The organism is Brachybacterium nesterenkovii (assembly GCF_900163655.1).
In the GTDB taxonomy this organism is placed as follows: Bacteria; Actinomycetota; Actinomycetes; order Actinomycetales; family Dermabacteraceae; genus Brachybacterium; species Brachybacterium nesterenkovii.
Genome location: NZ_FWFG01000069.1, coordinates 1 through 57,671 on the forward strand (window position 1 = coordinate 1; position 57,671 = coordinate 57,671).

Sequence of the window (57,671 nt, forward strand, 5' to 3'; positions counted from 1 at the left end):
TCCGCCCAGCTCTATCGTCGCCAGGGAGAGCACCGCATCTGCGTGGCCGCCGCCGTCAGCAGGTTCTGCAGGGTCGGCCCGCGGGACGGGCGGACCGCTCTGTCAGATCGCGCCGAGCGGGCGCTCGATCCACACCGGCGTGTTCGCGTGCTGGACCACCGCCCCGGTCGCGGAGGATGCCGAGACCATGCCCTCGGTCTGCGCGGGGACGACGATGAGGCGCGAGCCCTCGCTCGCGGCCACGAGACGGCGCGCATCCCGCACCGCCTGGGTGTCGGCCAGGCGCACGCGGGCGCCCTCGGTGCTGCGCCCGATGATGCGGCGCACGGCCTCGAGGATCTCGTCGTGCTCGTCGGCGGGGGTCGCCACGCCGATCACCACGTGCACCTCGGCGTCGTAGACCGCGGCCAGGCGCCCGGCGCGCTCGATCGCCTGCTCGCCGAGGTCCGTGGACTCGTAGGCGACGGCGACCGGTCCCGCGGTGGTCTCGTCGCCGCGGACGACCACGATGGGGCACTGGGCGCGGCGGGCCAGGGCCAGGCTGGTCGAGCCCATCACGAGGGAGAGCATGCGGCCCAGCCCGCGGTTGCCGACCGCCAGGACGTCCGCGGTCTTCGAGGCGTCGAGCAACACGTCGACGGCGCGGCCGACGACGATGTCCGTCTCGATCGCGATCCCGGGAGCGGCCTCGCGCGCGAGCTCGACGGCGTGGGCCACGAGGGTCTCCGCCCCGGCGCGCAGCCCCGAGCCGGCGACGCCCGGGACCGGGTCGACGTCGACGTTCATGAGCGGCCAGATGAAGGCGTGGACGAGGCGGAGCGTCCCGCCGGTGCGGCGGACGTGCTCGGCGCCCCAGCGGATGGCGCGGTCGGACTCCTCCGAGTCGGCGACACCGACGACGACGAGGGGGGTGCGGCCGGCGTCCGGCGCATCGGGGGCGGGGTTCGTGGCGTTGGTCTCCATAGCCTGATCCTACCGAGGTCGCGGATCCGGGAATGTGAAGAGCCGACGCCCGGAAGGCGTCGGCTCTGCTGGTACCCCGTACCGGATTTGAACCGGTGTTACCGCCGTGAGAGGGCGACGTCCTGGGCCGCTAGACGAACGGGGCGCGGTCCCGGAGGACCGGGCATCGGAGGACCGATGCCGCAACGGATCCGTGGATCCGTCTCGTACCCCGTACCGGATTTGAACCGGTGTTACCGCCGTGAGAGGGCGACGTCCTGGGCCGCTAGACGAACGGGGCGCGGTCCCGGAGGACCGGGCATCGGAGGACCGATGCCGCAACGGATCCGTGGATCCGTCTCGTACCCCGTACCGGATTTGAACCGGTGTTACCGCCGTGAGAGGGCGACGTCCTGGGCCGCTAGACGAACGGGGCGCGGTCCCGGAGGACCGGGCATCGGAGGACCGATGCCGCAACGGATCCGTGGATCCGTCTCGTACCCCGTACCGGATTTGAACCGGTGTTACCGCCGTGAGAGGGCGACGTCCTGGGCCGCTAGACGAACGGGGCGCGGGCCGCATCCCTCCGCGAGAGCAGAGGGAGAAGCGCTGGGGTACCAGGACTCGAACCTAGAATGACGGTACCAGAAACCGTTGTGTTGCCAATTACACCATACCCCACGGGGTATCAGACCCGATCTCGCCGGAGCGATCCCGGGGCCGTACCGAGGTAAGACACTACCCGGTCGACGCCGCCGGAGGCAAAGCGAGAGCGCATCTTCCGGCTGTGAGGTCTCCCACCGTCGGCGGAGCGCACCGCGCGCCCGCGTCCCGGGAGGCACCGTCCGGGCCGTCGCGGAGAGCGCCGTCCAGGCCATCGCGGAGAGCGCCGCCCGGGCCCTTCCCGGGGAGCGCCGCTCAGGCCGCCCCGAGCAGCTCGAGGAGGTCGAGCAGATCGACGGCCTCGGCATGCCCGGACCGGGCCTGATCGCATGGTGCGAAGCGCCGGTCACCCGCCCGTCGCAGATGCACGCCGCGCAGGCCCGCAGCGACCGCGCCGTCGGCATCGATATCGGGCTCATCACCCACATAGGCGACCTCCTCGGGCGCGAGGCCCAGCAGCCGCGCCCCCTCCCGGAACACCCGGGGATCGGGCTTTCCGACGCCGAAGGTCTCGACCGTGACCAGCAGCGGCACGGCATCGGCGAGCCCTGCCGCGGCGAGCTTCGTCTCCTGCAGAGCGCGACCCGCATTGGTGACCGCACCCAGACGGATCCCCGCGCTCCGCAGGCGCGCCAGCGCGTCGGGGACCTCGGGGAACGCGCGCCAGGCCGCGGCGAAGGCGCGCTCGAACACGGTGTTCGCCCGGTCGTACTCCGCCGTCGTGAGCGCACGGCCGCCGCGGTCGACGAGCAGCTCGTCGAAGCGGCGATGGCGCTGCTGGGCGTGCGTCATCTCGCCGCACGTGTACGCCCGGTACCAGCCGCCGCGGTCGGCGGACCACTGCGCGAGCAGGTCCTCGAGTAGGGCGCCGCTCTCGCTGCCGCCCCGGTCGTCGAGCAGCGGGACGATCGAGGCGCCGAGGGCGGCGACGAACGCCGCCTCGGTGTCCACGAGCGTGTGGTCGATGTCCAGCAGCACCCCGTGCACGCCGACGAGCGAGCGCCCGGCCCGGTCCCCGCACGGGGGCTCGGGCTGGACTGTCGTCATCGCGCGGGCGCTCAGGCCGCGGCGAGGAGCTCGCGGAAGGAGCGCAGACGCGCCAGGCTCGAGTCGCGGCCCAGCAGCTCCATCGACTCGAACAGCGGCGGGGAGATGCGGCGTCCGGAGATCGCGCTGCGCAGCGGGCCGAAGGCCAGGCGCGGCTTGATGCCCATGTCCTCGACGATCGCCGAGCGCAGGCGCTCCTCGAGCGTCGCCGTGACGAAGGAGGCCGCATCGAGCGCCTCCAGCTCCGCGATCGCGCGATCCAGCACCGCGACCGGGTCCTCGCCCAGCTTTTTCGTGGCGTCCTCGGCGATCTCCAGATCGGCGTCGGAGACGAAGAGGAAGCGCAGCATGTCCGGCGCCTCGCCCAGGAGGTTCATGCGCGGCTGGACCAGCGGGGTGGCGGCGACCAGCAGCGCATGCTGCTCCGGGGTGATCGGGTCGGAGACGACGCCGGCGCTCTGCAGGTACGGGACCATGCGCTCGGTGAAGACCTCGGGCGCGAGCATGCGCATGTGGTCGGCGTTGATCGCCGTGGCCTTCTTGATGTCCACGCGCGCCGGGTTCGGGTTCACGTTCGCGGCGTCGAAGCGCTCGACCATCTGCTCGCGGGTGAAGATGTCCTGGTCGGCGCTGTAGCCCCAGCCGAGCAGGGCGATGTAGTTGACCATGCCCTCGGGCAGGAACCCCTGGTCGCGGTACAGGAAGAGGTTGGACTCGGGGTCGCGCTTGGACAGCTTCTTGTTGCCCTCCCCCATCACGTAGGGCAGGTGGCCGAAGACGGGGATGCGCTCGGCGACGCCGATGTCCATGAGCGCGCGGTACAGCGCGACCTGGCGGGGTGTCGAGGACAGCAGGTCCTCGCCGCGCAGCACGTGCGTGATCCGCATCAGCGCGTCGTCGACCGGGTTGACGAGCGTGTACAGCGGCGTGCCGTTGGCGCGGACCACCACGTAGTCGGGCGTCGAGCCGGCGCGGAAGGTGATGTCCCCACGCACCATGTCGGTGAAGGTGATGTCCTCATCCGGCATCCGCAGGCGCCACACCGGCTCGCGTCCCTCGGCGCGGAAGGCGGCCTTCTGCTCCTCGCTCAGGTCGCGGTCGAAGCCGTCGTAGCCGAGCTGCGGGTCGCGCCCGGCGGCGCGGTGGCGCTCGGCGGTCTCCTCGGCGGTCGAGTAGGACTCGTAGATGTGGCCGGCGGCCTTGAGGCGCTCGATGACGTCGGCGTAGATCTCCGCGCGCTGGGACTGGCGGTAGGGGCCGTCGGGACCGCCGACCTCCACGCCCTCGTCCCAGTCGATGCCGAGCCAGCGCATCGCATCGAGCAGCTGGTGGTAGGACTCCTCGCTGTCGCGCGCGGCGTCGGTGTCCTCGATGCGGAAGATCAGCTTGCCGCCCACGTGGCGCGCATGCGCCCAGTTGTACAGGGCGGTGCGCACCATGCCGATGTGGGGCGTGCCCGTCGGGCTCGGGCAGAACCGGACGCGCACCTCCTCACCGGTGGCGGCATCGGAGGCGGGCGCGGGCATGGACGCAGAGGTCGACGCGGAGGTCACGATCTGGGGCTCCTGGAGGTGGCGGACGGGCGCGTCAGCGACGCACGACGGGATTGGTGAGGGTGCCGATGCCCTCGATCTCGATGCTCATGGTCGAGCCCTCGGCGACGGTGCGCACACCGGCGGGGGTGCCGGTCAGCACCACATCGCCCGGCAGCAGCGTGGTCGCGTGCGAGATCTCGGAGACGAGGTCGGCGACGGAGCGGACCATGTCCGCGGTCGTCCCGTCCTGAGCGGGCTCGCCGTCCACGCTCGAGCGGATCGCCAGGGAGGCGACGTCGAGATCGGTCTCGATCCACGGGCCCAGCGGGCAGGAGGTGTCGAAGGCCTTGGCGCGGAACCACTGGCTCTCGCCGCGCTGGGCGTCGCGGGCGGTGACGTCGTTGGCGATCGTGTAGCCGAGGATCAGCGAGCGCACCTGCTCGGGCTCGACGTCCTTGACCAGCGTCTTCATGACCACCGCGAGCTCGCCCTCGAGGCTCAGCTCCTGGCAGTACGAGGGAATCGCGACGGGGTCGCCGGGACCGACCACCGCGGTGTTGGGCTTGAGGAAGAACAGCGCCTGCTCCGGCACCTCGCCGCCCATCTCCGCGGCGTGGGCGCGGTAGTTGCGTCCCACGCACACCACCTTCGAGCGCGGGATGACGGGCGCCAGCAGGCGGACGTCCTCGAGCGGCAGGACGGTGCCGGTGGGTCGGATCTCGGTGTAGAGGGGGTCCCCGGTGATCGCGTAGACCATGTCGCGGCCGTCCTTGGGCTGGACGATGCCGTACTGGGGATCCTCGCCGGTGGTGAATCGGGCGATGCGCATGGGCACGAGTCTAGCGCCGCGCCGAACGGCCCCGACGGGCGGAAGAGGCTGCCCGATCGCTGCGAGGTCCCCGCCCCGTCGACTTCTCGGTCCGTTTCCGTGTACATGCACGCACCCATGTACACGGGATCGGACACAGACGCGCGCGACCACCGCCTCGCGCCCCCTCCGCGGGGATGAGGAAGCGCTCCATGGAGGGAGGCCGAGGGGCCGGACCCCGCTGCGGGATCCGGCCCCTCGGCCCGGTGATCGAACGCCGATCAGTTGACCTGGTCGGCCACCTTGATGTCGTAGCCGACGTCCATGCCGTCGACCGTGGTCACGGTCAGGTAGACGTCGATGGTGTCGGTGCCGGCGGTGAGCAGGCAGGTCATCGTGGCGCCGACCTCCGCGGGAAGGTCGCCCGGGCAGGTGATGTCATCGGGCGTCTGGCCCACCTGCGCGGCGAGCTGGTCGGAGACCTGCTGCTCGACGTCGGCCTGTGCGAGGGCGGGGGCGCCGGAGCCGGTGTCGTCGGCCGTCGCGTCCTCGGTCGTGTCGGTGCCGGCGTCCGTGGTGGTGGAGTCGTCCGTGGTCGTGGAGTCGTCCGTGGTCGTGGTGCCCGAGTCCGAGGGCGACTGCTCCTGCGTCGTCGTCTCGCCGTCCTCGGGGGCCGCGTCATCGGTGCCGAAGGAGAACGAGCATGCCGAGAGCGCGAGCGCGCTGAAGGCGACGGTCGCCGTGGCGGCCGCGGCACGGGCGGCGGTGCGCGTGCGGGTGGTCGTGGTGATCATCGCGATCTCCTCTGTCGTCCGGTATCGGGCGGATGCTGCGATGGGAAGACTCTTCCAGCGATCACCGGCGGGGTCGATGGGGACGACTCCCTGGGGAGGATTGCACGGGGAGGACTGCACGGGGAGAAGTCCCCATGGTCAGGCGGTCGATTCGGAGCGATGACGCGGGCCCGGACCCCTGCAGTCCGGGCCCGCGACGGTCGAGCGAGCGCGCGGACGTCAGGCGGTGGCGCCGCGCTTGGTCGCCAGGCCCCAGATCGCGCGCACGATCATCACGGCCAGCAGGATGCCGCCCACGTAGCCGTTGATGACGTAGACGACGTTGACCATCTTCTCGAAGGGCACGGCGAGCCCACAGAGGGTGCCGACCGCCGCGAGCACGAGCGTGGCGATGCGGAAGCGGACCGAGCCGTCGTCGAAGAGGCGCGAGGAGACGGTCCACAGCAGGGGGACGGCCGTGGTGAAGATGCCCGCGAGGATGATCACCGAGACGCCCGCCGCCAGGATCGGGTGGAAGTCCTTGGCCAGCACCAGCATCGGGATCTGGGTGCCGACCACGCGATCGATGTTGGCGAGAAGGCCCAGGCCCACGACGACGCAGGCGATCGCGAACAGTCCGGCACCCAGACCCGCGCCCGCGACCGCCTCGCGGCGCGAATGCGTCGTCGCGCCGAGGGCCGAGAGGAACGGGGCGAGCCACAGCATGCAGAAGCCGACGTAGCTGATGGCCGCGAGCCACCACGAGGACGAGGCCTGGGTGACGTCGAGGGAGCCGACCGCTTCGGCGCCCTTCGCGATGCCCCCGGGGTGCTTGAGGATCGCGGCGATGCCGAGGGTGAGGGCGACCGCGACGATGATCGGACCGATCTTCCCGATCACCTCGACGAGCCCGTTCAGCCCCAGGACGCCGGTGATGCCGACGACGATCGCGAGGCCGAGTCCGCCGATCCAGGCGGACAGTCCGTAGTGCTCGGCGAAGACGGCGCCCGCGCCCGCGACCATGACCCAGAAGCTCATGAACACGAAGACCATCGAGAACCAGTCGAAGAAGGTCCCGACCACCTTGCCGCACAGGAAGCGGTAGATGTCGGTCGGGCGCTCGAAGCGCTGGGCGCGCCCGATGGTGATGAACTGGATGCAGACGAAGGTCATGAGCACGAGCACGAGCGCTCCCGTGCCGAACACTCCGATGTATCCGCGGGAGGCGAAGTACTGCAGGATCTCCTGGCCGGTCGCGAAGCCCGATCCGATGAGGAAGGCGATGATCGCCCCCGCGATGATCGCGACCTTGCGGATGCTGAGAGCGCCCGCGCCCTGGTCGTCAGCGGTGGTCGTTGCGGTCGATTCCATGAGGTGCCCTCTCGGCCATCGGCGTCGTTTCCGTCCGTAATATATCTGTGTGTCACTCAGAGGGGAAGGGGGTGCCGCTCCCTAGGATCGAGTCCATGACATCTCCCGCCCCGGCCTCTCGCCCCCTCGTCCTGGTCACCGGCGCCTCCTCCGGCATCGGCGAGGCCATCGCCCGCCGCGCGGCCGCCGACGGCGCCCGCGTCGTGCTCATGGCGCGCCGCGCGGACCGCCTGGCCGAGCTCGCCGCGGAGATCGGCGCCGTGCCCGTCGCCGTGGATCTCGGTGACGCCGACGCCACCGCCGCGGCCTGTGACCGCGTGCTCGCCGAGCACGGCGTTCCCGACGTCATCGTCAACAATGCGGGCTCGGGCCGCTTCACCGCGATCGAGGAGACGAGCGCGGCCGAGGCGTCCGCGCAGGTCGCCCTCCCCTACCTCGCCGCCTTCGCCGTCACCCGCGGGTTCATCGAGCCGATGCTGAAGCGCGGCACCGGGATCATCTTCCAGATCAACTCCCCCGTCGCCGTGGTGCCGTGGCCCGGCGCGGTCGGGTACGCGGCCGGCCGCTTCGCGCTGCGCGGCTTCACCGAGGCGCTGCGGCAGGACCTCGCCGGCACCGGTATCCGCGTCGGGTCGCTGACCCCCACGCGCGTCACGAGCGACTACTTCGAGGCCAACCCCGGCTCGCGCGACCGGGTGCCGCGGATCGAGTGGCTCGTGGGCTCCATGACGCCGGAGCAGGCGGCCGCGGCGGCGGCCGAGGCGATCGCCCGCCGCCCCGGGAAGGACTCGTACGCCCCGTGGCGCTGGGCGCTGCTGGCACCGCTGGCCCGCGCCGTCCCTGGCCCCGTCGCCTGGCTCTTCCGCCTCACGGGACACCGCCGACGGTGACGCCGCCGCGGCGCGGGCACCTGGGATGATGAGACGGTGGAGTTCCTCGTCATCACCCTCATCGCGGCCTTCGCCTGCGGGCTCGCGGCCCACCTGCTCCGCCTTCCCCCGCTGATCGGATTCATCGCCGCCGGCTTCCTGCTGAGCGCGCTGGGCGTCGAGCCGCTCCCGGGGCTGGCCGACATGGGCCGCATCGGCGTGGCCCTGATGCTGTTCACGATCGGCGTGCTCCTGATGCAGGACGCAGCGGCCGTCGCGGTCATCTCCTTCTCGACCGGCGAGGCTCCGAGCCCGTGGGCCCTCACCCTGCTCGTGCTCATCCCGCTGCTCGTGCTCGCGACCCGGCGCTGGCAGGCGCTGGGGGACGGCGATCTGGGAGTGCTGTTCGGCCTCACGATCGCGCTCGTGCCCGGCTACGCGCTCTTCGAGGCCCTGGGCCTGTCCGGGGAGCTCGGCGCGCTCGCGATGGGTCTCGTCGTCGCGCGCACCTCGGGCGCCGATCAGCTGGCGCGCACTCTGTTCTCCCTGCGCGAGCTCATGCTCATCGGGTTCTTCCTGAACATCGGCTTCCTGGGCGTGCCCTCCGTGCCCCACGTGGTCCAGGGGCTCGCCCTGCTGCTGCTCCTGCCGCTGCAGGGCATCGGCTACTGGCTGCTGCTGGTGCTGCTGGGGATGCGTCACCGCACCGCGGTGCTGTCCTCGCTCGCGCTCACCAACTTCTCCGAGTTCGCCCTCATCGTCGCGGCGCTCGGCGTCGAGGCCGGGTGGCTGGCGAGCGACTGGATGCATGCGCTCGTCGTCGCGGTCGCCGCCAGCTTCGTGGTCGCGGCCGTGCTCAACCCCCTGTCCGTCTCCCTCGCCACGCGGATCTCGGCGCGCCTGGGGCCCCGCCCCCTCGCGCACCTGCATCCCGACGAGCGCCCGATCGACCTGGGCGACGCCCGTGCCATCGTCCTGGGCATGGGCCGCGTGGGCCGTCGCGCCTACGACCGCCTGAGCGACGACTACGGGCTGCGCGCGCTGGGCGTCGAGCACGATGCGACGCTCGTGGCCCAGCTGCGCGCGTCTGGATCGGACCGCGGGGACCGGACCATCGCGGCCATCGCGCGCTACCGCGAGGACGTCGAGGAGTTCGAGCACCTGGGTCTGGAGACCGTAGTGCACCTGTACGCCGGCGCCGGCGAGACGCTGGCCGATCAGGCCGCGGAGACCATCGGGCTGCCGTTCCAGCGCGCCGAGGGGACCGTCGCATGAGCGCGCCCGTTCCCGCCCCGCGCACCGTCCTGGACGCCGAGCAGGCGCGCGCCCTGCGACGGGCCCACGAGGAGCGGGCCGATGCCCTGACCGCGGGGCACCGGGAGCGCAAGGGGCGGGGCGAGAAGCACCCGGTCGAGGACTTCCTCTTCCACTACTACCCCTTCTCCCCCGCGCGCCTGCGCCGCTGGCACCCGGGCTGGGAGACGGCCTACGACGCGGCCGCCGACCCGGTCCCGCACACGACGCCGATGGCCGACGTGCAGGTGGGCGGCGAGCGCTCCTGGTACATCGACGAGCGCGCGGCCGACGGGGCGGGATCCGGCGGGGCTGCATCCGGCGGGGCGGTGCGGACGCTGCGCCGCGCCGACGTCGGGCGGTATCTCGCCGAGCGCGCCGATGCCCTCGGCTTCATGGCGCGGCTTCTGCGGGAATCGTCGATGTCGCAGAGAACACCCCAGTTCGGCTGTCTCGGACTGCACGAGTGGGCGATGGTGCACCGTCTGCGCGAGGGCGAGCTGCGCCACGAGTCCCTCCCCCTGCGCCTGGGCCAGGAGGGAACCGACGCGGTGGTCGCGCGCGAGCGCCTCGTCTGCTCGCACATCGACGCCTTCCGCTTCTTCACCCCGGCGGCCCGCCCGCTGAACGCACACGAGCCGACGCGCGAGCGCCAGGTCGAGCTCGACAATCCGGCCTGCCTGCACGTGGGGATGGACCTGTACAAGTGGGCGATGAAGCTCGTGCCGCTGGCGCCGAGCGCCCTGGTGCTCGACTGCTTCGAGCACGCGCGGGAGCTGCGGATCCTGGACATGGAGGCGAGCCCGTACGACGTCCGGCCGCTCGGCTACGGCGTCGTGCCGATCGAGACGCCGGCCGGCAAGGCCGAGTACGTGCGGCGCCAGCGGGCGCTCGCGGAGCGCTCCGACGCCCTGCGGCAGCGGATCCTCGCGGCCATCGAGCCGCTCGTCACCCTGCTCGACTGACACGCAGTGCCGCGCGGCATCTCCCGCCGCGGCACCGGCGCCTCCGGTCACAGCACCGGCGACTCCCGTCGTCGTCCGTCACCCCCGCCTGAGAGACTGGCCCCATGCCCTCCCTCTCCCCCTTCCTGCCCGGCACCGCCGATGCCCCCGTGAGCGACCAGGACGCGATCGTCGACGGCTTCCTCGCCTCCCAGGAGGCGGTGGGCCGCACGCTCTACCCGCATCAGGAGGAGGCGCTGCTGGCGATCGCCGCCGGGGACCACGTGATCGCGGCGACCCCTACCGGATCGGGGAAGACGACGATCGGGTACGCGGCGATCTTCGCCGCGGTCGCCCGCGGCGAGCGGGCGTACTACACGGCCCCGATCAAGGCGCTCGTCTCGGAGAAGTTCTTCGACCTGGTCGCGATGTTCGGCGCGGACATGGTGGGCATGATGACCGGCGACTCCTCGGTCAACCACGACGCCCCGATCATCGTGTGCACCGCGGAGATCCTCGCCAACCATGCCCTGCGCGATGGGCCGACCAGCGACGTGGGCCTCGCGGTGATGGACGAGTTCCACTTCTACGGGGACTCCCAGCGCGGCTGGGCCTGGCAGGTGCCGCTGCTCGAGCTGCCCCGCTGCCAGATGGTGCTCATGAGCGCGACGCTCGGGGACGTGACGGCGTTCGTCACCGACCTCGAGGAGCGCACCGAGCGCGACGTGACCGTCGTGGCCGACGCCCCGCGGCCCGTGCCGCTGGACTTCCGCTGGTCGCTGGACCCGCTGCCCGACACGATCCGCACCGTGCTCGAGGACCGCGATGCCCCCGTCTACATCGTCCACTTCACCCAGAAGGATGCGCTCGAGCAGGCGCAGGCGCTCAGCGGCACCAAGGTGCTCTCGGCCGAGGAGGCGGAGCGCATCCGCGAGCTGATCGGCGACTTCCGCTTCTCCCGCGGCTTCGGGCAGATCCTGTCCAAGCTCGTGCGCCAGGGCATCGGCGTGCACCACGCGGGGATGCTGCCCAAGTACCGGCGTCTGGTCGAGCGCCTCGCGCAGTCGGGCCTGCTCAAGATCATCTGCGGCACCGACACCCTGGGCGTGGGCATCAACGTGCCCATCCGCACGGTGCTGCTGACGGGCCTGGCCAAGTACGACGGGCGCCGCTCTCGCCTGCTCAACGCCCGCGAGTTCCACCAGATCGCCGGGCGCGCCGGCCGTGCGGGCTTCGACACGGTGGGCCACGTGATCGTCCAGGCGCCCGAGTGGACGATCGAGTTCGAGCAGCAGCGGGCCAAGCAGCGGGCGCGCGAGGAGAACGGGCAGACCCCGAACTCGGCCAAGAAGCGCAAGAAGGAGCCCAAGCCCAAGATCCCCGAGGGCGCGGTCTCGTGGTCCGAGGCGAATCTGACCAAGCTCGTGGAGAACCCGCCGGAGCCTCTGCGCCCGCACCTGCGCATCACGTCCTCGATGCTGCTGGCGCTCATCGCACGCCCCGGCGACGCGGTGGCCTCGGCGCGGCACCTGATCTTCACCTCCCACCAGACGCGCTCGCAGCAGGTGGCGCTCGCCCGCCAGGCGATCGAGCTGTTCCGGGGGCTGCGGGACGCCGACATCGTCGAGGTGCTGCCCGAGCCCGATCACCTGGGCCGCCGCATCGCCCTCACCGAGGATCTGCAGCTGGACTTCACGATGAATCAGCCGCTGGCACCGTTCGCGATCGCGATGATCGACGCGCTCGATGAGGCCTCCGAGACCCTGACGATGGACACGGTCTCGATCATCGAGGCGATCCTGGAGGATCCGTTCCAGATCCTCCTGGCCCAGCAGAACGCCGCCAAGGGCGAGCTGCTGGCCGAGCTCAAGGCCGACGGCGTCGAGTACACCGAGCGGATGGCGCTGCTGGACGAGGTCACCTGGCCCAGGCCCCTGGCCGAGGACCTCGAGGCCTCGCTCGAGATCTACCGCCGCTCCCACCCGTGGGTGCGGGAGGACGACCTCTCCCCCAAGTCGATCGTCCGCGAGATCTACGAGACCGGGCAGACGTTCAGCGAGTTCGTGCAGCGCTACGGGCTGCAGCGCTCCGAGGGCATCGTCCTGCGCTACCTCTCCGACGCCTACCAGGCGATGCGCCGCACGATCCCGCAGGATCTGCGGACCGAGGAGCTCGAGGATGTCATCGAGTGGCTGGGCGTGCTCGTGCGCGGCATCGACTCCTCGCTGCTGGACGAGTGGGAGGCCCTGGCCCATCCCGCCGACGACGAGGGCGATGCCGCGAGCGAGGTGCGCCCGGCCTCTCCGCGCGGGCTGTCCGCCCAGACGAAGGTGCTGCGCCGGATGGTGCGGGCCGCCATGTGGCAGCGCGTCGAGCACTTCGCCTTCGAGCGGGAGGCGCGCCTGGCCGAGCTCGACGGCGCCTCCGGCTGGGACCGGAAGGCCTGGGCGCAGGCTATGGACGACTACTACGACACCTACGACGAGGTCGGGATCGACGCCCCCGCCCGCTCCCCGAAGCTGCTGCAGATCATCGAGGAGTCGAAGGTCTGGCGCATCCGCCAGGTGCTGGACGATCCGCAGGGCCACCACGACTGGGCGATCGAGGCCGAGCTCGACCTGGAGGCGACCGACGAGGCGGGCGAGCCGGTGCTCGCGATCACGAAGGTCGGGGAGATCAGCGCGTTCTGAGCCGCGGCGGTGCGGCCGGCGGGCGGGCGAGGCAGGCCGATCAGTCCCGGCACCTCGCGAACAGCCCCGGTGCCGTCCGGTCAGCTCGCGAAGGGCGTGTACCCCTGGGGGCGGCGGTCCGGGCCGATGGCCGCGAGCTCCGCGAAATCCTCGGCGCTCGGCTCCCACTCCAGGGCGGCGATGTTGGAGGCGATCTGCTCGCGGCGGCTCACGCCCGAGATGACCGAGCCGATCACGGGCCTGGCGGCGAGCGCACCGATCGCGACGTGCAGCAGCGGGACGCCGCGCGCGTCGGCGAAGGCCTGCAGGGCGTCGATCGTGTCGAAGTCCGCGCTCTCGAGGCGGCTGCGCTGGCGGGACTCGGCCAGGCGGCTGCCCTCCGGCGCGGCGGCGCCGCGGCGGTACTTGCCGGTCAGCAGGCCGTAGGCGAGCGGGAAATAGGGCAGGACGCCGATGCCGAGCTCCTCGCTGGCCGGCAGCAGCTCGGCCTCGGCGGAGCGGTTGTACAGCGAGTACTCGTCCTGCACGGAGACGAAGCGGGAGGTGCTCAGGGCACGGGCGAGGCCGTCGGCATGCGCGACCTCCCAGGCGCTGCGGTTGGAGGAGCCGATGTAGAGGACCTTGCCCTCTCGCACCAGGTCGTCGAGGGCCTCGAGGGTCTCCTCGAGCGGCGTGGCGCGGTCCGGGGTGTGCATCTGCAGCAGGTCGATGCGGTCGGTGCCCAGGCGCCGCAGGGAGGCCTCGACGGCCTGGCGGATGTACCGGCGCGAGCCGCGGGCCAGGCCGTCCGGTCCGTCGTCCTCGGTGACGGGCATGCCGAACTTGGTGGCGACGACGGCGCGGTCGCGGCGTCCCTGCAGGGCCGCGCCCAGCAGGCTCTCGGACTCGCCGGCGCTGTAGGTGTCGGCGGTGTCGAACAGGGTGATCCCCTGCTCGAGGGCCTCGCCGACGATCGCGTCGACCTCGTCGGCATCGGTGCGGGCGCCGAACGCATTGCACCCCACGCCGAGGACGGAGACGACGAGACCGCTGGAGCCCAGATTCCTGTATCGCATGGGGACGACCCTACCGAGGCGGGATCGGCAGCGGATCCCGGGCCCGGCCACCGCGGCGGGCCGGGCCCGGCCGTGCGCATGCGCCTGCGACCATCCGCGGTGCTGTCGTCGACCGGTCGTCGTCAGCTCGCGGTCGCCTCGGCCTCGCGAGCGAGCAGACCCTCGACCGCACGGCAGGCGGTCTCGAGGTCCGCGCCCCGGCCGACGGCGACCCCGACGAGGTAGGACGCGATCGGCGCCATCGACCGCTGGACGCCGTGCGCGACGGCCCCCGTGGTCTCGTGGATGCGGTCGACGTCGAGCTGCGCGGCCCCTGCCGGCAGCCCCAGCTCGGCCTCGGCGCGTGCGAGCCAGGGGGCGAGGACATCGGTCCAGTCGTCCTGGGCGGTGACGGGAGGGCGCGAGCTCATGACGGGTCTCCTTCCGAAGACGCGGGCTGGTCGGGAGATGAGAGCGGATCGGCGGACGAGCGCCGATCGGCGGGCAGGGACGGGGCGGTGCGGCGAGCGGCGTCGGGATCCCCCGACAGCCGCGCCTCCCAGGCGGCGTGCTGCTCCCACGTGTCGACGTCGTCGAGAGCGGCGGCGGGCAGAACGGCGTCGACCAGGTCCAGCTGGGCCAGCAGGGAGCGGACGGAGCGGTCCCGGTCGCCGCCGCTGTCCAGGGCGGCACGGATGGCATCGGGGCGCGCGATGAACGCGAGATTCTCGCGGTGCCCGTCGGGACGAACGGCGATCGCGCCGTCGGCGTCCCCGGCCCCCTGCAGCGCCCCCAGCAGGGCGGGGACCGCCTGCGCGGCTCCGGGCATGTCGCAGGCGAGCACGAGCACCGCGTCGGTCATGCGATCCGCAGAGCCGCCGTCTGCGTCCGCAGAGCCGCCGTCCGAGTCCGCGAAGCCGCTGCCCCCAAACCCCGTTCCGGATCCGGCGGCATCCGGCGATCCCGCCGCCGCGGCGAGCGCCGCGAGGCCGGCGGAGATGCCGGCCACCGGGCCGCCGTGCGGCGGATCCTCGAGGGTCCGCAGCACACCCGCGGGAAGCCGAACGCTCTCCGGCGCGACGACGCAGATCCGGCGACGAGCCGCCACCGCCGCGAGCACCCGGTCCAGCAGCCGCTCCCCCGCGAGCACGACGTCCGGCTTGGACGCTCCGCCGAGACGACGGCCCGTGCCGCCCGCCAGGACGATCGCATCGACCGCCCCGGTGCGCGGCGTCACGGACCCCGCGATGTCGGCAGGCCCCGCGGTGTCGGCAGGCCCAGCGGAGTCTGCGGGCTCGACGGGCATCAGTAGTTGATCTTCTCCCACCCGCGGCGCTCCGCCTCGCGGCGGGGATCCTTCGAGCGGTAGACGATGTACGGGCGGTTCAGGTAGCCGATCGGCGCGGCGAACACGTGCACCAGGCGCGTGAACGGCCAGATCGCGAACAGCGCGAGCGCGCTCAGCACATGGAGCTGGAAGAAGATCGGCGCGGACATCATCAGCTCGGCGTTCGGACGCAGCGTCCAGAAGTTCCGGAACCAGACGGAGACGCCCTCGCGGTAGTCGTACTCGCCGAACGTCGAGTGCACGAGCGTGGCCAGCACGCCGAACAGGATCGTCAGCGACAGCGACAGGTACATGAGCTTGTCGCCGGGCGTGGTCGCCCCGAACACGCGGGAGTTCGTCCGCCGCCGGTACAGCAGGATCAGCAGTCCGCCCACGCACGCGACCGCGGCCGCGAGGCCGATGATGACCGCCATCAGGTGGTACATGTGGTTGGAGATCCCGAAGAACTCGGTCACGGCCTTGGGGATGCACAGGCCCACCACGTGGCCCACGAAGATGCCGATGATGCCGAAGTGGAACATCGGGGAGCCCCAGGCCAGCAGCTTGGACTCGTAGATCTGGCTCGAGCGCGTGGTCCATCCGAAGCGATCCTTCGAGAAGCGCCACACGTGCCCGAGCACGAACACGGCCAGCACCACGTAAGGGACGACCACCCACAGCAGGGTGGCGTACTTCGGGGTCTCGTTCACGAGGGGCGTCCTCTCATCAGGTCCAGCGGCACGGGGCCGGGCGACGCGGCATGGTCGCCGCAGCCAGCCCCCGACATCGTCTGATCGTGCATGATCAGGGCGTCATGGGAGATCGAATCGGTGTCCACGCCGTAGCCGTCGAGCCCGACGGTCTCCTCGGCGGGGCCCTCCGCCGCCAGGCGGGCGACGGCCTCGCGGTCGTCGGCGTCCATCGGCGGGAGCGTCGAGCAGATCGCGACGAGGGCGCCGTGCCACGGCGAGGCGATCTCCTCGAGGTGCAGGCGCAGCATCTCGATGCCGGCCCGGTTGGCGCGCAGGATCTTCGCCCCGCGCATCGGATCGTGGGCGGCCGCGAACTCCAGCACCACGGCGAGGTGGTCGGGCAGCTCGCTGTCATCCATCTCGAGGCCCGCCGCCCGGTAGTCCTGCTTGATCCGCACGAGCGCCATGCCGCGGCGGCGTGTGTCGCCCTGGCTGAAGTACGTCAGATACAGGCAGCCGCGGCGCCGGGTGTCGAAGGTGTCGACGTAGAGCTCCTGCAGCTCGAGCGGGTCGATGCGGCCGATCGCGTCGAGGCAGGTGCGCAGCGCCTCCCCGGTGCGGCCCGGCAGCGCCGCGACCAGCTCGCGGATCTGCTCGCCGTGGGCGAGCGCCTCCGCATCCGGGTAGGTGAGCAGCCAGGACGCGGCGAGCCACGCGGCGCGCTGGTCCTCGACCGGGAGACCGCTGGCCAGCAGCAGCTCCTCGGGCGAGGCCGGTGTCGCGCCGCGGGGCATCGCGTCCGCGTCCTCGCCGCGGGCCTTGGCGATCGCCCGGGCCAGCAGGCCCATCAGGCGCTCCCCTCGGCGCGCTGCGGGAACAGGCCCTCGGGCAGGCCGGAGCCGTCCCAGTTCAGCAGGTTCACGCGCTTGCCCTCGGGCCGCGGCACGGCCGTGTTCGCAGTGGTCGGGTCGTTCATCTGCCGCTTGGTGGCGTAGCCGGGGCCGGACATGCCCAGCGAGTCCTCCGGCAGCGACATCGAGCTCATGCCGGGGCCGCCGGGGGCGTTCAGCGGGCAGTCGGTGCCGATGCCCTCGAGCTCGTGGGCGCTCTCGACATGGCCCGTGGGGATCACGTAGCGCTCGGAGTACTTCGCGATCGCCAGCAGGCGGTACATGTCCTGCATGGTGTCGCCGTCCATGCCGACCGCGTTCGCGATCCCCTCGCGCGGCTCGCGCCCGAGGTTGATGTCGCGCATGTACGAGCGCATCGCGGCCATGCGGTAGAGCACCCGCTCGACCGTCGGGACGTCGCCCGCGGTGAACAGGTTCGCGAGGTACTCCACGGGGATGCGCAGGGTGTCGATCGCGGCGAACAGGTTCTCCGCGTCCTCCGCGTCGTAGCCCGTGTCTCGGACGACGTCGACGACCGGCGACAGCGGCGGGATGTACCAGACCATCGGCATGGTGCGGTACTCCGGGTGCAGCGGCAGCGCGACCTCGTACTCCTTGATGAGCTTGTAGGTCGGCGAGTTCTGCGCGGCCTCCAGCCAGTCGTTGGGGATGCCGGCGGCGCGCGCCCCCGCGATCACCTCAGGATCGTTCGGGTCCAGGATCAGGTCGCGCTGGGCGCGGTACAGATCCTTCTCGTCCGGCGTCGACGCGGCGGCGGTGACCTTGTCCGCGTCGTACAGCACGAGGCCGATGTAGCGCAGGCGGCCCACGCAGGTCTCGGCGCACACCGTCGGCTCCCCCTGCTCGATGCGGGGGTAGCAGAACGTGCACTTCTCGGCCTTGCCGGTCCTGTGGTTGAAGTAGATCTTCTTGTACGGGCAGCCGGTGATGCACATGCGCCAGCCGCGGCAGCCGTCCTGGTCCACGAGGACGATGCCGTCCTCCTCGCGCTTGTAGATCGCGCCGGAGGGGCACGAGGCCGCGCACGTGGGGTTCAGGCAGTGCTCGCAGATGCGCGGCAGGTAGAACATGAAGGTCTTGTCGAACTCGAGCTGGACCTTGTCCTCGATGCCCTTGAGCATCGGGTCCTTGTCCTTGTGGGCGTAGGTGCCGCCGAGGTCGTCGTCCCAGTTGCCCGACCACTGGATGTCCATCCGCTCGCCCGTGATGAGCGACTTCGGCGGGGCGGTCGGGATGTTGGGCTGCTGGGCCGGGGCGTTGAGCAGCTTGTCGTACTCGTAGGTCCACGGCTCGTAGTAGTCCTCGATACCGGGCAGGCGCGGGTTGGAGAACAGCTGCAGGAGCTTGGTGAGGCGGCCGCCGGCCTTCAGGCGCAGGCGACCGTTGGGACCGAGCTCCCAGCCGCCCTTCCACTTCTCCTGGTCCTCGTAGCCGCGGGGGTAGCCCTGGCCGGGACGGGTCTCCACGTTGTTGAACCAGATGTACTCGGTGCCGCTGCGGTTGGTCCACGCCTGCTTGCAGGTGACCGAGCAGGTGTGGCAGCCGATGCACTTGTCGAGGTTCATGACCATCGACATCTGTGCCATGACGCGCATGATGCGCTCCTTCCGACCCTGGGGCGAGGGTCCGTGTGTCGAGGGGTCAGTAGTCCACCGGGGCGGTGCGCTTGCGGATCCGGGTGACCTCGTCGCGCTGGTTGCCCGTGGGGCCGTAGTAGTTGAAGGCGTAGGACAGCTGGCCGTACCCGCCGATGAGGTGGGAGGGCTTGAGCATGATCCGCGTCATCGAGTTGTGCGTACCGCCGCGCATCTGGTCGCGCTCCGTCAGGGGCGTGTTGACGGTGCGATCCTGCGCGTGGTGCATGAACGCGGTGCCGCGGGGCATGCGGTGGCTGACCACCGCACGGGCCGCGACCACGCCATTGCGGTTGGTCGCCTCGATCCAGTCGTTGTCCTCGATGCCGACCGCCTCGGCGTCCTCGACGCTCATCCAGATCGTCTGCCCGCCGCGGGACAGGTTCATCATGAAGAAGTTCTCCATGTACATCGAGTGGATCGACCACTTGTTGTGGGGCGTCAGGTAGCGCACCGAGATCGAGCGTCCGTCCTCCTCGCCCAGCGGCGCCTCGCCGAACAGGGCGGTCATGTCCAGCGGCGGGCGGAAGACCGGCAGGCCCTCGCCCATCTCGAGCATCCAGTCGTGGTCGAGGTAGTAGTGCTGGCGCCCGGTGAGGGTGTGCCAGGGCTTCTTGCGCTCGACGTTGATCGTGAACGGGCTGTAGCGGCGTCCGCCGGTCTCCGAGCCCGACCACTCCGGGCTCGTGATGACCGGGACCGGGGCTGCCTTGGTGTCGGCGAAGCGGATCTGCTTGCCCTCGTTCTCCCCGGCGAGGTCGTGCAGGTGCACGCCGGTGCGCTTCTCGAGGGTCTTGAAGCCCTGGGTCGCCATGCGCCCGTTGGTGGTCCCCGACAGCGAGAGGATGAACTCCGCCGCGTTCAGGTCGGTCGTGAGCTTGGGGCGGCCGTCGGCGGCGGTCCCGGTGCCCCGGTGCACGCCGTTGATCCTCCCGAGCTCATCGACGTACTCGTGGACGTCGTAGGTGATGCCCTTGGTGGTCATCCCCTTGGACTCGAGCAGCGGGCCGATGGACGTGAACTTCGCGTGGATCTGCGTGTAGTCGCGCTCGACCTCGACCAGGGTGGGCATGGTCAGCCCCGGGATCGGCTCGCACTCGCCCTTCTTCCAGTCGCGGACGCGGCCGTGCGAGGTTGCGAGCTCGCCGGGCGTGTCGTGCTGGAGGGGGAAGGCGACGACGTCGGTGCGGGTGCCCAGGTGGGTCTCGGCCAGCTGCGAGAACTTCTTGGCGATCGCCGCCCAGGTCTCCCAGTCGGTGCGCGACTCCCACGGGTTGGAGATCGCCGGGTTGAACGAGTGGATGAACGGATGCATGTCCGTGGTCGAGAGATCGTGCTTCTCGTACCAGGTCGCGGCGGGCAGCACGACGTCCGAGTGCAGCGTGTGGCTGGTCATGCGGAAGTCGAGGGTGAGGACCAGATCGACCTTGCCGATCGGGGCGTCCTCGCGCCACACGACGTCACGGGGGCGCAGGCCCTCGGGCGTCTCCTCCTCCGTCGCGGCCGAGTCCACGCCCAGCAGGTGGCGGAAGAAGTACTGGTCGCCCTTCGCGGAGGAGCCCAGGGTGTTCGCGCGCCAGATCGACCAGATGCGCGGGAAGTTCTCGGGCGCGTCCGGGTCCTCGGCGGCGAAGCGGATCGAGCCGTCCTTGAGGGACTTCACGAGGTAGGGGATGGTCTCCTCCCCCGCCGTCTTCGCGCGCTCGGCCACGTCCAGCGGGCTGATGTCGAACTGCGGGAAGAACGGCTGCCAGCCCAGGCGCTGGGACAGGGCGACGGCATCGGCCGTCGTGGTGCCCTGGAAGGAGCCCGCGCCCGTGGTGGCCGCGAGGGTGTCCGCGCCGAAGCGGTCGTAGCGCCACTGGTCGGTGTGCATGTACCAGTAGGTGGTCTGCGTCATCTGGCGCGGCGGGCGCGACCAGTCGAGCGCGTTGGCCAGGTGCAGCCAGCCGGTGATCGGACGCACCTTCTCCTGGCCGACGTAATGGGCCCAGCCGCCACCGTTGACGCCCTGGGTGCCGCACAGGTTCGTGAGGGTGAGGAAGGCGCGGTAGATGGTGTCGGAGTGGAACCAGTGGTTGGTGCCCGCCCCCATGAGGATCATGGAGCGGCCCTTCGAGTCGATCGCGTTCTGGGCGAACTCGCGGGCGATGCGCGCGGCGGCCTCGCCCGGGACACCGGTGATGGCCTCCTGCCACGCGGGGGTGTACAGCGCCTCGTCGTCATCCAGGCCCGTGGCCCACTGCCCGGGCAGGCCCTCGCGGCCCACGCCGTACTCGGCGAGCATCAGGTCGAAGACGGTGGTGACGCGGCGACCGGCGACGGTGCGCACGGGGACCCCGCGCGGCATGTCGCCGCGGCCGCCCTGGCCTGCGGTGTCGAAACGCGGCAGCAGGACCTCGCGGACCTCGTCGTGGCGTCCCAGCAGGGTGAGCGCCGGGTCGATCTCGCCCAGCTCGAGGTTCCAGCGCCCCTGGCCGTCGGAGGAGAAGCGGTCGCCCAGGGTGCCGTTCGGGACCACGGCGCGGTCGGTGACGGCGTCCAGCACCATAGGCTTGAAGTCGGCGTGCTCGCTCGTCGCGTGCTCGGTGACCTCGGCGCCGGCGTCGGAGGCGACGAGGAACTTGCCCGGGACCAGCGAGCCGTCCTCGCGCTCGGTGAGCTCGACGAGGAAGGGCAGATCCGTGTACTGCTTGGAGTAGGAGGCGAAGTAGGGCTCGGCGCGGTCGACGTAGAACTCGCGCAGGATCGTGTGGCCCATCGCCATCGCGAGCGCGGCGTCGGTGCCGGGGCGGGGCGCCAGCCACTCGTCGGCGAACTTCACGTTCTCCGCGTAGTCGGGGGCGACGGAGATGACCTTCTGGCCGCGGTAGCGGGCCTCGGCCATCCAGTGGGCGTCCGGGGTGCGGGTCAGCGGGACGTTCGAGCCCCACATGATGAGGTAGGCGGCGTCCCACCAGTCCCCCGACTCCGGGACGTCGGTCTGGTCGCCGAAGACCTGCGGGGAGGCCGGCGGGAGATCCGCGTACCAGTCGTAGAACGACAGCATCGAGCCGCCGATGAGCTGGTGGAAGCGGGCCCCGAGGAGAACGACACCTGGCTCATCGCGGGGATCGGCGAGAAGCCCGTCGCGCGGTCCGGGCCGAACTCCTTGGTGGTGTGCACGTAGGCGGCCGCGACGAGCTCGATCGCCTCGTCCCAGGGGGCGCGCACCAGGCCGCCCTTGCCGCGGACCTCCTTGTAGCGCTTGGCCTTGACCGGATCGGAGACGATCGCGCGCCACGCGGCGACGGGGTCCCCGCCCGCGGTGGCCTTCTCCTCGCGGTACATGCGCAGCAGCTCGGAGCGCACGTACGGGTAGCGCACGCGCGTGGGCGAGTACGTGTACCAGGAGAACGAGGCGCCGCGGGGGCAGCCGCGGGGCTCGTACTCGGGACGATCGGGGCCGGCCGTCGGGTAGTCGGTCTCCTGGGACTCCCAGGTGATCACGCCGTCCTTGACGTACACCTTCCACGAGCACGAGCCGGTGCAGTTGACGCCGTGGGTGGAGCGGACCACCTTGTCGTGGCTCCAGCGCTCCCGGTAGAAAGAGTCGCCGCTGCGACCGCCCACGCGGTGGGTCTCGCGATTGTCCTCCGAGATCCACTCCTTCGAGGAGCGGAAGAAGCGGCGGGTGCCGATGAGGGCGTCGGAGAGCGGCGAGTCGATGCCTGGTGCGCGGTGCGCGACGGGCTTCTCGTCCGGGATGGTCATGGGGCGGTACCTCCGGTGCAGACGCGGCGACCGTGCGGTCGCCGCTGGGGCGGGGCGGCGCACCCGGGGCGGGGTGCGCAGGGAGGGAAGGGCCGCCGGACGAGCGCCCGGCGGCCGATCCGAGGTCAGGCGACGCGACGGCGTCCGCGCGCCACCCAGAGGGTGACGGCGATGGCTCCGAGGGTCGCGAGGAGCAGCAGGGCGATGCCCCAAGAGTAACTTCCCGTGGCGTTGTGGATAGCGGCCATGACCAGCGGCGGGACGAATCCGCCCAGACCGCCGGCGGCACCGACGAAGCCGGTCACGGTGCCCACGTCGGCCGGATCGGTGGTCTGGGCGACGAGGCCGAACACGGCTCCGGTGCCCAGGCCCAGTCCGGCGGCCATGAGCAGGAAGGCCACGGTGCCCAGCGACGCCAGCGGCGGCTGGAAGATGAGCACGGCGGCACCGATCGCGACGGCGATGTACGACAGGATCAGGGTGGTGCCGGCCGTGATGCGGTCGGACAGGACACCGCCGATCGGGCGCAGCAGGACGGCGAGGATGACGAAGCCGGCCATGCGGAACGAGGCGTCGGAGGCCTCGAGGCCGTACCACTTCTTCAGCATGGTGGGCAGGAACACCGAGAAGGCGACGTAGCCGCCGAAGGAGAGGGCGTAGAGGTAGCAGGCCTGCCAGGTGGCGACGAGCTTCATCGCGGCGACGGACTGACCCACGACGGAGCGCTTGGAGGGGGTCCAGCCCTCGGGCATCGGCATGGCGAGGAAGCCGATCACGGCGAAGGCGACCAGCGCGATCGCGGTGATGATAAAGGGGGCCGCGTTGCCGACGGACTTCACGAGCGGCACGGTGGTGAAGGCGCTGATGGCGGTGCCGCCCATGCCCATGCCGTAGAGGCCGGTGGCGAGCCCGCGGCGGGCCGGCGGGAACCAGGAGTTCACGTACGGCATGCCGATCGCGAAGGTCGTGCCCGCGAGCCCGAGGAAGAACCCGCCGACGAGCAGCGTCGTGTAGTCGTACTGGCCGACGAAGCCGAGGAAGAGCACCGGGATGACGGTCACCAGGCTCATGATCGGGAACATCACGCGCCCGCCGAAGCGGTCGGTGAGGGCACCGATCGGGATGCGGCCGAGGGAGCCGACGAGCACGGGGATCGCGACGATCAGCGCGGCGTCCTTCGCGATGCCGCGCTCGACGAAGACGGGCCCGAGGGGGCTCAGCAGGGCCCAGGCCCAGAAGTTGAGCGCGAAGCCCAACGTCGCGAGGATGAGGGCGCGCACGGCGCCGCGGGGAAGCGCCGAGGAGGACGGTGCGGCTGCGGTCGATGACATGGAGAGGCTCCGGTTCTGACACGAGGGGACGTCGGGGGCTGACGCGATCAGGCCGTCGGCTCCGTCGACGTGCGGCCACCCATCAGGCTAGTTCCGACCCCGGGGACGAAGGTCCCGATCTCCTCCCTCACGGCACCCCATCGAGCCCGCATCCCTCGGGCTGGGCCGTCAGGACCCGTCGCCGGACTCCGGCGTGTCATCGAGGTCGAGGTCGACCATGAGCTCGGCGGCGATCTCCTCGAGGGCATCGCGGACGGCATCGGCATCCGTCCCGTCGGCGAGGCGGACCACCACGTCGGCCTCGAACAGCACGCCGCCGCCGTGCGGGGCGGCCGAGGTCCACGAGTCGAAGCTGTCGATCGTCAGGCGCTGCGCGCCGAGGGCCCGCGAGACCTCCGCGACCATGCCGGGGCGGTCGTGGCCCACCAGATGCAGCAGGCGCGGGCTCGAGGTCGCCGGGACGTGCACGCCGGGGGCGGAGGCCTCGGGCACCGGGGCGATCTCGACGTGCCATCCGCGCTCCTCGAGGTGGGCCCGGACGGCGGCGTCGAGCGCGTCGGCGCGCTCGGGGGCGATGTCGAGGAGGACGACGCCCGAGAACTTCCCGGCGAGGCGCGCGAAGGAACTGTCGAGCCAGTTGCCCTCGTGCTGCGCCACGAGCGCGGCCAGCTCGGAGATGAGCCCCTCGCGGTCGTCGCCGATCACGGTCACCACATGCTGTGTCATGCAGATCACAGTAGCCGACCGCTCCCGGCCTGCCCAGACCTGCCCAGGAGACCGGGTCGTGATCAGGAGTCCAGGTCGCGCCGCCGGAAGCCGACCGCCCCGACGATGATGAGGACGAGGGCGAGCACGGTCTCGACCACGACCGCGGTCCACTCCCCGCTGCCGGCCGCGCCCCCGGGCAGGTGCGGGAGGCGTCCCCAGGGCGTGGCGCGGATGAGCCACCCGGGCAGGTCGAGCAGCGCTCCCACCCAGGCCGCGAAGATCGACCAGCCGATGAGGACCTGGGCCAGCGGGAGCAGCCGGGGCGCCCAGCCCAGCAGGAGGGTCCCGATGCCCACCGTGAGCGCCAGCCCCGGCAGCAGGGCCAGCGCGCTCATGAGGAGCGGGCCGATCCGCGAGGCGCCGCCGTCCGCGGGGACCGCGAGCCCCATCAGAGCGAGGGCGAGGAAGGTCAGCACCACCCCGGAGGACAGTGCGAGGGCGACGGCCGACAGCAGCCAGTGGGTGCGTCCGACCGCCGTCGCCAGCAGCGGCGCCGCCCTCCCCTGCACCTCCTCGGCTCGGGCGCCGGAGAGGACGCCGAGCGGGGCGAGGGTGAGGACCGGGACCAGGAGCCCCGCCATCGCGGCGAGGAAGGACTCGGTCAGGTGCTCGGCGCTGCCGCCCAGCCGGGTGAGGACGTCGGTGATGCCGCCCGAGGCGCCCATGGCCTCGGCGGCCTGGGTCGCGAGCGAGCCGATGGCCAGGCCCGAGATCGCGAGGCCGATGCCCCATCCGAGCAGGGAACCGCGCTCCAGGCGCCAGAGCAGCGCGAGCGGCCCGCGCAGGGAGAGCGGACCGCCCAGCGAGAAGGGACCGCTCGCATGCGCGCTCCCGCCGTGGCGACCCGCACGCGGACGCAGGATCCCGGCGCCCAGATCGCGCCGCGACTCGAGCAGGAACGCGAGCCCTGCGAGGAGGGCCGCGAGGGCGAGCGGCAGGGCGAGCACCCACGGCCGCTCATCGGCGTAGGGCCGCACCAGGCAGGGCCAGGTGAGCGGGTTGATCCACTGCAGCGGGCTTCCGGCGGCCGCATCGGCGGGTGCGGAGCCGTGCGGACGATCCCGATGACCGTCGCACCGTCAGAGTGGACCCGTTCGGGGACCGTGGGCCGGGACCTTCTGCGCATTCCGGGTGCGCGACCGTGATCCGGCACGGTCGACCCCGTCCCGCTCGTCTCCGTGTCGATGCGGCCTCCCGGCCCGCGCCCCGGCCCGGAGGGATGAGACGGGGAGGGACGCTGCTGGAGGGGACGAGGCGGGAAGAGACGATGTGCGGAGCGTCAGGCCGCCTGGCTCGTCACCCTGTGCAGACCGTAGGTGTAGGCGTCCGAGATGGCCTCCCACGAGGCCTCGATGAGGTTCGGGCCCACGCCCACGGTCTGGAACTCGATGCCGCACGCCGAGGTCCGCACGAGCACGCGCGTGGTCGCATCGGTGCCATGGTGGGCGTCGAGGATGCGGACCTTGAAGTCGAGCAGCTCGAACTCGTCGACCTGCGGATGCACGGTGCGCAGGGCCCCTCGCAGGGCCAGGTCGAGGGCGTTGACGGGGCCGTTGCCCTCGGCCAGCGCGACCGAGCGCTCCGCGGCATCCCCGATGCCGAGCACCTTGACCGTGGCCTCCGTCTCGAGCGCGCCGTCCCGCAGGAAGTGCGAGCTCGCCTTCCACGACTCGACGTCGAAGAAGCGCGGCAGCTCGCCCATCTCGTCCAGGAGCAGCAGCTCGAAGGAGGCATCGGCGGCCTCGTACGAGTAGCCCTCGGCCTCGCGGGCCTTGACGCGGGCGGCGAGGCGCCCCAGGAGGTCGCCCTCCCCCGCCAGGTCGAAGCCCAGCTCGCGGCCCTTGAGCTCGATCGACGCGCGCCCGGCCATGTCGGAGATGATCATGCGCATGTCATTGCCCACGTCCCGCGGGTCGATCTGCTGGTACAGGTCCGGGTCCACGCGGATCGCCGAGGCGTGCAGCCCCGCCTTGTGGGCGAAGGCGCTCGCCCCCACGTACGGGGCCCGCGAGGGGACGGCCATGTTGCAGATCTCGCCGATCGCATGGGCGATGCGCGTGGCCTCCGCCAGGGTCTCGGCGTCGACGAGCTCCAGGCCCATCTTGAGCTGGAGGTCGGCGAGCATCGTGATGAGGTCGGCGTTGCCCGTCCGCTCCCCGTAGCCGTTGACGCAGCCCTGCACGTGGGTGATCCCGTGGTGGACGGCCATGACCGCATTAGCCACGGCGCAGCCGGAGTCGTTGTGGGTGTGCGCGCCCAGGCGGGCGTCGGGCAGGCCCGCGGCCGCGAGGCGCGAGCGGAGATCGTCGACGATGGCCGCGATGTCGTGCGGGAGCATCCCGCCGTTGGTGTCGCACAGCACGACGACGGCCGCCCCCGCGCCGAAGGCCTCGACGACCACGGAGGTCGTGTAGTCGGGGTCGTCGCGGAAGCCGTCGAAGAAGTGCTCGGCGTCGACGAACACCTCGCGCCCGCTCGCGCGCAGGTGCTCGACGGTGTCGCGGACCATCGCGAGGTTCTCCTCGCCGCTCGTCCGCAGCGCCGCCTTCACGTGGCGCAGGTCGGACTTGGCCACGAGCGTGATCGTGCCGGCCCCGGAGTCCAGCAGGGCGCGGACCTGCGGGTCGTCGCCGACCGCGACTCCCGCCTTGCGGGTCGCGCCGAACGCGGCCAGGCGGGCCGTGCGCAAATCGAGCTCCGTCGCGACGCGCGCGAAGAACTCGGTGTCCCGCGGCACGGCGCCGGGCCAGCCGCCCTCGATGTACGTCACGCCCAGCTCGTCGAGCAGGCGCGCGACGGCCAGCTTGTCGGCCACCGACAGCGTCAGGCCCTCCTGCTGGGACCCGTCGCGCAGCGTCGTGTCGTACAGGTGGAAGCCGCCGGGGGTCCCCGGTGCGGTCGCGCTCGTCATCACACGAGCCGGGTCAGCCAGCCGTGGCGGTCCTCGATCCGCCCGTACTGGATGTCGGTGAGCTCGCGGCGCAGCGCGAGCGTGTGCTCCCCGGAGCCGCCGTCGCCGACGACCTGCTCGCCGCCGTCGAAGCGGAAGGCGCCGATCGGGGTGATCACGGCGGCGGTGCCGCAGGCGAACATCTCGACGATCTCCCCGGAGGCGAGGGACTCGAGGACCTCGCTCATCACCAGGCGCGTCTCGACGGGCCGCAGGCCGCGGTCCTCGGCCAGGCGCAGGATCGACGAGCGCGTCACGCCCTCGAGGATCGAGCCGGTCAGCGCCGGGGTGCGGATCTCGCCGTCTTTCGTGATCGCGAAGACGTTCATGCCCGAGAGCTCGTCGATCGCTGTGTGCGTCTCGGAGTCCAGGAACAGGACCTCGTCGGCGCCGTGCTCGGCGGCCTCGTACTTGCCCAGCAGCGACGAGGCGTAGTTGCCGCCGCACTTGGCCTGGCCGGTGCCGCCCTTGCCCGCCCGCGCATAGGACTCGGAGACCCACACGACGAGCGGCTGCACGCCGCGCGGGAAGTAGTCGCCCGCGGGCGAGGCGATCACGTAGTAGTCGGCCATGTGCGCCGCGCGGACGCCCAGGAACTCCTCGGAGGCGAACATGACCGGGCGCAGATACAGGGAGGCCTCGGAGGTCTCGTCGACGACGGGCACCCAGGGCTCGTCGGCGGCGACGACCGCCTTCAGCGAGGCGATGAAGTCCTCGACCGTCAGCTCGGGCAGGGCCAGGCGGCGGGCGCTCGCGGCGAAGCGCTCGGCGTTCTTCTCGGGCCGGAAGGTCCACACGGACCCGTCGGCGTGGCGGAACGCCTTGAGGCCCTCGAAGATCTCCTGCGCGTAGTGCAGCACCGCGGCGGCCGGCGTGATCCGGATCGGGCCGAAGGGGACCACCTCGTCGTCGCCCCAGCCGCCGTCGCGCCGCCAGCGGGCGTGGGCCATGAAGTCCGTGAAGTGCTCCCCGAAGCCGGGCGCGGCGAGGATGCGGGCGCGGTCGGCGTCGGACGTGCGGCGGGCCGCATCCTGCTGGGGGAACGAGAGAGAGGATGCGGTCACGGGAGCCTCCTGGCTGGCGGGGTGGGACGGGAACAGGATCTCAGATGCGTGCGGCGCCGGATGCGACGGGCGTCAGAGCGCGCGGACGGCGTCGGCGAGCGCGGTGCCGATCTCGGAGGTCGACCGCGCCGCGGCGTCGGTGCGGGCGGCGAGGTCCGCGTCGACGGCGCGGCGCACGCGGTCGGCGGCGGCGTCGTGTCCCAGGTGCTCGAGCAGCAGCGCCACCGACAGCACGGTCGCGGTGGGATCGGCGATGCCCTGTCCGGCGATGTCGGGCGCCGAGCCGTGGACGGGCTCGAACATCGAGGGGAACGCGCCGGTGGGGTTGATGTTGCCGCTCGCGGCCAGGCCGATGCCGCCGCTGATGGCGCCGGCGAGGTCGGTGAGGATGTCGCCGAACAGGTTGTCGGTGACGATGACGTCGAAGCGCGCCGGGTCGGTGACGAGGAAGATCGTCGCGGCATCGACGTGCAGGTAGTCGACGGCGACGTCGGGATGCTCGGCGCCGACCTGCTCGACGATGCGGCGCCATAGGTGCCCCGCGTGGACCAGCACGTTGTGCTTGTGCACGAGGGTCAGGCGCCCGCGCCGCTTGGCGGCCTGCTCGAAGGCGTAGCGCACCACGCGCTCGACGCCGACGGCGGTGTTGAGCGACACCTCGGTGGCGACCTCCAGCTGGGTGCCCTCGCGCATGGTGCCGCCGTTGCCGACGTACGGGCCCTCGGTGCCCTCGCGGACGACCACGAAGTCGACGTCCCCGGGGTCGGCGAGCGGGGAGACCACGCCGGGCACGAGACGGGTGGGGCGCAGGTTCACGAAGTGGTCGAAGCCGAAGCGCAGACGCAGCAGGAGGCCGCGCTCGAGGACGCCCGAGGGGACGTCCGGGTCGCCGACGGCGCCCAGCAGGATGGCGTCGTGCTCGGCGAGCGCCGCCATGTCCTCCTCGGTGAGGGTCTCCCCGGTGCGGTGCCAGCGGCCCGCGCCGAGGTCGAACGGGGTGGTCTCGACGGTGATGCCGGAGCCCTCGAGCGCGGCGTCGAGGACCTTCAGGCCCTCGGGCACGGTCTCGTGGCCGATGCCGTCGCCCTCGATGACGGCCAGGCGCAGGGTCTTGTCGGTCGCGGGCTTGTCGGTCGCCGCGGCCTCGGGGGCCGATGCGGTGGTCGCGGTGGTCATGGAGCGATCTCCTCGCGGGACGGGCGCCGGTCTCCGGCGCTTCCGGTGCTGCTGATGTGCGTGCTGGTCGGTGCTGCGGGGCGTCAGTAGGTGACGTCGACGCTCTGGCAGGACAGGGCGCCGATCTCCTGGCCGACGCGCTGGGCGAGCTCGGGGCTGACGGACTGATCGAGGTTGAGGACCACGAGGGCCTCCGAGCCGGTGTCGCCGGCGCGCGAGACGACCATGCCGGCGATGTTCACGTCGGCCTCGCCGAGCAGGGCGCCGTAGCGGCCGATGAGCCCGGGCCGGTCCTCGTAGCGCAGGACCATCAGGTGGTCCGACAGCGGGGTGTCGATGTCGTGCCCGCCGATCTCGACGATCTTGTGCGCCTGCTCGACCCCGGCCAGCGTGCCGGAGACCGAGACGACGTCGCCCGTGCGCAGGGTGCCGCGCACCTGGATGAGGTTGCGGAAGCGCTCGGAGGCCTCGTCCTGGACGAGGTCGACGCGGATACCGCGCTCCTCGGCGAGGACCGGCGCGTTCACGTAGCTGACCTGCTCGGTGACGATCGAGCGGAACAGGCCGCGCAGCGCCGACAGCTTGATCGCGGTCACGTCGTGCCGGGCGATCTCGCCGCGCACGACGATCTCGAGGAGCTCGGGGGCCTCCCCCGCGAGCGCCGTGAAGACCTGGCCCAGCCGGTCGGCGAGGGCGACGCCGGGGCGGACGGCCTTGTGGATGGCCCCGCCCGCGACGTTGACGGCGTCGGGGACGAGCTCCCCGGCCAGGGCGAGGCGCACGGACTTGGCGACGGCGACGCCCGCCTTCTCCTGGGCCTCGACGGTCGAGGCCCCCAGGTGCGGGGTGAGCGTGACGGTGTCGAGCTCGAGGAGCTTCTTCGCGGTCTCGGACGTCGAGGGCGGCTCCGCGGAGTAGACGTCGAGGGCGGCGCCCGCGATCCGCCCCTCGGACAGCGCCGCGTACAGGGCCTCCTCGTCGACGAGGCCGCCGCGGGCGGCGTTGACGACGTGCAGGGACGGCTTGGCGAGCGCGAGCTCCTCGGCGCCGATGAGGCCGATGGTCTCCGGGGTGCGGGGCATGTGGACGGTCAGGACGTCCGCGGAGGCCATCAGCTCGGGCAGGTCCACCACGCGGGCGCCGAGCTCGGCGGCGCGGGTCTGGGAGACGTAGGGGTCGTAGGCCAGCAGGTGCACGCCGAAGGGGCGCAGACGCTCGGCGACGAGCTGGCCGATGCGGCCGAAGCCGACGACTCCGACGGTCTTGTCCAGCAGCTCGGTGCCGTTCAGCGCCTTGCGCTCCCACTTGCCGGCTTTCATGGAGGCGTCGGCGCGGCCGATGTTGCGCAGGCTCGCGAGGATCAGGGCGACGGCGAGCTCGGCGGCCGAGACGATGTTCGAGGTCGGCGCGTTGATGACCATGGCACCGGCCGAGGTCGCGGCGGGCACGTCCACGTTGTCCAGGCCCACGCCGGCGCGGGCGACGACCGTGAGGCGGCGCGCGGCGGCGAAGACCTCCGCGTCGACCTTCGTGGCCGAGCGGACGAGCAGCGCGTCGGCCTCGGCGACGGCCTCGAGGAGGGCGGGGCGGTCGGTGCCGTCCACGTGCTGCACCTCCACGTCGGATCCGAGCACCTCGACGGTGGCGGGCGAGAGCTCTTCGGCGATCAGGACGACGGGACGGGACACGCGGGGCCTCCAGCTAGGGCGGTGCAGGTGGGGGTGTGCGTCACGCGGGGGTTTGCGTCACGGGCACGGATTCAGCCTAGCCACGGTCCCGCGATGCGGTCATCGTGGTCGCAGGCTGAGATGCGAACCGCCCGGACCGCATGCAGCGGGCCGGGCGGTCGACAGGGGTGCGGGCTCAGCGGGCCGCGGAGCCCTCGGTGTAGTCGTCGTCCTGGGCATCCTGGGACCACGAGAACATCTTGCGCAGCTCGCGGCCGACCGTCTCGATCGGGTGGCCGGCCTCCTTCTCGCGCAGCTCCTGGAACTCGACCGCGCCCTTGTCCTGGTCCTCGATGAACCGGGTGGCGAAGGCGCCGGACTGGATGTCGGCGAGGACGGCGCGCATGGCCTGCTTGGTCTCGTCGGTGACCACGCGGGGGCCGGAGACGTAGTCGCCGTACTCCGCGGTGTCGGAGATGGACCAGCGCTGCTTGGAGATGCCGCCCTCGATCATGAGGTCGACGATCAGCTTGAGCTCGTGGAGCACCTCGAAGTAGGCGATCTCCGGCTGGTAGCCGGCCTCGGTCAGCGTCTCGAAGCCCGCCTGGACGAGGTGGCTCATGCCGCCGCACAGCACGGCCTGCTCGCCGAACAGGTCGGTCTCGGTCTCCTCGGTGAAGGTGGTCCGGATGACGCCGGCGCGGGTGCCGCCGATGCCCTTGGCGTAGGAGAGCGCGAGGTCCCAGGCCTTGCCGGAGGCGTCCTGCTCGACAGCGACGATGTCCGGGATCCCACGACCGGCGGCGAACTCGCGGCGCACGGTGTGGCCGGGGGCCTTGGGCGCGACGAGGATGACGTCGACGCCCTCGGGGACCTCGATGTAGCCGAAGCGGATGTTGAAGCCGTGGGCGAAGGCGAGGGCCTTGCCGGGGGCGAGGTTCGGCTTGATCGACTCGGCGAAGATCGCGCGCTGGTTCTGGTCGGGGGCGAGGACCATGATGACGTCGGCCCATGCGGTCGCATCGGCCACGCTCATCACCTCGAAGCCCTCCTCCTGGGCCTTCGGCGCGGACTTCGAGCCCTCGCGGAGCGCGACCGCGACCTCGACGCCCGAGTCGCGGAGGTTCTGGGCGTGGGCGTGGCCCTGCGAGCCGAAGCCGACGATCGCGACCTTCTTGCCCTGGATGATCGAGAGGTCGGCGTCGTCGTCGTAGAACATGTCTGCCACGGGGTGCTCCTTCAGCGTCGTGGTGCATCGGGGGCCGATGCGGTGGGGTCGTGCGGGTCGGTCGTGCGGTGGTGCAGGCCGTGCGGTGGTGCAGGCCGTGCGGATCGGGCGATCCGGAACAGGCGGTGTCGCCGTACGACAAGGCCCTGGTCGGCGAGCGCGACCGGTGCGGTGCCATCGTAGCCCGTACCGTCTCACTCGATGAGAAGTCGGTCCGCGATCCGGTCCCCTCGCGGTTCGCGCGGGGACCGGGCGGCGTCGCGGCGCCCGCCGTGGCGGGGCGGCGCGGCGGAGTGGGTCAGGACAGCAGCGTGCGGTCGGTGATCGAGCGCCCGCCGCGGGAGATCGCGACCGCTCCGGATTTCACGATCTCGCGGATCCCGAAGGGCTCGAGCATGCTCAGCAGCGCCCGCAGCTTGTCCTCGGCGCCCGTCGCCTCGATCGTGACCGCGTCCGAGGAGGCGTCGACCACCTTGGCGCGGAACATCTGGACGACCTCCAGGACGGAGGTGCGCGAGGAGCTGTCGGCGGTGACCTTCACGAGCATGAGCTCGCGCACGACCGTCTGGCGCGGCTCGAGCTGCACGATCTTGAGCACGTTGACCAACTTGTTGAGCTGCTTGGTGATCTGCTCGAGCGGCTGCTCGGCGACATCGACCGCGACGGTGATGCGCGAGATCTCCGGATGCTCGGTGGGGCCCACCGCGAGCGAGGAGATGTTGTAGCCGCGCCGGGCGAACAGGGCCGCGACGCGCGTGAGCACGCCCGGCTTGTTCTCGACGAGCACCGACAGGGTGTGCGTGTCCGGCAGGACCTCGGCGGCGCGCGCGGCGCCCGTCGATCCGACGAAGTGTCCGTTTCCGATGGTGGTGCGCATGGTTCAGATGTCCCTCTCCCACTCGGGGGTCATGCCCTGGGCGATCTGGATCTCGTCGTTGGAGACGCCGGTGGGCACCATCGGCCACACCATGGCGTCGGCGCTCACGGTGAAGTCCACGACCACGGGGCGGTCGTCGATCTCCATCGCCTTCTCGATCGTCGCGTCGATGTCCTCGTCCCGCTCGCAGCGCAGCCCGGCGCAGCCGTAGGCGTCGGCGAGCTTGACGAAGTCGGGGATGCGGCGCGTCCCGTGGCCCGTGTTCAGGTCCGTGTGCGAGTAGCGCTGGTCGTAGAACAGGTTCTGCCACTGGCGGACCATGCCCAGCGAGCTGTTGTTGATGACCGCGACCTTGATCGGGATCTCGTTGATCACGCAGGTCGCCAGCTCCTGGTTGGTCATCTGGAAGCAGCCGTCGCCGTCGATCGCCCACACGGTGCGGTCGGGGGCGCCGACCTTGGCGCCCATGGCCGCGGGGACCGAGTAGCCCATGGTGCCCAGTCCCCCGGAGTTGATCCAGGAGTTGGGTCGCTCGTAGTCGATGAACTGCGCCGACCACATCTGGTGCTGGCCGACGCCCGAGACGAAGATCGACTCGGGGCCCGAGATCTCGCCGAGGCGCTGGATCACCTTCTGCGGGGCGGTGAAGCCGTCCGCGGTCTGCGTCCATCCCAGCGGATAGGACTCGCGAAGGTTCGACAGGAACGACCACCAGGCCTCGTAGTCGCGGTCGTCGCGCTCGGCGAGGCGCTCGCGCAGCTCGGCGGCCAGGCCCGCGGCGATGTCCCGGGCCTCGCCGACGATTGGGACGTCCGCGGTGCGGTTCTTGGAGATCTCCGCGGCGTCAATGTCGCAGTGCACCACGGCCGCGTGCGGGGCGAAGGAGTCGAGGCGACCGGTCACGCGGTCGTCGAAGCGGGCGCCGATCGCGATGATGAGATCCGCGCGCTGCAGGGCCGAGACCGCCGCGACGCTGCCGTGCATGCCGGGCATGCCCAGCTGGGCGGGGTGGGAGTCCGGGAGGGCTCCGCGGCCCATGAGCGTGGTGACGAAGGGGGCGCCGGAGAGGTCCACGAGCTCGCGCACCTGCTCGCTCGCCCGGCCGCGGATCACGCCGCCGCCGAGGAGGAAGACGGGGCGCTTGGCCTGCAGCAGCAGCGAGATCGCCTCGCGGATCTGCCGCTGGTGCGGGCGCGGCGACGGGCGGTAGCCGGGCAGGCCCAGCTCGTCCGGCCACACGAAGTCCGTCATCGCCTGCTGCGCGTCCTTGGTGACGTCCACGAGCACAGCCCCGGGCCGGCCCGTCGAGGCGATGTGGAAGGCCTGCTTGATCGTCATCGGGATGTCGGCGGCGTCGGTGACCAGGAAGTTGTGCTTGGTGACCGGCATCGTCATGCCGACGATGTCGGCCTCCTGGAAGGCGTCGGTCCCGATGAACGAGGAGCCCACCTGCCCGGTAATCGCGACGAGCGGGATCGAGTCCATCTGGGCGTCCGCGATCGCCGTGATGAGGTTGGTCGCGCCCGGGCCGGAGGTGGCCATGCACACGCCCACCTCGCCGGTCGCGTGGGCGTAGCCGCTCGCGGCATGGCCCGCGCCCTGCTCGTGGCGCACCAGGATGTGGCGCAGGTGCGCGGCGTCCATCAGCGGGTCGTAGGTGGGGAGGATCGCACCGCCGGGGAGGCCGAAGACGACGTCCGCCCCGGCGTGCTCGAGGGACTGGATCAGCGACTGCGCGCCGGTGACTCGAGATGAGGTCATCGGTACTCCTTCGTCGTCGTGGGTGGTCGCCATCTGGGGCCGGATATGAAAGAACCCCTCGGCCCGATGGGCTGGCGAGGGGTGCGCGGAGGACGTCTCGTGAGGGCGAACGGGCGTCAGCCGCGCTCGGGGATTACGAGGACCAGGATCTCCATGCCCCGATCGTAGCCCTCACCGCAGGGCGGACGGGGGCCGTCCACGATGCGGGACGCCGCGGATCCGGCGGACCCGCCGGATCATTGGCCCGCCCGATCCCTCTCCTCCGCACCGCCCGGGACCGTCGCGTCGCACCTGTCGCCCGCCACGCCCGGCTCTTGCGCCGCCCCCGCCGTCGCTCCCTGCCCCGGGCTGGCTCTCCACGCGCCGCCCCCCGCGCACCGCACGGGCCGTGGTGACCTTGGTCGCACGGGACGCGGAAGGCAAATGCCGCGTGGCGCGGCGAGGGCGAAGGTCCTCCCGTCTGTCAGGCGCTCCGCCTACCCTCGAGGACGACGCCCCCGCCCCGACGACAGAAGGTTCGAGGAACGCCCCATGACCTCTTCCGAGACCGCAGCCCCCCTGGACGCCTCTCCCCTCATCAGCGCCGCGAGCACCGCGCCGTCCCTCGACGAACAGCGCATCGTCGTGGTCGGCGGCGGAATGACCGGCCACCGCTTCGCCGCCCGCCTGCAGGCGCAGGACCCGCAGGGCGCCTGGCGCCTCACGGTGATCGGCGAGGAGCCCCAGCAGCCCTACGACCGCGTGCACCTGTCCAACTGGTTCACCCGGAAGGACGCGAGCATGCTCGCCCTGGACACCGCCGTCTGGGACGACCCGCGCATCGAGCTCGTGACCGGCGACAAGGTCGAGGCGATCGACCGCGATGCGCAGACGGTGACGACCGCCGCCGGTGTCGTCCACCCCTACGACCGGCTCGTCCTGGCGACGGGCTCGTGGGCCTGGGCGCCGCGCGCCGAGGGCAAGGACCTCCCCGGCTCCTTCTCCTACCGCACCGTCGAGGACGTCGAGAACCTCGCCGCCTGGGTCGCGGACCGCTCGCAGGCCCTGGGCCGTCCGCTGCGCGGCGTCGTGGTCGGCGGCGGCGTGCTGGGCCTCGAGGCCGCGGCCGCGCTGAAGAACATGGAGGTCGACACGACGGTCGTCGAGTTCGCCGACCGCCTGATGTCGGTCCAGCTCGACCAGGGCGGCGGCGAGATGCTGCGCCTGCTCATCGAGGACCTCGGCATCCACGTGCGCACCGGCGTGGGCGCGAGCCGCTTCACGGCGGCCGAGGACGGCGCCATGGGCACCGCCCACCTGTCCGACGACTCCGAGGTCCCCGCGGACGTCGTCGTCTTCTCCACCGGCATCCGCCCTCGCGACCGCGTGGCCCGCGAGGCCGGCCTCGCGATCGGCGAGCGCGGCGGCGTGATCGTCGGCGAGACCTGCCAGACCTCGGACCCGTCGATCTGGGCGATCGGCGAGTGCGCCTCCTACGAGGGCGTGTGCGCCGGGCTCATCGCCCCGGGCAACGACATGGCCGACGTGGTCGTCGACGCCTTCCTGGGCGGCGACCGCACCCACCACCGCGCCGACGACGGCACCAAGCTCAAGGGCGTGGGCGTCGAGGCCGCGGCCTTCGGCGACGTCAACGCGGTCTCCGCGGGCGCCCTCGAGGTGTCCTTCGTGGACCCGGTCCACCGCAACTACCGCAAGCTCGTCATGTCCGACGACGCGAAGATCCTGCTCGGCGGCGTCTTCGTGGGCGACATCGAGCTGTACTCGGCCCTGCGCCCCCTCATCGGGCGCGAGCTGGGCGCCGACCCGTCGGCCGTCATCGCGCCCGAGGGCGCGGGCGACGCGATGGCGGGGGCGGAGCTTCCCGACGACGCCGTGGTCTGCTCGTGCAACAACGTCGCCGCGGGCACGATCCGCGAGGCCATCACCGAGCACGACTGCCACACGGTCGGCGCGATCAAGGAGTGCACCAAGGCCGGCACCGTCTGCGGCTCGTGCGTCCCGACGCTGACGAAGCTGCTGAACAAGGAGCTCGAGAAGAGCGGCATCGCCGTCTCCAAGGCCCTGTGCGAGCACTTCGCGATGCCCCGCGCCGAGTTGTTCAAGCTCGTGGAGGAGGGCGGCCAGGAGACCTTCACCGAGGTCGTCACCGCCCATGGCCGCGGGCGCGGCTGCGCCGTCTGCCGCCCGGTCGTCGCCTCGATCCTGTCGACGCTCGGCGCGATCACGGGCCGTCGCCACAACCCGGTGGGCCGCCAGCTCGGCGCCCTGCAGGACACCAACGACTTCGTGATGGCCAACATCCAGAAGGACGGCACCTACTCGGTGATCCCGGCGATCCCGGCCGGAGAGATCACGCCGGACAAGCTGATGGTCATCGCCGAGGTCGCCAAGGACTACGGCCTGTACGTCAAGCTCAACGGCGCCCAGCGCATCGGCATGTTCGGCGCGCGCCTCGAGCAGCTCCCGGAGATCTGGAAGCGCCTGGTGGACGCCGGTTTCCAGAGCGGGCACGCGTACGGCAAGTCGCTGCGCATGGTCAAGGCGTGCCTGGGCACGAACTGGTGCCGCTTCGGCGTGCAGGACTCGACGACCCTCGCGGTCGCCTTCGAGAAGCGCTACCGCGGCCTGCGGTCCCCGCACAAGATCAAGATCTCCGTGTCGGGCTGCGCGCGCGAGTGCGCCGAGGCCCAGGGCAAGGACGTCGGCATCATCGCCACGAACAAGGGCTGGAACCTGTACGTGGGCGGCAACGGCGGCATGACCCCGGCGCACGGCAAGCTGCTCGCGGAGGACCTCGACGAGGTCACCCTCCAGCGCTGCATCGACCGCTTCCTCATGCTGTACATCCGCGAGGCCGACAAGGTCCAGCGCACGGCCCGCTGGGTCGAGGAGTACCCGGGCGGCATCGAGGAGCTGCGCCGCGTGATCGTCGACGACACGCTCGGCATCGGCGAGCAGCTCGAGGAGGCCATGCAGCGTCACGTCGACTCCTACGTGGACGAGTGGGCCGAGGCGGTCTACAACCCCGAGCGCGCCGCGAAGTTCGTGTCGTTCGTCAACGCGCCCGATCAGTCGGACCCGCAGCTGGCCTACGTCATCGAGCGCGGCCAGCCGCGTCCGGCGCAGCCGGGCGAGACGGACACGTTCCCGACCATGCAGGCCGCGAGCCAGCACGCCATGGCCCACCCGGGCACCGCCGACGCCGACCTCGAGAACTGAGGAGCCTGAGAGATGAGCACCCTGAGCACCGATCGCGGCTCCGCCGCCGAGATGGTCGACATCTGCGCCGTCGACGCCCTGAGCATCGACCGCGGCGCCGCCGCCCTGCTGCCCGACGGCACGCAGATCGGCGTGTTCCTCCTCGAGGACGGGAGCGTCCACGCGGTCCAGCAGCACGACCCGTACTCGGGCACGAACATCCTCTCGCGCGGCCTCGTGGGCACCCACGAGGTCCCGGGCGAGGGCGATGAGCCCGCGACCGTGGTGCCGACGCTGGCCTCGCCGATGTACAAGCAGGTGTGGAACATGGACACCGGCGAGGTGATCGACGCGGCCGGCGGCGAGAAGCTGCCGATCGACGTGTTCGACGCCGAGGTCCGGGACGGCCGCCTGCTCGTGTCCGCCTCGCCGCGGCCGCGCGCCGCCGCCTGATGGCGGATACCGCCGGAGACGTCGCGTCGAGCGGGGTCACGGGGCGCGGCGCGCCCGACCCCGGGGATGCGGGGCGCCTGGGCGATCCGCTGTCCGTCGACGCCCTCTCCCCCGCGCGTCTGGCGCCCGGGTCCGTCGCCCTCGTCGGCGGCGGGCCCGGGGCCCTCGACCTCATCACCGTGCGGGGCCTGGCCCTGCTGCGGCAGGCCGATGTGGTGGTCGTCGACCGCCTCGGTCCCGCCGGCCTCGTCGGCATGCTCGGCGAGGGCGTCACGGTGATCGAGGTGGGCAAGACGCCGGGCCGCCCCTCGATGAGCCAGGGCGAGATCGACGCCGTGCTCGTGGAACAGGCGCGCGCCGGGCACCGGGTCGTGCGCCTCAAGGGCGGGGACCCGTTCGTGCTGGGCCGCGGCGGCGAGGAGGTCCTCGCCTGCCGCAGGGCCGGGATCGACGTGCAGGTGGTCCCCGGCGTGACCTCGGCGATCGCCGGGCCCGCCGCGGGCGACGTGCCGGTGACGCATCGCGGCACCGCCGTGGCCCTGCACATCGTCAACGCGCACGGGGACCTGGGGCCCGCGGATCTCGCTGCCCTGCGCGACCCGGGCACGACGACGGTGCTGATGATGGGCGTCTCGTGGCTGCCGCGCCTGGCGGCGCAGGCGATGCTCAACGGCATCGACCCGACGACCCCGGTCGCGGTGGTCCAGAGCGCGACCACGGATTCCCAGCGGGAGGTGCGCGGGACGCTCGCGACGATCGTCGAGGCGGTCGAGCGCGAGGGCGTGACGAACCCGGCCGTGATCACGGTGGGGCGCACGAGCGCCGAGGGCTTCCTCGTCCCGGATGCTCTGGACTATGTAGCGGATGCGGAACGCCTGCGCCGCTCGGGCCGTCAGGCCCTGGCCGACGGCGATGACCGCGCCGTCTCCGAGGCCGGTGCGGACACGGCCGCGACGGAGACGGTCGGCGCCGCCGCGGACACGGCTCCCGTCAGCCCCTCCCCCGTCCTGATCGGCTGCGCCCATGGCACGCGCGACCGGGCCGGACGCGATGTGGTGCGCGCGATCATGATGCGCGTGCGCTCGACGATGCCGGGCACGGTCGTGCGCGAGGCGTACGTGGACGTGCAGGAGCCCGAGGTGGGCGATGTGGTCCGCGAGACCGCGGGCCCGGTGGAGGTGCTGCGCACCCGCGAGACCGAGGACGCGCCCGAGGCCGTCGTCGTGCCGCTGCTGCTGTCGACCGGCTTCCACGTGGGCCATGACATCGAGGCCGCGATCGCCGGGCACCGGGCCGTCTCGGCCGGTCCGCTCGGTCCCGATCCGCGCCTGGCGGCCGTCATGGCCGAGCGTCTGCGGGAGGCGGGGCTCGCCGAGGGCGATGCCGTGGTGATGGCCGTGGCCGGGACCAGGAACAGGGCCGGTCAGGCGATGGCGCGGGAGATGCTACCGCTGCTCTCCGCGGAGCTCGGGCGCAAGGTGTCCATCGGGTTCATCGCCGCCGCCCAGCCGTCGGTCGCCGATGCCGTGACCGCAGCCCGGGCAGGGCTCCCCGCGGGCGGGCGCGTCGCCGTGGCGAACTACCTGCTCGCCCCGGGGCACTTCCAAAAGGCGCTGGCCGACTGCGGCGCCGACATCGTGGCCGAGCCCCTGGGCGATCACCCGCTCATCGCCGAGATCGTCGCGGACCGCTACGAGGCGGCCATCGGCGGCTGAGCAATCCCGACCGCACTCGAGAACCCGGGCTCGCGCTGTCCGCCGTCACCCGACCGCCTCGTCGAGCGCCACGCTGGGACTCAGATCCGACGCGATCCGGCACCCAGCGTGACGCTCGGCGCAGGTGCCGGACTCAGGGAAGCGGGCGGCGGGTGGCCCCGTAGGTCGCGGACCGCACCAGGTGGGCGTAGACCTTGAGGGCCTGCGACACCTCGCGCTCGCGCTTCTCGGGGCGCCACGGCAGCGGGCCCTTCTTCTCGCGGCGGCGGGCGATCTCCTCGTCGCTCACCTCGAGCTGCAGCAGGCGCTTGTCGACGTCCATGACGATCCGGTCGCCGTCCTCGATGAGGCCGATGAGCCCGCCTTCGGCCGCCTCCGGGGAGATGTGCCCGATTGACAGGCCCGAGGTGCCGCCGGAGAAGCGGCCGTCGGTGATCAGCGCGCAGGCCTTGCCCAGGCCGCGGCCCTTGAGGAACGACGTCGGGTAGAGCATCTCCTGCATGCCGGGGCCGCCCTGGGGGCCTTCGTAGCGGATGACGACGACGTCGCCCTCCTTCACGGTCTTGTCCAGGATCTTCTGCACAGCCTCCTCCTGGGAGTCGCACACGACGGCGCTGCCCTCGAAGTGGAAGAGGTCCTCGGTGATGCCCGCGGTCTTGATGACGCAGCCGTCCTCGGCCAGGTTGCCCTTGAGCACGCACAGGCCGCCGTCCTTGGTGAAGGCGTGCGGGACGGCGCGGATCACGCCGTTCTCGGCATCGGTGTCCAGCTCCTTCCACACGTTCTCGGTGCTGAACGCCTGCGTGGTCCGCACCCCGCCGGGGGCGGCGTGGAAGAGCGCGTCGGCCTCCGTCGAGGTCTTGCCGGAGCGGATGTCCCAGGCGTCCAGCCACGTGGTGAGGTCGGGGGCGTGGATCGCGTGGACGGAGTGGTCCAGCAGGCCCGCCCGGTCGAGCTCGCCGAGGATCGCGGGAATGCCGCCGGCGCGGTGGACGTCCTCGATGTGGGCGGTGCCGTTGGGGGCGACCTTGGACAGGCACGGCACGGAGCGCGAGAGGCGGTCGATGTCGTCGAGGCCGAAGTCGATCTCCCCCTCGATGGCGGCGGCGAGGATGTGCAGCACCGTGTTGGTGGAGCCTCCCATCGCGACGTCCAGGCTCATCGCGTTGGTGAACGCCGCCTTGGTGGCGATGTTCCGCGGGAGCACCGAGGCGTCGTCCTCGTCGTACCAGCGCCGGGCGAGATCGACGATGGTGCGCCCGGCCCGCAGGAACAGCTCCTTGCGGAAGGCGTGGGTCGCCAGCGTGGTGCCGTTGCCCGGCAGCGACAGCCCGAGCGCCTCGGTCAGGCAGTTCATCGAGTTGGCGGTGAACATGCCCGAGCAGGAGCCGCAGGTGGGGCAGGCGTTGTCCTCGATCTCGGCGAGCTGGGCATCGGTCACGGACTCGTCAGCACTGATGGAGATCGCGTCGACGAGGTCGAGGCGGTGCTCGACGACGCCCTCGACGGGCTTGCCGGACTCCATCGGGCCGCCGGAGACGAAGACGACGGGGATGTTCAGGCGCATCGCGGCCATGAGCATGCCCGGGGTGATCTTGTCGCAGTTGGAGATGCACACGAGCGCGTCCGCGCAGTGGGCGTTGACCATGTACTCCACGGAGTCGGCGATGACGTCGCGGCTGGGCAGCGAGTAGAGCATGCCGCCGTGGCCCATGGCGATGCCGTCGTCGACCGCGATCGTGTTGAACTCGCGGGCGATGCCGCCGGCCTCCTTGACGGCGCCGGCCACGAGATCGCCCATGTTCTTCAGGTGCACGTGCCCGGGCACGAACTGGGTGTACGAGTTCGCGATGGCGACGATCGGCTTGCCAAAGTCCGAGGACTCCATACCGGTGGCGCGCCACAGGGCGCGGGCGCCGGCCATGTTGCGGCCGTGGGTCGAGGTGCGGGAGCGGAGTGCAGGCATGGGTCGATCCTACCGGCCGACCGAGATGCGAGACAGGGTGCTCACCATGCGACCGGCGCTCTCGTCAGCGACGGCCTCGGAGCGGTGCCGGATGTCATCGGTCAGAGCCCCCGCTGCATGAGTCGTGCTGCGTGGCGGAACGGGACCGCCACCAGCAGGGCGCCGCCCACGAAGTTGCCGACCGTGGTCAGAGCGAGGTTGCGGAGCATCCCGTGCTCACCGAGGCCCCACGTGAGGCCCGGGTCGAGCACCTGGCCGGGATGGAACGCGGCGAGCAGCAGCGGGAGCCCGATGAAGGCGATGTTCGCGATGACGTGCTGCGTGCCGGCCGCCACGAACGCGAACGGTCCGTAGAACGCGAAGCCCATCCGGGCGACGTCGGTGCGCGCCTTGAAGAACAGGAACATCGCGGTCTGGAGGAACCACGTGCACAGCACCGCGAGCAGGAGCGCGGCGACCGGGCCCTCCCCCGCCTTCGCGGTCCCTATCGCTGCGGCGCGGCGCGCGAAGCCCTCCGTGAGATAGGGGCCGCCGGCCGCGGCGGCGACCCCGATGAGCGCGAGCGCTCCCGCGAGGTTCCCGACCAGTCCCAGGGCGAGGAAGCACAGGTATGACAGGACGCCGAGCCGCCGATCGAGCACCGCGACGAGCCCAGCGGCCATGTCGGCGGTGATGAGCGAGGCGCCCGAGACGAGGATCAGGACGAAGGAGAAGCCGAAGGCGAGCCCCATGACCAGGCTCGCGATGCCGGGGACGGTGATCCCGGTGCTCACGTTCACCGAGAGGATCACCCCGAAGGCGACCATCGCGCCCCCGATGAGCGCGCGCACGAGCATGGAGCGAGGATGGTGCGCCTTCTCGAGCGCGACCGCGACGACGCGGTCGACCATCTCGGGGATCCCGAACGGCTCGAGGTGCGACGCGGCGGTGGCGTCCGTCGCGAGGGCCGGGGGCACGGGTCGGACATCGCCCTCGGGGGCAGGGGCGCGGGGCGCGGTCGCGGGCGGTGATGCGGTCTCAGCGGGCACGAGGCTGGCCTTCCGGGCTGGGATGTGGCAGGGACGGACGGGATCAGGGACTGGGCGGGGCGTCGAGCCCTCGGGCAGCCGCTCGGGCGGGACCCAGTCGTGCATGGTCCCCGAGTGGTAGAGGAGCGGCTGCTCCTCGGAGCGGTGCAGCTCGACGGCGCGGATCAGGAGGATGACGTGATCGCCGGCGTCGTAGATCCGCTCGGTGTACCCGCTCACCCAGGCGGAGGTGCCCGCGAGGAGGGGTGCTCCGTGGAGGCCCGGCACGTGATCGACTCCCTCGAAGCGGTCCTCGACGCGGCTCGCGAAGCGCCGCGCGAGCGAGGCCTGGCTGCGCGAGAGCACGTTGACCGCGAGGTGACGCCCCACCCGGAAGGCCGGCAGCGTGCCGGCCGTCCGCGCGACGCACACGAGCAGGAGGGGAGGATCGAGCGAGACGGAGGTGAAGGAGCTGACCGTCATCCCCACCGGTCGGCCTCCGAGGGTGGTGGTCACGATCGTGACGCCGGTGGGGAACGCGCCCATCACCGAGCGCATCACGGTGGGATCCACGGCCACGCTCCGCGTCCAGTCCTCGTGAACGGGATGCTCGGCGGTGGGGGTGCTCGTCAGTGGCATGAGGCGAGCTCCCAGCGCAGCTGCCCCTCCGACGGGGACTGGACGGGGATGAAGGCCGCCTCCCGGAAGCGCCGGTTGGCCGGCGTCGCGCTCGCGTACCCCTTGCCTCCGGCCGTGCGCAGCTCGAGGCCCGCCGCGTCGGTCGCGATCTCCGCCGCGGCCAGGCGCAGGGCGAGCAGCTCGGCCTTCGCCGGAGTCGCCGAGCCGCCGACGCGGTCGGCGAGCTGACGCATGGTCGCCCGGGCCAGGGTGTGGCGGCCGAACACGCCGTCCAGCTCGGCCGCGTACGTGCTCGTGACCCCCACGAGGCCCTCCCGGGCCTGCTGGACGCTGGTCCCGGCGACTCCCAGGCACATCGCGGTCTGCAGGATCGTGAAGGTCGGCCGGACCCGGGTGAGGAACTCGGCCGTGTCCTGCGTCAGCACCTGCTCGTGCGGGATGCGGACGTCCTCGAGCGTCAGGGAGGAGGACGCCGTGGAGCCGAGGGCAAGCAGCGAGAACGGCGCGCCGACAGTGACGCCGTCCGTGTCGAGCGGGAGCTGGACGATGACCTTGCCGCCCGTGGCGGTGCGGGCCGCCGTAACCATGACCGAGTCCTCGAACAGGTTGCTCGCCCACCGGATCGGGCCGCTGACGACGAAGCCGTCGTCGACGGGGTCGGCCGTGAGCTCGAGGGTGCCGCAGCCGGCGAGGTCCTTGAAGGCCGAGGCCATGCCGGTGATGCCGAGGACCTCACCCGTCGCGAGGCGCTCGGCCTGCTCGATCGCGGTGGGCGTGCCCGCGGTGCGGAGGTACTCGATCGTCATGCGCGTGGCCCACAGGGAGAACGCGGTGCTCATGCATCGCGCCGCGATCGACTCGATGACGCCCGCCATCTCGGCCAGCGTGCCGTTGCCGGTGTCCGGGGCCCCGAGGTCGAGCACGCCCTCGGCCCCGAGGGTCGGGAAGATCGAGCGGGTCGCGGTCTCTCCGCGGTCCACGGCGCCCGCCGCGGAGGCGATGGCATCCAGTGTGGCGTCGGTGATCCGGGAGCGGTTCAGGACTGCGGTCATGGGGCTCTCCTGGAGGACGCGGATCAGGCGACGACGAGGGTCGAGACGAGCTCGACCGGGCGCCGGAAGGTGTTGACGACGGGAGACCAGCGGATCGCGTTGTCGTGGATCTCCTGCAGCGTCTGCTCGTCGGTGTCGCCCGCGAGCGTCACCGTGCAGCGCACGTCGGTGAAGCCGGGGACCTTGTCCTCGGGCACATCGCCGATGCCCCAGACGGCGGAGATGTCGATGTCGCCCTCCATGGCGACCTCGATCCTCGTGAGGGTGACCTCGCGGTGCGTGGCGTTGGCGAGCATTCCGACGGAGATGCACGAGCCGAGGGCGGCGAGGGCCATCTCGGAGGGGTTGGGGGCGGAGTCGTCGCCGAGCAGCGCCGGGGGCTCACCCACGAGCACGGGCGCGAGATCGCGCACGTAACTCATGTTGCGGAAGCCCGATTCGCAGACGGTGGTCGCCCTGAGCGTCTTGCGGCCCGTGGTCGGGTCCTCCTTGGCGGAACAGGACAGGCGGTCCAGCCCCTCCGCGTCGATGCCCACCAGGTTCGTGATGTTCGTGGTCATGGTCTTCTCTCCTTCGTGCGACAGAGGGCGGGGCCGCGCGATTCGAGGGCGCACGCCCCCTCCTCGACATAACGTGTCCTTAGGTGAGCCTATCGCTGTTCTTTGGAAATGGGGCGCTCGGGGTCACGGAGGTTCATCCGCCGAGGTCGCACGGAGACGCACGAGCGCTCCCCGGGTCGCGGGGCCCGGGCCGCGCACGACGACGGGCCCCTGCCGTATGGCAGGGGCCCGTCGTCAGGGTCGCCGGTGCGCGGAGCCCGGCCTCGGCAGTGTCAGCCCTCGACGTCGACCTTCTCGAGGATGATCTCCCGCACGCGACCGGCGTCGGCCTGGCCCCGGGTGGCCTTCATGATCGGGCCGATGAGGGCGCCGATCGCCTGCACCTTGCCGCCCTGGATCTTGGCGACCACGTCGGGGTTGTCGGCGAGCGCCTGGTCCACGGCCGCGGTCAGCACCGAGTCGTCGGAGACGACGGCGAGGCCCTCGGCCTCGACGATCGCCGCGGGGTCGCCCTCGCCCGCCAGGACCTTGCCCAGCACGGTGCGCGCGATCTTGTCGTTGATCTTCTTGTCGTCGATCAGCTTCTGCAGCTGGGCCACCTGTGCCGGGGTCACGGCCAGGGCGTCGAGCTCGACGTCCTGCTCGCGCGCCGTACGGGCCAGCTCGCCCATCCACCACTTGCGGGCGCTCTGGGCGCTCGCACCGGCGGCGACGGTCTGCTCGATGGGGTCGAGGGCGCCGGCGTTGGTGGCGTCGCGCATCTCGAGATCGGTGAAGCCCCACTCCCCCAGCAGGCGACGGCGACGGGCCGCCGGCAGCTCCGGCAGGGACGAGCGGATCTCCTCGACCCACTCGCGGCTCGGGGCCACGGGCACGAGGTCGGGCTCGGGGAAGTAGCGGTAGTCCTCCGCATCGGACTTCATGCGGCCCGAGCTCGTGGAGCCGTCCTCCTCGTGGAAGTGACGGGTCTCCTGGACCACGCTGCCGCCCTCGTCGAGGATCCCGGCGTGGCGGGAGATCTCGTAGCGGACCGTCTTCTCGATCGAGCGGAAGGAGTTGACGTTCTTGGTCTCCGAGCGGGTGCCGAGCGGCGCCTCCGGATTCGCGCGCAGCGACACGTTGACGTCGGCGCGCACGTTGCCGCGCTCCATGCGGGCCTCCGACACGTCGAGCGCCCGGAAGATGTCGCGCAGGGTCCGCACATACGCGGCGGCGACCTCGGGGGTGCGCTTCCCGGTGCCCGTGATGGGCCGGGTCACGATCTCCACGAGCGGGACGCCCGCGCGGTTGTAGTCGACGAGGGAGTGCGTGGCGCCGTGGATGCGGCCGGTGGAGCCGCCGACGTGGGTGTTCTTGCCCGCGTCCTCCTCCATGTGCGCGCGCTCGATCTCCACGCGGAAGACCTCCCCATCCTCGAGCTCGACGTCGATGAAGCCGTCGTGCGCGATCGGCTCGTCGTACTGCGAGGTCTGGAAGTTCTTCGTGAGGTCCGGGTAGAAGTACTGCTTGCGCGCGAAGCGGCAGGACTCGGCGATCTCGCAGTTCAGCGCGAGGCCGATGCGGATCGCGTACTCGACGGCCTTGGCGTTGACCACCGGCAGCGTGCCGGGCAGGCCCAGGGACACCGGGGTGATGGCCGTGTTCGGCTCCGCGGCGAAGATGTTCGGCGCGCCGTCGAACATCTTGGTGGCGGTGCCGAGCTCGACGTGGACCTCGATGCCCAGGACCGGGTCGTAGCGGTCGGTCGCGTCGTCAAAGGGGACGAGGGTGTCTGCAGCGGTCACTTGCCCGCTCCCTTCAGCTCGGGGGCGCGGTCCAGGAAGGGGCCGCCCCAGGAGTCCTCGAGCAGCGCCTCGAGGGCGCCGCCCACCCGGTACAGGCGGTCATCGGCCTGCGCCGGGGCGAGGAACTGGATCCCGGCGGGCAGGCCGTCCTCGGCCAGGCCGGAGGGGATGGAGATGCCGGGGGTGCCCGCGAGGTTCGCGGGGATGGTGGCGATGTCGTTCATGTACATCGCCATCGGATCGTCGACCTTCTCGCCGACGCGGAAGGCGACCGTCGGCGCCGTGGGCGAGGCCATCACGTCGACGCTCTCGAAGGCCGCGGCGAAATCGCGCTGCACGAGCGTGCGGACCTTCTGGGCGCTGCCGTAGTAGGCGTCGTAGTAGCCGGCGCTCAGGGCGTAGGTGCCCAGCAGGATGCGGCGCTTGACCTCCGCGCCGAAGCCCTGGCCGCGGGTGGCCTTCATGACGGACTCCGCGGTGGGGTGGTCCTCGGGGACCACGCGCAGGCCGAAGCGCATGCCGTCGAACTTGGCCAGGTTGCTCGAGGCCTCCGACGGCATGATCAGGTAGTAGGCGCCCAGCGCGTAGCGGAAGTTCGGGCAGGACACGCGGACGATCTCCGCGCCCGCCTGCTCGAGCAGGGCGAGGGACTCGGTGAAGCGGGCGCGGACCTCGGGGGCGAAGCCCTCGCCCTCGAGCTCCTCGATCACGCCGATGCGCAGGCCCTTGACGTCCCGCAGGCGCGCGGCCTCGGTGAACGAGGCGAAGCCGCCGTCCAGCGACGTCGAGTCGCGCACGTCGTGGCCGCCGATGACCTCGTGCAGCAGCGCGGCGTCCTCGACGGTGCGGGTCACGGGGCCCGCCTGGTCGAGCGAGGAGGCCATCGCGATGAGGCCGTAGCGCGAGACGGAGCCGTAGGTGGGCTTCATGCCGACGGTGCCGGTGACGGCGCCGGGCTGGCGGATCGAGCCGCCGGTGTCGGTGCCGATCGCCAGCGGCGCCTCGAAGGCGGCCACGGCCGCGGAGGAGCCGCCGCCGGAGCCGCCGGGGATGCGGTCGGTGTCCCACGGGTTGCGGGTGGGGCCGTAGGCGCTGGTCTCGGTGGACGAGCCCATCGCGAACTCGTCCATGTTGGTCTTGCCGAGGATGGGCATGCGCGCCGCGCGCAGGCGCTCGACGAGCGTCGCGTCGTACGGCGGGATCCAGCCCTCGAGGATGCGGGAGCCGGCCGTGGTGGGCATGCCGGCGGTCACGACGACGTCCTTGACGGCGACGGGCACGCCGGCCAGCGGATGCAGCTCCTCGCCGGCGGCGCGGCGGGCGTCGACGTCGCGGGCCGTGGCCAGGGCGTCGTCCTCGCTGACGTGGAGGAAGGCGTTGAGCTCGCCGTCGACGTCGGCGATGCGCGCGAGGTGGGCGCGGGCGATCTCCTCCGCGGAGGCGGAGCCGTCGGCCATCGCGGCGGCCATCGCGGCCGCGGACAGGCGGGTGAGGTCGGCGGAGCCGGAAGCGGGGCTGTTCATGGTCACTCCTCCCCCAGGATCTGCGGGACGGCGAAGCGGCCGTCCTTGGCGTCGGGGGCCCCGGACAGCGCCTGCTCCTGCGTGAGGGTGTCGGTGACGACGTCCTCGCGGAACACGTTGGTCAGGGGAAGGGGGTGGCTGGTGGCGGGCACGTCCTGCGAGGCGACCTCGGACACGGAGGCGACAGCGTCCATGATGGCGTCGAACTCGCCGGCGAACCGGGAGATCTCGTCATCGCTGAGCTGGATCCGTGCGAGGTCGGCGAGGCGTGCGACGTCTTCTCGTCCGATCGCTGGCATGCGCACGATCGTACCCGTCCCGGTAGTCTGTGAGCACGGTCACCGTACCTCGGTGAGACGCCCTCCGGGGCCGCCTGCCGGCGACCTCCCATCGACCTCGCGCACCGGTCCCCGCCGGTCAGGAAGGAGCCGACCATGTCGGTCGACCCGAACATCGACTACATGTCCCACGACCCCTCGGATGACGAGACCCCGTCGGACGACCCGCGCCTGCGCGAGGTGCAGGAGCTCGAGAAGCGCATGCGCGCCGCGCTCGCGACCAAGGAGAATCCGCTGCACGACGACGAGTCCACCCGCGACCGGCTCAAGCAGACCCGCAGCGGCGACGCGGCCGAGGACTCCAGCTCCGACGAGGCCTGACCCCTGTCGTCCGCCCCGCGGCCCGCTCGGCCCCCGGGGCGGACGCTCGCACCTGGCGCCTGCGCGCGACCTGCCCGTGGGATGAGGCGGGACCCCGCGGCCGTACGATGACGCCGTGATCCGACAGCTCGCGTGGAACGGGGCGCTCGCGGCCGCGGTGCTCCTGATCGTGTCGCTCGCGACGTCCGCGCCCCCGACGCGGCCGCTGCAGCGCTTCTGGACGCGGCACGGCAGCACGATCCGCTGGTACGTGCGCAGCGCGCCGGCGACGTTCGTCTACCTGGGCGTCCTCGGGATCACGACCTGGACGCTGCTGGGCATGCCCACCGAGCTGCGCGAGGCGTTCATCGCCGCGCAGTCGACGAACCTGCGCCATCTCACCGAGAACCCGGTCCGCGTGCTGGTCCGCTCGGCCTTCTTCGTCACGCGCGGCGAGCTGCTGGCCTGGATCGCCCTGTTCGCGATGCTGCTGGCACCGGCGGAGCGCTGGCTCGGCTCGGCGCGCACGATCGCGGTGTTCGTGACCGGGCATGTCCTGGCGACCGGGCTGGCGGCGCTCGATGTGTGGGTGCACGTGACCTGGCTGCACGCGCCCGCCTCCCTGTGGAACGTGGAGGACACGGGAGCGAGCTACGGCTTCATGGCGCTGGCCGCGCTGCTCGTGCACCGTCTGCGCGGGTGGAGCCGCGTGCTGCTGGGCGCGACCCTGGCCGCGGTGGTGGTCTACGGCGCCATCGAGGGGACCGGGTTCACGGCGCGCGGCCATGCGGCGGCGGTGCTGGTGGGGCTCGCGCTGTTCCCCATCACCCGCACACCCGGGGTGCGCGAGCGCGTCCGGGGCGGGCGCTCGATCCTCGACCTGTGGCGCCCGTCGCGGGCCGACGGCCCGCCTGCTCCGCTCGCTGCCGACGCGCTCGCGCCCGCCTGAGAGCGCCTGAGAGCGGCCGCGATTCCTCCCCATGCCCCGGTTCTCCCCCGTCGCGCGGGAGCGCCTCGTTCGTCGCAGGCACCTGACAGACTCGGGGCCATGGACATCACGCGACCTCCCGCCTCCCCGAGCCCCGCGTCGGGCGCTTCCGGCGACCTGCATGCCGAGGCCCTCGAGGCCCTGCGCGCGCTCACCGGGCGCGCGGATGCCCAGTTCCATCCCGGCCAGTTCGAGGCGATCGAGGCGCTCGTCGCCGAGCGTCGGCGCGCCCTCGTGGTCCAGCGCACGGGCTGGGGCAAGTCCGCCGTCTACTTCCTGGCCGCGCTGCTGCAGCGCCGCCGGGGCGCGGGGCCGGCGCTCATCGTCTCGCCCCTGCTGGCGCTCATGCGCGATCAGGTCGCCGCGGCCTCGCGCGCGGGGGTGCGGGCCGAGGCCATCAACTCGGCCAATCCGACCGAATGGGCGCTCATCGAGCAGCGGCTCGCGGCCGATGACGTCGACGTCCTGCTGGTCTCCCCGGAGCGCCTGGTCAACCCGCGCTTCCGCGATGAGCAGCTGCCGCGGCTGATCGGCAGGTGCGGGCTGCTGGTGATCGACGAGGCTCATTGCATCTCCGACTGGGGCCACGACTTCCGGCCCGACTACCGGCGCCTGCGGGACCTCGTGGCGACGCTCGGCCCGGGCGTCCCGGTGCTCGCGACGACGGCCACGGCCAACGGTCGCGTGGTCGCGGACGTGGCCGAGCAGCTCGGGACCGACGGCAGCGAGGTGCTCACGCTGCGCGGCCCCCTCACGCGCGACTCCCTCCGGCTCGGCTGCCTGTCCCTGCCCGACGACCGCTCCCGTCTCGAGTACCTGGTGCGCCACCTCGACGAGTTCGAGGGCTCCGGGATCATCTATACGCTCACGGTCTCCGCCGCGCAGGACCTGGCCCAGCTGCTGGACCGGCCCGGGCGGCGCGTGCGCGCGTACACCGGGCGCACGGACTCACAGGAGCGGGCCGAGCTCGAGCAGGCCCTCAAGGACAACGAGGTCAAGGCCCTCGCGGCGACCTCCGCGCTGGGCATGGGCTTCGACAAGCCGGACCTCGGCTTCGTCATCCACCTGGGCGCCCCGAGCTCGCCGGTGGCCTACTACCAGCAGGTGGGCCGCGCGGGCCGCGCGACCGACACCGCCGATGTCCTCCTGCTCCCGGGGAAGGAGGACCGCCGCATCTGGGAGTACTTCGCGACCGCGTCGATGCCCAGCGAGGAGTCCGCCCGCGCCGTGCTCGACGCCCTCGCCCGCGCCGAGGGGCCGCTGTCGACGCCGGCGCTCGAGGCCCGGGTGGACGTCAAGCGCTCGGCGCTCGAGCTGCTGCTGAAGGTGCTCGCCGTCGATGGGGCGCTCGAGGCCGTGCGCGGAGGCTGGGTGTCCACCGGCGCCCCGTGGACGTATGACGCCGAGCGCTACGCGAACGTCGCCCGGACCCGCCGCGAGGAGCAGGACGCGATGCTCGCCTACGAGCGGCTGGGCTCCGGAGGACGCGGCCCGGAGGCCGTCGCGGCCGATCCCGAGCAGTGCCGGATGGTGTTCCTGGCCCGGCGCCTGGACGACGCGACCGCCACTCCCTGCGGCCGCTGCGATGTGTGCGCCTCGGCCTGGTATCCCGAGCATGGCGCGGCCGGGGGCTCGAACGGGGCGGACGGCGCCCCCGATGGCGCCGGGAGCGAGGTCGCCGCCCTCCTGCAGCGCGTCGGCGTGCCCGTCGAGCCGCGCGCGCAGTGGCCCCAGGGCCTCGACCGCCTCCGTCTGCCCGCGCTCGAGGGCCCGGCGCCCAAGGGGAGGATCCCCGAGGGCGAGCGAGCGGAGACGGGGCACGCGCTCGCGCGCCTGTCCGATCTGGGATGGGGGACGCGCCTGCGCGAGGTCCTCGCGACCGATGCGGACGGCCGCCCCGTGGACAGCCTCGTCCCTGCCGATCTGGGAGGCCGGATCGTCGAGGTCCTGAAGGAGTGGGACTGGGCGCAACGGCCGGCCGCCGTGGTCGCGGTCCCCTCGACCACCCGCCCGCAGCTGGTGCGGTCCCTCGCCCAGGGCATCGCGACCGTCGGTCGGCTCGAGGATCTCGGCGCCCTGGACCTCGCGCCCGATGCGCAGCCGCTGCGCTCGGGCGGCAACAGCGCCTTCCGCGTGGCCGACCTCTGGGCGCGCTTCACCGTCGGACCGCAGCTCGCCGAGCGCCTGCGCGCCCTCGACGGGGCGCCGATCCTCCTGGTCGACGACCGCATCGACTCCCGCTGGACCATGACGATCGCCGCCCGCGCCCTGCGCCGCGCCGGCGCGGGTCCGGTGCTGCCGCTCGCGCTGGCGCTGAAGGGGTGATGAGCCGCGGACCGGCGCACCGTGCGCCTCACCGAGCTCTGGAGCAGCTGCCTCCGAGGGACATCGACCGCCTGACAGCGCTCGCTGCGTCCGTCCCCCACGACGTCAGCACCGGCACCCTCGACCCGCATGTCCCGCTGCCCCGCGGATGGCGACGGTTCTCCCGCTCCGCCGTTCTGGACAGGACCGACCTCGAAGCTCTCGAGCGCGAGCTGCTGAGCTGGGCGGTGCAGCTGCGCTCCGGCCTGCAGGTCGCCGCGTCCGATGCTCCGCTCGCCCGGGAACCGTCGTGCTGATGCGCCTGGGCCCCTGGTCCTTCCGCTTCCGGATCCCGTGCCGCGTCCTCGAGCTCATCGAGGAGCCGGATCGCCGCGGCTTCGCCTACGCGACGCTCCCGGGGCACCCCGATACAGGCATCGAGTCCTTCGTGCTCCGCCGCGAGGAGGACGGCACGGTGCGCTTCACGGTCAGTGCCGTCTCGCGCCCGGGGACCTGGTTCACGCGACTCGGTGCGCCCCTGCTCGACGTGCCGCAGGATCGGATGACGGACCGCTACCTGCGGGCCCTCGGCACCGCCGCCCCGGGCGATCCCTTCATCGGACTGCGCTGAGAGCGGGACCCAGGAGTCCCGTCGCCTCAGCCCGCCTCAGATCCCCCGCTCGATGCGCATCCGCAGCTGGGCCGCGCCGGGTCCGCGGAGCTGGTCGAGGTGGCTGCGGCGTCCGGCCATCGCCATGACGAACGCGAGCGTCGGTCCCTCGATGAGGGGGCCGGCGCCGGCCTCGAAGGGGCCGTCCTCGGCCACCAGGTGCAGGCCGCGCGACAGCGTACGGCTGGGCACGGCGAAGTCGCGCGCCCAGTAGAAGTCGGCGACAGCGGTCAGCGCCCAGATCTCGTGCCTCGATTCCAGGCCCAGCGCCTCGCGGATGTCCTCGCCGTGGACCACCACCTCCCCGAGGTAGGGGGCGACGTCATCGGTCGGCGCGATGCGCGCCTCGATCGCCGCCTGGAACTTCCGCAGGGTGTCGGGGCCGTCGACGCCGCGATGCTGGGCAATCCGGCGAGCGTTGTGCACCTCGGGGCGCAGCCGCGCGAGCGCCATCGACCGCATCCAGGCGCCGCGGGTCGTGAGCGCGGCGGCGGTGAGGTGCGCCAGCTGATCCTCGACATCCCAGCCGGGGCACTGCGTCGGGGTCGACCACGCGTCCGGGTCCAGGCCCTCCAGCTGGGCAGCCAGCGCGTGGCGCTCCGCGATCGTCGCCTGCCACAGCTCCGCCGGGGTCATGAGCACGATCGGGGTCAGCAGCGTGTCGCGCGCGGGCTCGACCGCCGCCCGGCGCCGCGCCGCGGATCCGTCGGCGCGAGGCGCAGGCCCGTCGGCGCGAGACGCAGGCCCGTCGGCGCGAGACGCGGGCCCGTCGGATCGCGGGGTGCTCTCGTCAGGCGCCATCGGTCCCCTCCTCGCTGCTCTCGGTCGGCTGGGCGCTCTCGGTGGACTGGCCGCTCTCCGCAGGCTGGGCGTCGTCCGCGCCGCCCTCGGTGTCGGCCTCAGCCCCCGCCGTGCTCTGCCCGGCATCCCCGTCATCGTCATCGGCGGCGCCGACCGCCGCGGGCCCGCCCTCGAGCAGGGCCGTGAAGCCGGCCTCGTCGAGGATCGCCAGCCCCAGGTCGCGGGCCTTGTCGGCCTTGGAGCCGGCGTTCTCTCCGACCACCACGAAGTCCGTCTTCTTCGAGACGGAGCCGGCGGCCTTGCCGCCGCGGGAGATGATCGCCTCCTTGGCGCCGTCGCGCGTGTAGCCCTCGAGGCCGCCGGTGACCACCACGGTGACCCCCTCGAGCGTGCGCACGAAGCCCTCGGCGACGTCATCCGCCATGCGGACCCCGGACGCCGCCCAGGCGTCGATGAGCTCGCGATGCCAGTCGACGGAGAACCACTCGTGCACCGCCTCGGCGATGATCGGGCCGACGCCGTCGGTGCCGGCGAGCTCCTCGACGCTCGCCTCCCGGATCGCGTCCATCGAGCCGTAGGCGGTGGCCAGCGAGCGCGCGGCCGCCGGGCCGACGTGCCGGATCGACAGGGCCACGAGCACGCGCCACAGGGGCTGGCCCTTGGCCTTGTCGAGCTCGGAGATCAGCACCTCGGTGTTCTTCAGCGGCGCGGGCTCGGCGGTGCGCGCCCAGGCCTTCTTCGTCTTGTAGTAGCGCCAGGTGCCGCGCGACCAGAACGCCGGCTGGACGCGCCAGTCCCCCGTCGGCTCGCCGTCGCGCTTCTCCGGCTGGTAGACCACCACGTCGCGCAGCTGCTCGGGCGTCAGGTCGAACAGGTTCGCGCCGGTCGTGACGACGGGGAGTTGCGGGGCGGGCAGCAGCGGGTCATCCTCGGAGGTGATGCGCAGCAGGGGCACGCCGTCCCCGCCCGTGCTCTCCTGCCCGTTCTTGAGCACGGTGAAGGAGTCGAGCTCGGTGTCCGCGGCCTCGCGGACGGGCAAGCGGAGGCTGTGCCCGGCGCGCAGGGCCGCGAGCGCCTCGACGCGGCGGCGGTCGGGGTCGGTCAGGGCGATCGCGCCCTCCTCGCCGAGGGACTCGATGTCGAAGGCGCCGCGGGAGGCCGCATGCTCGATGCGCCCGGTCACCTGGGCAGGACAGCTCCGGGCGTTCGGGCAGCGCCAGTCCTTGTCGCCCTCCTTCTCGGGCCGGATCTCCGTCCCGCAGGCGGGGCAGTCCTTCGGCATCACGAAGGGGCGCTCGGTGCCGTCACGCAGGGCCTCGACGGGGCCCAGGATCTCCGGGATCACGTCCCCGGCCTTGCGCAGGACGATCGTGTCGCCGATGAGGACGCCCTTGCGCTCGACGTCGAACTGGTTGTGCAGGGTGGCCATCGCGACGGTCGAACCGGCGACCTTGACGGGCTCCATCACGCCGTAGGGGGTGACGCGGCCCGTGCGCCCGACGTTCACGGCGATGTCCAGGAGCTTGGTCGTGACCTCCTCGGGCGGGAACTTGAAGGCGATCGCCCAGCGCGGTGCCCGGCTCGTGGCGCCCAGACGGCGCTGCTGGGCGAAGGAGTCGACCTTGATGACGATCCCGTCGATCTCGTGCACGAGGGAATGACGGCGCTGCCCGTTCTCCTCGATGTACGCCCGGACGGCCGCGAGGTCGTCGAGCACCTTCGTGTACGGGGACACGGGCAGGCCCCACGCCTCCAGCTGCGCGTACACCTCGGACTGGGAGGCGAGCTCGACGCCCTCGTGGACGCCGACGCCGTGGACGTGGACGGCGAGCGCGCGCGAGGCCGTGACGGCGGGGTCCTTCTGGCGCAGCGAGCCGGTCGCGGTGTTGCGCGGGTTGGCGAACTCCGCGCGGCCGGCCTCGCGGCGCTGGGCGTTGAGCTCGGCGAACTCGGCGCTGGGGTAGAAGACCTCGCCGCGGACCTCCAGCACGGCCGGCGGGTCGTCGGTGGCCAGGCGCTCGGGGACATTGGCGATGGTGCGGACGTTGGCGGTGACGTCCTCGCCCACGCGGCCGTCGCCGCGGGTGGCGGCGCGCACCAGCTCCCCGTTCTCGTAGACGAGGTCGATCGCGAGGCCGTCGATCTTGAGCTCGGTGAGGTAGCGGACCTGCGCGCCCTCCCCGAGGCCCTCGTGCACGCGGGCGGCCCAGGCGTCGACCTCCTCGACGCTGAACGCGTTGTCGAGGCTGAGCATCCGCTCGAGGTGGGTGACGGGGGCGAAACCGGCGGCGACGCCGCCGCCGACGGTCTGCGTGGGGGAATCGTCGCGGGCGAGCTGGGGGTTGGCGGCCTCGAGGGCGCGCAACTCCTGCTCGAGCTCGTCGTACTCGCCGTCCGTGATGGTCGGGTGCCCGTCGTAGTAGTCGGCCCGGGCCTGCTCGATGCGGCCGATCAGCTCGGCCATGCGCTCCTGGGGGGCGCTGGCCTCGGAGTGCTCGGCGCGGGCGGCGTCGGTCGCGGGGGCACCCGGCACGGGGCTCTCCGCAGCGGCGTCGACGGCTGCGACGGCGGGGTCGGGCGTGGCCTCGGCATTGCCGGGATCGGGGAGGTTCTGCGCGCTCACAGGCACATTGTTCCCCATCTCCCCGACGATCGAGGACGGCGCCCGATCCGCTGGTCGGAGAGCGTGTCCATCCCCTGTCCGACAGCGGATCGGCCCGGCGCGGCGGCCGCATCCGACGGGCACCGCGGCCCCTTCCCCTAGAGTGGTGGCCATGCCCATGCCCCCGGATGCGCTTCGTCGTCGCGGCCTCACCAACCCGGTCGCGCGCGCCGCGCTGCGGATGGTCAGCGCCCCGCGCCTGGACATGCGTGAGGACTATCCGCGGGTGCGGCGCTTCCAGCGGCGCCTCGCCCGCCGCCCGCTGCCGCGCTACCGGTTCCTGGACCGCACGATCCGCTCGGCGGATGACGGCCATGACATCCCGGTGCGGATCTTCTCCCCGCGCGAGCGGCGCCGCGACGAGGTGCTGCTGTTCCTCCACGGCGGCGGCTGGGTCACCGGGGACATCGAGAGCTACACCCCCGCCTGCGCGACGATGGCGGACCTCACCGGCTGCGTCGTCGCCTCCGTGGACTACCGCCTCGCGCCCGAGCACCCGTTCCCGGCGGGTCTCGAGGACTGCGTGCGGGTGACGTGCCTGCTGCTCGACGAGCCGGAGCGCGCCGGCCTGGCGGATGCGCGGGACATCGTGCTCGTGGGCGA

Annotated in this window: 44 protein-coding genes, 5 tRNA genes and 1 pseudogene (1 of these 50 running past the window's edge); 13 read left to right on the forward strand and 37 right to left on the reverse strand. The window is 72.1% G+C overall.

The window, feature by feature from the left end:
* Window positions 1-102 precede the first annotated feature (102 nt).
* From FM110_RS08460 to FM110_RS08510, 11 genes are all read right to left on the reverse strand, one after another.
* Complete coding sequence (locus FM110_RS08460) at window positions 103-963, reverse strand: universal stress protein (protein ID WP_087104337.1); 861 nt, start codon at window positions 961-963, stop codon at window positions 103-105.
* Window positions 964-1,032: 69 nt separating this feature from the next.
* Window positions 1,033-1,108 (reverse strand) — tRNA-Glu (locus tag FM110_RS08465).
* Window positions 1,109-1,170: 62 nt separating this feature from the next.
* Window positions 1,171-1,243: transfer RNA gene (locus tag FM110_RS08470), tRNA-Glu, on the reverse strand.
* Between the two features lie 62 nt (window positions 1,244-1,305).
* Window positions 1,306-1,378 (reverse strand) — tRNA-Glu (locus FM110_RS08475).
* A gap of 62 nt (window positions 1,379-1,440) precedes the next feature.
* Window positions 1,441-1,513, reverse strand: a tRNA-Glu gene (locus tag FM110_RS08480).
* Between the two features lie 38 nt (window positions 1,514-1,551).
* Window positions 1,552-1,623 (reverse strand) — tRNA-Gln (locus FM110_RS08485).
* Window positions 1,624-1,860: 237 nt separating this feature from the next.
* Window positions 1,861-2,652: an HAD family hydrolase gene (locus tag FM110_RS08490; protein WP_087104338.1), complete on the reverse strand. Its 792-nt coding sequence runs from the start codon at window positions 2,650-2,652 to the stop codon at window positions 1,861-1,863.
* 11 nt (window positions 2,653-2,663) lie between these two features.
* Entirely contained in the window at window positions 2,664-4,178 is a 1,515-nt protein-coding gene (gene gltX, locus FM110_RS08495; RefSeq protein ID WP_087104377.1) for a glutamate--tRNA ligase, read from the reverse strand.
* A gap of 61 nt (window positions 4,179-4,239) precedes the next feature.
* Window positions 4,240-5,016 (reverse strand): fumarylacetoacetate hydrolase family protein, encoded by a 777-nt coding sequence (locus tag FM110_RS08500; protein ID WP_087104339.1) that lies wholly within the window; start codon window positions 5,014-5,016, stop codon window positions 4,240-4,242.
* Between the two features lie 260 nt (window positions 5,017-5,276).
* Window positions 5,277-5,789: a DUF4333 domain-containing protein gene (locus FM110_RS08505; protein WP_087104340.1), complete on the reverse strand. Its 513-nt coding sequence runs from the start codon at window positions 5,787-5,789 to the stop codon at window positions 5,277-5,279.
* Window positions 5,790-6,008: 219 nt separating this feature from the next.
* A complete protein-coding gene (locus FM110_RS08510) occupies window positions 6,009-7,139 on the reverse strand; it encodes a YkvI family membrane protein (protein WP_087104341.1) in 1,131 nt (376 codons plus the stop codon).
* A 95-nt stretch (window positions 7,140-7,234) separates the two neighbouring features.
* Between FM110_RS08510 and FM110_RS08515 the strand changes: the two genes are divergently transcribed.
* The 4 genes from FM110_RS08515 to FM110_RS08530 all read left to right on the forward strand — a co-directional run bounded on the left by FM110_RS08515 (window position 7,235) and on the right by FM110_RS08530 (window position 12,935).
* Entirely contained in the window at window positions 7,235-8,029 is a 795-nt protein-coding gene (locus FM110_RS08515) for an SDR family NAD(P)-dependent oxidoreductase (RefSeq protein ID WP_087104342.1), read from the forward strand.
* A gap of 36 nt (window positions 8,030-8,065) precedes the next feature.
* Window positions 8,066-9,283, forward strand: a complete 1,218-nt coding sequence (locus tag FM110_RS08520) for a cation:proton antiporter domain-containing protein (RefSeq protein ID WP_087104343.1) — start codon at window positions 8,066-8,068, stop codon at window positions 9,281-9,283.
* Window positions 9,280-10,266 carry a 3-methyladenine DNA glycosylase gene (locus tag FM110_RS08525; protein WP_087104344.1) on the forward strand — a complete coding sequence of 329 codons (987 nt, stop codon included), beginning with the start codon at window positions 9,280-9,282 and terminating at the stop codon, window positions 10,264-10,266. Before FM110_RS08520 ends, FM110_RS08525 begins: the two co-directional genes overlap by 4 nt.
* 104 nt (window positions 10,267-10,370) lie before the next feature.
* A complete protein-coding gene (locus FM110_RS08530) occupies window positions 10,371-12,935 on the forward strand; it encodes a DEAD/DEAH box helicase (RefSeq protein WP_087104345.1) in 2,565 nt (854 codons plus the stop codon).
* A gap of 80 nt (window positions 12,936-13,015) precedes the next feature.
* Here FM110_RS08530 and FM110_RS08535 read toward each other — a convergent pair whose 3' ends face one another.
* The 17 genes and pseudogenes from FM110_RS08535 to FM110_RS08615 all read right to left on the reverse strand — a co-directional run bounded on the left by FM110_RS08535 (window position 13,016) and on the right by FM110_RS08615 (window position 35,108).
* The gene (locus FM110_RS08535; RefSeq protein ID WP_087104346.1) at window positions 13,016-13,990 is read right to left on the reverse strand and encodes an aldo/keto reductase; all 975 of its coding nucleotides are present in this window, start codon (window positions 13,988-13,990) and stop codon (window positions 13,016-13,018) included.
* Window positions 13,991-14,112: 122 nt separating this feature from the next.
* Window positions 14,113-14,400, reverse strand: coding sequence for a DUF6457 domain-containing protein (locus tag FM110_RS08540; RefSeq protein WP_087104347.1), 288 nt, complete (start codon window positions 14,398-14,400; stop codon window positions 14,113-14,115).
* The gene (gene mobA / locus FM110_RS08545) at window positions 14,397-15,275 is read right to left on the reverse strand and encodes a molybdenum cofactor guanylyltransferase (protein WP_087104348.1); all 879 of its coding nucleotides are present in this window, start codon (window positions 15,273-15,275) and stop codon (window positions 14,397-14,399) included. Before mobA ends, FM110_RS08540 begins: the two co-directional genes overlap by 4 nt.
* Window positions 15,275-16,006: a respiratory nitrate reductase subunit gamma gene (gene narI / locus FM110_RS08550; RefSeq protein ID WP_087104349.1), complete on the reverse strand. Its 732-nt coding sequence runs from the start codon at window positions 16,004-16,006 to the stop codon at window positions 15,275-15,277. The genes mobA and narI overlap by 1 nt, the downstream gene beginning before the upstream one ends.
* Window positions 16,003-16,836 carry a nitrate reductase molybdenum cofactor assembly chaperone gene (gene narJ / locus FM110_RS08555; RefSeq protein WP_087104350.1) on the reverse strand — a complete coding sequence of 278 codons (834 nt, stop codon included), beginning with the start codon at window positions 16,834-16,836 and terminating at the stop codon, window positions 16,003-16,005. Before narJ ends, narI begins: the two co-directional genes overlap by 4 nt.
* Window positions 16,836-18,494, reverse strand: a complete 1,659-nt coding sequence (gene narH, locus FM110_RS08560) for a nitrate reductase subunit beta (protein ID WP_087104351.1) — start codon at window positions 18,492-18,494, stop codon at window positions 16,836-16,838. The genes narJ and narH overlap by 1 nt, the downstream gene beginning before the upstream one ends.
* A 46-nt stretch (window positions 18,495-18,540) precedes the next feature.
* Window positions 18,541-22,286, reverse strand: a pseudogene (locus FM110_RS08565) (nitrate reductase subunit alpha).
* A 125-nt stretch (window positions 22,287-22,411) separates the two neighbouring features.
* Window positions 22,412-23,617, reverse strand: coding sequence for an MFS transporter (locus tag FM110_RS08570; protein ID WP_087104352.1), 1,206 nt, complete (start codon window positions 23,615-23,617; stop codon window positions 22,412-22,414).
* 168 nt (window positions 23,618-23,785) lie between these two features.
* Complete coding sequence (locus tag FM110_RS08575; protein WP_087104378.1) at window positions 23,786-24,343, reverse strand: glycine cleavage system protein R; 558 nt, start codon at window positions 24,341-24,343, stop codon at window positions 23,786-23,788.
* Window positions 24,344-24,405: 62 nt separating this feature from the next.
* The gene (locus tag FM110_RS08580; RefSeq protein ID WP_143276338.1) at window positions 24,406-25,362 is read right to left on the reverse strand and encodes a hypothetical protein; all 957 of its coding nucleotides are present in this window, start codon (window positions 25,360-25,362) and stop codon (window positions 24,406-24,408) included.
* A 302-nt stretch (window positions 25,363-25,664) separates the two neighbouring features.
* Complete coding sequence (gene cimA, locus FM110_RS08585) at window positions 25,665-27,296, reverse strand: citramalate synthase (protein ID WP_087104354.1); 1,632 nt, start codon at window positions 27,294-27,296, stop codon at window positions 25,665-25,667.
* Window positions 27,296-28,399 (reverse strand): branched-chain amino acid aminotransferase, encoded by a 1,104-nt coding sequence (locus FM110_RS08590; RefSeq protein WP_087104355.1) that lies wholly within the window; start codon window positions 28,397-28,399, stop codon window positions 27,296-27,298. The genes cimA and FM110_RS08590 overlap by 1 nt, the downstream gene beginning before the upstream one ends.
* Window positions 28,400-28,471: 72 nt before the next feature.
* On the reverse strand, window positions 28,472-29,575 hold the full coding sequence (locus tag FM110_RS08595; RefSeq protein WP_087104356.1) for a 3-isopropylmalate dehydrogenase: 1,104 nt from the start codon (window positions 29,573-29,575) through the stop codon (window positions 28,472-28,474).
* A gap of 83 nt (window positions 29,576-29,658) precedes the next feature.
* A complete protein-coding gene (serA, locus tag FM110_RS08600) occupies window positions 29,659-31,263 on the reverse strand; it encodes a phosphoglycerate dehydrogenase (RefSeq protein ID WP_087104357.1) in 1,605 nt (534 codons plus the stop codon).
* 175 nt (window positions 31,264-31,438) lie between these two features.
* On the reverse strand, window positions 31,439-32,470 hold the full coding sequence (gene ilvC / locus FM110_RS08605; protein WP_087104358.1) for a ketol-acid reductoisomerase: 1,032 nt from the start codon (window positions 32,468-32,470) through the stop codon (window positions 31,439-31,441).
* A 298-nt stretch (window positions 32,471-32,768) separates the two neighbouring features.
* Window positions 32,769-33,347: an acetolactate synthase small subunit gene (gene ilvN, locus FM110_RS08610; protein ID WP_087104359.1), complete on the reverse strand. Its 579-nt coding sequence runs from the start codon at window positions 33,345-33,347 to the stop codon at window positions 32,769-32,771.
* Window positions 33,348-33,350: 3 nt separating this feature from the next.
* Window positions 33,351-35,108: an acetolactate synthase large subunit gene (locus tag FM110_RS08615; protein ID WP_234992075.1), complete on the reverse strand. Its 1,758-nt coding sequence runs from the start codon at window positions 35,106-35,108 to the stop codon at window positions 33,351-33,353.
* Between the two features lie 531 nt (window positions 35,109-35,639).
* On the opposite strand from FM110_RS08615, the gene nirB reads away from it, so the two are divergent.
* Genes nirB through cobA form a run of 3 tightly spaced genes read left to right on the forward strand, consistent with a single transcriptional unit; the run spans window position 35,640 to window position 40,474 of the window.
* The gene (nirB, locus tag FM110_RS08620) at window positions 35,640-38,327 is read left to right on the forward strand and encodes a nitrite reductase large subunit NirB (RefSeq protein WP_087104361.1); all 2,688 of its coding nucleotides are present in this window, start codon (window positions 35,640-35,642) and stop codon (window positions 38,325-38,327) included.
* Window positions 38,328-38,339: 12 nt separating this feature from the next.
* Window positions 38,340-38,759, forward strand: coding sequence for a nitrite reductase (NAD(P)H) small subunit (locus tag FM110_RS08625; protein ID WP_087104362.1), 420 nt, complete (start codon window positions 38,340-38,342; stop codon window positions 38,757-38,759).
* Window positions 38,759-40,474, forward strand: coding sequence for a uroporphyrinogen-III C-methyltransferase (cobA, locus tag FM110_RS08630; protein ID WP_087104363.1), 1,716 nt, complete (start codon window positions 38,759-38,761; stop codon window positions 40,472-40,474). The genes FM110_RS08625 and cobA overlap by 1 nt, the downstream gene beginning before the upstream one ends.
* A 133-nt stretch (window positions 40,475-40,607) precedes the next feature.
* On the opposite strand, the gene ilvD is transcribed toward cobA, so the two are convergent.
* The 7 genes from ilvD to gatC form a co-directional block, all read right to left on the reverse strand.
* Entirely contained in the window at window positions 40,608-42,440 is a 1,833-nt protein-coding gene (gene ilvD / locus FM110_RS08635) for a dihydroxy-acid dehydratase (RefSeq protein ID WP_087104364.1), read from the reverse strand.
* Window positions 42,441-42,541: 101 nt separating this feature from the next.
* Window positions 42,542-44,086: a formate/nitrite transporter family protein gene (locus FM110_RS08640; protein WP_087104365.1), complete on the reverse strand. Its 1,545-nt coding sequence runs from the start codon at window positions 44,084-44,086 to the stop codon at window positions 42,542-42,544.
* The gene (locus FM110_RS08645) at window positions 44,077-45,138 is read right to left on the reverse strand and encodes an acyl-CoA dehydrogenase family protein (RefSeq protein WP_087104366.1); all 1,062 of its coding nucleotides are present in this window, start codon (window positions 45,136-45,138) and stop codon (window positions 44,077-44,079) included. Before FM110_RS08645 ends, FM110_RS08640 begins: the two co-directional genes overlap by 10 nt.
* Before the next feature lie 23 nt (window positions 45,139-45,161).
* Entirely contained in the window at window positions 45,162-45,698 is a 537-nt protein-coding gene (locus FM110_RS08650) for an OsmC family protein (protein ID WP_200810201.1), read from the reverse strand.
* A 272-nt stretch (window positions 45,699-45,970) separates the two neighbouring features.
* Window positions 45,971-47,482, reverse strand: a complete 1,512-nt coding sequence (gene gatB / locus FM110_RS08655) for an Asp-tRNA(Asn)/Glu-tRNA(Gln) amidotransferase subunit GatB (protein ID WP_087104367.1) — start codon at window positions 47,480-47,482, stop codon at window positions 45,971-45,973.
* The gene (gene gatA / locus FM110_RS08660; protein ID WP_087104368.1) at window positions 47,479-49,005 is read right to left on the reverse strand and encodes an Asp-tRNA(Asn)/Glu-tRNA(Gln) amidotransferase subunit GatA; all 1,527 of its coding nucleotides are present in this window, start codon (window positions 49,003-49,005) and stop codon (window positions 47,479-47,481) included. The genes gatB and gatA overlap by 4 nt, the downstream gene beginning before the upstream one ends.
* Window positions 49,006-49,007: 2 nt before the next feature.
* Window positions 49,008-49,304 carry an Asp-tRNA(Asn)/Glu-tRNA(Gln) amidotransferase subunit GatC gene (gene gatC / locus FM110_RS08665; protein ID WP_087104369.1) on the reverse strand — a complete coding sequence of 99 codons (297 nt, stop codon included), beginning with the start codon at window positions 49,302-49,304 and terminating at the stop codon, window positions 49,008-49,010.
* A 135-nt stretch (window positions 49,305-49,439) separates the two neighbouring features.
* Here gatC and FM110_RS08670 point away from each other — a divergent pair, with 135 nt between their 5' ends.
* From FM110_RS08670 to FM110_RS08685, 5 genes are all read left to right on the forward strand, one after another.
* Window positions 49,440-49,664: a hypothetical protein gene (locus FM110_RS08670; RefSeq protein ID WP_087104370.1), complete on the forward strand. Its 225-nt coding sequence runs from the start codon at window positions 49,440-49,442 to the stop codon at window positions 49,662-49,664.
* Between the two features lie 115 nt (window positions 49,665-49,779).
* On the forward strand, window positions 49,780-50,592 hold the full coding sequence (locus FM110_RS08675) for a rhomboid-like protein (protein WP_087104371.1): 813 nt from the start codon (window positions 49,780-49,782) through the stop codon (window positions 50,590-50,592).
* Between the two features lie 99 nt (window positions 50,593-50,691).
* Window positions 50,692-52,956 carry a RecQ family ATP-dependent DNA helicase gene (locus FM110_RS08680; RefSeq protein WP_087104372.1) on the forward strand — a complete coding sequence of 755 codons (2,265 nt, stop codon included), beginning with the start codon at window positions 50,692-50,694 and terminating at the stop codon, window positions 52,954-52,956.
* Entirely contained in the window at window positions 52,956-53,252 is a 297-nt protein-coding gene (locus tag FM110_RS14560; protein WP_234992085.1) for a hypothetical protein, read from the forward strand. The genes FM110_RS08680 and FM110_RS14560 overlap by 1 nt, the downstream gene beginning before the upstream one ends.
* Window positions 53,177-53,566 (forward strand): DUF1990 family protein, encoded by a 390-nt coding sequence (locus FM110_RS08685; protein WP_234992083.1) that lies wholly within the window; start codon window positions 53,177-53,179, stop codon window positions 53,564-53,566. The genes FM110_RS14560 and FM110_RS08685 overlap by 76 nt, the downstream gene beginning before the upstream one ends.
* A gap of 36 nt (window positions 53,567-53,602) precedes the next feature.
* Here the strand turns inward: FM110_RS08685 and FM110_RS08690 are convergent, their stop codons facing one another.
* Window positions 53,603-54,406 (reverse strand): maleylpyruvate isomerase family mycothiol-dependent enzyme, encoded by an 804-nt coding sequence (locus tag FM110_RS08690; protein ID WP_234992077.1) that lies wholly within the window; start codon window positions 54,404-54,406, stop codon window positions 53,603-53,605.
* Window positions 54,396-56,870: an NAD-dependent DNA ligase LigA gene (gene ligA / locus FM110_RS08695; RefSeq protein ID WP_159458025.1), complete on the reverse strand. Its 2,475-nt coding sequence runs from the start codon at window positions 56,868-56,870 to the stop codon at window positions 54,396-54,398. Before ligA ends, FM110_RS08690 begins: the two co-directional genes overlap by 11 nt.
* Window positions 56,871-57,186: 316 nt before the next feature.
* On the opposite strand from ligA, the gene FM110_RS08700 reads away from it, so the two are divergent.
* Window positions 57,187-57,671, forward strand: partial view of an alpha/beta hydrolase gene (locus tag FM110_RS08700; RefSeq protein ID WP_087104381.1) — the beginning only. Its footprint extends 589 nt past the window's final position; the window shows 485 of its 1,074 coding nt (coding positions 1-485); it begins with the start codon at window positions 57,187-57,189; the stop codon falls past the right edge of the window.

Bases quoted from the DNA above. Each gene is read 5' to 3' on its own strand.
- mobA (WP_087104348.1), bottom strand. From the start codon at position 15,275: ATGCCCGTCGAGCCCGCAGACTCCGCTGGGCCTGCCGACACCGCGGGG.
- FM110_RS08670 (WP_087104370.1), top strand. From the start codon at position 49,440: ATGTCGGTCGACCCGAACATCGACTACATGTCCCACGACCCCTCGGAT.
- narH (WP_087104351.1), bottom strand. From the start codon at position 18,494: ATGCGCGTCATGGCACAGATGTCGATGGTCATGAACCTCGACAAGTGC.
- FM110_RS08640 (WP_087104365.1), bottom strand. From the start codon at position 44,086: ATGCCACTGACGAGCACCCCCACCGCCGAGCATCCCGTTCACGAGGAC.
- FM110_RS08540 (WP_087104347.1), bottom strand. From the start codon at position 14,400: ATGAGCTCGCGCCCTCCCGTCACCGCCCAGGACGACTGGACCGATGTC.
- FM110_RS08460 (WP_087104337.1), bottom strand. From the start codon at position 963: ATGGAGACCAACGCCACGAACCCCGCCCCCGATGCGCCGGACGCCGGC.
- FM110_RS08505 (WP_087104340.1), bottom strand. From the start codon at position 5,789: ATGATCACCACGACCACCCGCACGCGCACCGCCGCCCGTGCCGCGGCC.
- FM110_RS08650 (WP_200810201.1), bottom strand. From the start codon at position 45,698: ATGACCACGAACATCACGAACCTGGTGGGCATCGACGCGGAGGGGCTG.
- FM110_RS08690 (WP_234992077.1), bottom strand. From the start codon at position 54,406: ATGGCGCCTGACGAGAGCACCCCGCGATCCGACGGGCCCGCGTCTCGC.
- ilvD (WP_087104364.1), bottom strand. From the start codon at position 42,440: ATGCCTGCACTCCGCTCCCGCACCTCGACCCACGGCCGCAACATGGCC.
- FM110_RS08500 (WP_087104339.1), bottom strand. From the start codon at position 5,016: ATGCGCATCGCCCGATTCACCACCGGCGAGGATCCCCAGTACGGCATC.
- FM110_RS08595 (WP_087104356.1), bottom strand. From the start codon at position 29,575: ATGACCACCGCGACCACCGCATCGGCCCCCGAGGCCGCGGCGACCGAC.
- FM110_RS08615 (WP_234992075.1), bottom strand. From the start codon at position 35,108: ATGACCTCATCTCGAGTCACCGGCGCGCAGTCGCTGATCCAGTCCCTC.
- ilvN (WP_087104359.1), bottom strand. From the start codon at position 33,347: ATGCGCACCACCATCGGAAACGGACACTTCGTCGGATCGACGGGCGCC.
- gatA (WP_087104368.1), bottom strand. From the start codon at position 49,005: ATGAACAGCCCCGCTTCCGGCTCCGCCGACCTCACCCGCCTGTCCGCG.
- FM110_RS08510 (WP_087104341.1), bottom strand. From the start codon at position 7,139: ATGGAATCGACCGCAACGACCACCGCTGACGACCAGGGCGCGGGCGCT.
- gatC (WP_087104369.1), bottom strand. From the start codon at position 49,304: ATGCCAGCGATCGGACGAGAAGACGTCGCACGCCTCGCCGACCTCGCA.
- FM110_RS08530 (WP_087104345.1), top strand. From the start codon at position 10,371: ATGCCCTCCCTCTCCCCCTTCCTGCCCGGCACCGCCGATGCCCCCGTG.
- FM110_RS08515 (WP_087104342.1), top strand. From the start codon at position 7,235: ATGACATCTCCCGCCCCGGCCTCTCGCCCCCTCGTCCTGGTCACCGGC.
- narJ (WP_087104350.1), bottom strand. From the start codon at position 16,836: ATGGGCCTGCTGGCCCGGGCGATCGCCAAGGCCCGCGGCGAGGACGCG.
- FM110_RS08570 (WP_087104352.1), bottom strand. From the start codon at position 23,617: ATGTCATCGACCGCAGCCGCACCGTCCTCCTCGGCGCTTCCCCGCGGC.
- FM110_RS08680 (WP_087104372.1), top strand. From the start codon at position 50,692: ATGGACATCACGCGACCTCCCGCCTCCCCGAGCCCCGCGTCGGGCGCT.
- gltX (WP_087104377.1), bottom strand. From the start codon at position 4,178: ATGCCCGCGCCCGCCTCCGATGCCGCCACCGGTGAGGAGGTGCGCGTC.
- nirB (WP_087104361.1), top strand. From the start codon at position 35,640: ATGACCTCTTCCGAGACCGCAGCCCCCCTGGACGCCTCTCCCCTCATC.
- ligA (WP_159458025.1), bottom strand. From the start codon at position 56,870: ATGGCCGAGCTGATCGGCCGCATCGAGCAGGCCCGGGCCGACTACTAC.
- FM110_RS08525 (WP_087104344.1), top strand. From the start codon at position 9,280: ATGAGCGCGCCCGTTCCCGCCCCGCGCACCGTCCTGGACGCCGAGCAG.
- FM110_RS08575 (WP_087104378.1), bottom strand. From the start codon at position 24,343: ATGACACAGCATGTGGTGACCGTGATCGGCGACGACCGCGAGGGGCTC.
- FM110_RS08625 (WP_087104362.1), top strand. From the start codon at position 38,340: ATGAGCACCCTGAGCACCGATCGCGGCTCCGCCGCCGAGATGGTCGAC.
- FM110_RS08490 (WP_087104338.1), bottom strand. From the start codon at position 2,652: ATGACGACAGTCCAGCCCGAGCCCCCGTGCGGGGACCGGGCCGGGCGC.
- FM110_RS08535 (WP_087104346.1), bottom strand. From the start codon at position 13,990: ATGCGATACAGGAATCTGGGCTCCAGCGGTCTCGTCGTCTCCGTCCTC.
- cobA (WP_087104363.1), top strand. From the start codon at position 38,759: ATGGCGGATACCGCCGGAGACGTCGCGTCGAGCGGGGTCACGGGGCGC.
- cimA (WP_087104354.1), bottom strand. From the start codon at position 27,296: ATGACGAGCGCGACCGCACCGGGGACCCCCGGCGGCTTCCACCTGTAC.
- FM110_RS14560 (WP_234992085.1), top strand. From the start codon at position 52,956: ATGAGCCGCGGACCGGCGCACCGTGCGCCTCACCGAGCTCTGGAGCAG.
- FM110_RS08645 (WP_087104366.1), bottom strand. From the start codon at position 45,138: ATGACCGCAGTCCTGAACCGCTCCCGGATCACCGACGCCACACTGGAT.